A 49,486-nucleotide genomic window follows, 5' to 3' on the forward strand; every position below is an offset into this window, starting at 1 on the left:
ATCCCCGTGCGGGAGGAGGCGTTCGCGGACGAGGCGGCGGCCACGGCGTTCCTCGACGGGCAGATCCATGCCCCTTTCGACCTGCGGCGCGAACCGCCGGTGCGCATGGCCGTGGCCCGGCTGGGCGACCGTTTGCGGGTGCTGGTGGTGGTGCACCACATCGCGGGTGACGGCGAAACCCTGGACATCGTGTTGCGCAACGCCCTGGAATACCTGCGCGGAGGGCAGCCGGAGAAGGGCGCGCTGGCCGTGCAGGCGCGGTTCTGCCACAGGGAGGCGGAATACCTGCGCTCGGACGCCTGCCGGGACGATGCGGCATACTGGCGGGCCATGCTCACCCCGCCGGTGCCCCCCGTGTCCACATCCGCGGCGCGCATCGGGGCCATGACCGACATGGCCCTGCCGCCAGCGCTGGCCGAAGGGCTGGACCGGCTGGCCAGGCGGTCGGGCACCACGGAACTGACCTGTTTCGTCCCGCTGCTGGCGCGTTTTCTGTGCCGTGCCTGCGACAGGCCGGAGATGCTGGTGGCCGTGCCCGTGGGCCTGCGCGAAACGCAGGAGGAATTCCGCACGGCGGGATTTTTCGTGAACACCGTGCCCCTGCGATTCGCGCCGTCCCCGGCGGCGAACATGGCGGAGGACGCAAGGGCCACGGCGCGCCAGCTGCGCGAGGCCGTGGCGCACGGCCGTTACTGCGACATCCCGGCGATGCCCGATTTCCTGGCCACCCATATCCACGCGGAGCCCTGCCAGGGGCCGGGCCTGGCGTTGCGTCGGCTGCCCCTGCAACTGCGGGCCAGCAAGCTTGCGGGCAGCTTCACGCTGGTCACCGGGGAGGATTCGCGGATCATCCTGGAGCACGACGCGGGCTTCATCCACGATGGGGCGGCACTGCTCGCGGCGCTGCTGCGGGACATGGCGTCCGCGCTTGGTGATGGCGGCATGGCGGACGCCGGTGGCGCGACCATCTTTTCCCTTGCCGCGCGGTCCTGCGACGTTGAACCCCACGCAGGCTTGCCTGATGCCATGGTAACCACGGTCGCGGGCGGGTCCGCGCCATCCGGCCCCCGCGAGGCGCTGGCCCAGGCCTGGGCCGCGATACTGCACGCCGAAGCCGTGGACGCGGCCGATTTCTTCCGGGCGGGCGGCGATTCCATCAAGGCCATCCAGATCACGGGCCTGCTGCACCGAAGCGGCGTGACGGTCCTGTCCGCCCCCGATTTCCTGCGCACGCCCAAGTTTGCGGACCTGTGCGCGTTGCTGGACAGGGCGGATTGCGGCCAGCCGGACGCCGGGGACGCGGCCGCTGCCTCCGCCTCCGGAGTAATTGCCCACCCCCCGCTGGAGGCGGGCCAGATGGCGCCCTTGCTGCCCATCCAGCAGGCCCTGCTGCGTGACCACCCCGACCACTGGACCGCGTTCCACATGCTGCTGCCGCTGGAACTGGATCCGTCCATCGCGCCGGAGACGGTGCAGGCGTGGCTGGAAACGCTGCCCGGCAGGTTCGAGGCCCTGCGCCTGGCCTTCTCGCCGCGCGGGGCGGAAGCGCTGGCGGAACCCCGGCCCGTGACGCTGCGGCGCTGCGACATGCCGCACGGAACCTCGCGGGTGGATGCATTGCGCCATCTGGTGCGAGAGGTCACGGCCGGGCTGGACCCGCAAACGGGGCACACCCTTGGCGCGGGGCTGGCGGACTGCGACGGGGCGCGGCTGCTGGCGCTGGTGGGGCACCATCTGGTGCTGGACGCCGTCTCGCTGGACATCCTGCTGCGCGACCTGCGGGCCTTCGTCAGCGGGGCGAGCGTTTCGCGGATGGTCGAGGGCTGCGGCCTTGCCGCCCGCTCGGCGGCCATGGAACGGCTGGTGGCGGAGGGAACCTTTCCCAGCGCCGAGGACCGCGAATTCTGGGCGGGCGTGTGCCGCACCCCCGCCGCGCCCCTCAATGCCCTGCGAACGCATGGAATTGCCAATGGCGCCGATGACGTCCCGGGCGCGGGCGGCCAGGACATCGCCTCCGAGCGTGTGACCGCCCGGGCGGGCCTGCGCGGCTTTCGCGCCGGGCACACCCGGTCCGTACCGGCGGACCTGCTGGCCGCGCTCGCGGTGGCGTTGCACTGGCAGGGGCAGCACAGCACCGTGTTCGTAACTCTGGAAAGCCATGGCCGCGACAGCGTGGCCCCAGGCTGCGACCTGAGCCGCAGCCTGGGCTGGTTCACCGCTGTCTGCCCCCTGCCGCTGACGCCCGCCGCCTCTGGCGCGCAGGCCCGCCGCCATCTGCTGCCGTGGCTGCGCGACGCCTTCACCCCGCGTGGGTGCAACGCCTACGGGTACCTGCGTCGCGCCGATCCCCAACGGTTCGGCTACGCCGCCCAGATCGGCTTCAACTATCTGGGGGCGGTGGGCGATGCCGGAGAAGGCGGGATCGTTCCGCTGCCCTCGCTGGCGGCCCCCGGTGAAATTCCTGGCCTGCTGCACCCCCGCTACCGCCCGGACGCCCCGCTGGACCTTTCCGCATCGTTCGACGCCAGCGGCGAACTGCACCTGCTGGCGTGGTTCAGCCCGCACCTGCTGGCCCCGGAGTGGGTCGCCGGACTGCTGGAGTGCTGGGCCGCGGCGCTGCGAACACTGCCGGCGTACAGTCCGCCCGTCGATGACGAAACGCGCGCCGCCATCCTTGCCGACTGCCGCTGCACGGAAGCGGATGTCGAACGCATCGAACGGCCGGACCCCAGCCACGAGCCGATGCTGTACCAGCACCTTGCTCCGGGTGACGGCGTGTATACCCAGCAGGTGGAGTTCCACTTTGGCGGCGAACTGGACGAATTCCGGCTCATGGCCGCATGGGACCGCGTGGTGGACCGGCACGAGAGCCTGCGTTCGCTGTTCCCCATGCCGCACCACGGCGAATTCTTTCGCGTGGCCCTGCGCCGCGCCCGGACCGGCGCGGAATACCACTGCCTGTCGCACCTGCCCCCGGACGCCGCCGGGGCGGAGGCCAAGGCCCTGGTGCGGCAGCGGCGGGGCAGGGCATTCGACCTTGCTCGCGGGCCGCTGCTGCACGCCCAGTTCTTCCGGCTGGATGCGCGCACCCTGGTCATGAGCTGGTGCTTTCACCATCTGCTCATGGACGGCTGGTGCATCGGCGTGCTGCTGCGGGAACTGTTCGCTACCTGCCGCAGCCTTTCCGGGCGTCCCACCCCGCCGTTGCCCGCGCCTTTCGCCCTGGCGGAATACGAACGATGGCAGGCGGACTTCGACATGGAGGCGGCGCGGGAGTACTGGGCCGCGCTGCTGGACGGGTATGGCCCCCTGGCCGGTGTGGCCCCCGCGTCAAGCGGGCCATCTGTCGTTTCGTCGCCCGACGGCGAGCCCGAAACGCTGGAACTGGCGCTGGACGTCCCGCTTGGTGACGCCCTGCGGCAGGCCGCGGCATCGCATGCGGTCACCCTGTCGGCCCTGACGCAGGCGCTGTGGGCCGTGGTGCTGGGCGTGCGCAACGGACACCGCCGCGACGTGGTGTTCGGCGTGGTGACCTCCGGCAGGCCCGCGGAAGTGGACGGCATGGACCGGGCCGTGGGGCTGTTCATCCGCACCCTGCCCCTGCGGGCGCGCTGGAACGAGGCCGACGGCTTCGCCAGCCTGCTGGCCGACCTGCGCGAACAGGGGCTGGGGCAGATGCGGCACGGGTACCTGCCTCTTGCCGCCATGGGGCGCAACCTGCTGGATCACCTGATGGTCTTCGAGAACTATCCGGCGGATGCGCCCTTCGGCGGGGCCGACGTGCAACTGCTGGACGTGCGGGGTTACGAGAAGATTCCCTATCCCCTTGGCATCACAGTTATTCCCGGTGCGGAGCTGCGCTTCCGCTTCCTGTACGACCCCGCCGTGCTGGCCCGGTCGGACGTGGAGAACCTGCGGGACAGGCTGCACGCCGCCCTGCGCGCCGTGGGCGGGGATCGGGACGTTTCCTGCCGGACCCTGGAAGCGGTGGTGGCCGCCGTGCCCGCTTCGGATGTGGCGTCTTCGGACGGGGCATCTTCCGGCGTTGCCGTTCCTGCGGATGCCGGGCTGGCGGATGCCGAACGGGCATCTTCCGCGCCTGCGCCGCAGGGCCTGACGCGCGGGATGGCCGCCGCGCCGTCCCGTCCGCACACGGATGAGGGGCTGGAAGAAACAGTCCGGAGCGTCTACGCGGAAGTCCTGGGGCGCGGCGTGGTGACCCCCGATGAGGACTTCTTTGCGCTGGGCGGCCACAGCCTGTCGGCCATGCAAGTCATGGCCCTGCTGGGCAGGCGGCTGGGCGTGAAGGTGGGCATCGACGACATCCTTTCCCACTCCAGCCCCCGACAACTGGCGGCGCGCATCCGGGATCTTTCGCACGGCGAAGCCCCTTCCATTGGGCCGAATGAGGCCCGTGCGGCGGCGCGCATTCCGCGCGTGGACACGGAAGGGGTGCACCCCCTGTCTCCGGCCCAGCAGCGCATCTGGTTTCTGCAGCGGCTGCACGAGGACGGCCGGATCTACCAGATTCCCTTCGCGGCACGGCTGCCCGGCGACGTGGACGCGGACGCGCTGCAACAGGCCCTGCTGTTGCTGGAAGGCCGCCACGACGCGCTGCGTCTGCGCGTTTCCGCCCATGCACCGGAACAGCGCCTTGCCCCGCTTGGCGGCCTGAAGCTGGAACTGCGCGACGGCCCGTGCACGGAACAGGACCTTGAGCTGGCCCCCATGGACTTCGGGTTCGACGCGCCGCTGGCCAGGGTGACGCTGTTCCGCGAGGGCGCATCCGGCTGCGTGATGCTGCTCAGCGTGCATCACATCGTGTTCGACGGCTGGTCGGCGGAAATCCTGCTGCGGGAACTGAACGAGGCCTACGCGGCGGTGCTGCGCGGTGATCGGCCCGCATGGCCGCCGCAGGAAACGGACTACCTCAGCCATGTGGCGTGGGAACGGGAGCGGGAACCCGCGGGACTGGCCGCGCTGAAGGACGCGCTGCTGCCCCTGCCGGAACGGCTGCGCCTGCCGCTCGACTTCCCCCGGCCCGCCGTGCAGGGGCTTGCGGGCGGGGTGGAAGTGTTCCGGCTGGACACGGCGCGGGGCCGCGCGCTGAAGGCCCGCGCGCGCGATGCGGGCACCACGCTGTTCCCCGTGCTGCTGGCCCTGGTGGGCACGTTCCTGCACCGCCACACCGGGCAGGACGACCTGATCGTGGGCTGCCCCGCCGCCAACCGGGAACTGGGACATACCCAGGGCATGATCGGCCTGTTCGTCAACACTCTGGCCATTCGCATGCCGCTGCGGCCGGACGGAAGCTTCGACGAACTGGTCGGCGCCGTGGACGCGGCGTTCCGCCGCGCCCTGGCCGCGCAGTCGTACCCCTTTGAAAAACTGGTGGATGCGCTGGGCGTGGAGCGGGACACCTCGCGCAATCCGTTGTTCGACGTGTTCGTGGCGCTGGAAGACGCCACCTGGCACGACTACGGGCAGGAGCCCCTGCGCATGCGGTCCCTGCCGCTGCCGCACCGCCACAGCAAGTTCGACCTCAGTTTCTATTTCCGCGAGATGGAACCCGATGCCTATGAAGTGCATCTGGAATTCCGGACGGACCTGTTCACCCCCGCCACCGCGCGCAACCTGTGCGAGCGCCTGTCCACCCTGCTGGACGCGGTGCTGCGCGGCGACGGCGCGTCCGGTGGCTCGTTCGTGGGCGTCCCCCTGCACGCGCTGGACCTGATGCCGGAACGCGAACTGCGGCAACTGCAACGCTTCAACGATACGGCGGAAGTCTTCGACATCGAGCGGGACGCGGACAGCCTGTTCCGCGAACAGCTGGCCCGCACGCCGGGCCATGCGGCCATCATCGCCCCCAACGGGCAGGTGTGCAACTACGCGGAATTCGACGCCCGGATCGCGGCCACGGCCGCCTGGCTGGCCGGGCAGGGCGTCTCGCCCGGCGACCATGCCTGCGTCTGCCTGGAGCGGTCGCTGGACATGATGGTGAGCATCTTCGCCGTGCTGCGCCTGGGGGCCGTGTATGTGCCCGTTGCGCCGGGCCTGCCCGCCGCGCGGCTGCGCGCCATGCTCGAAGACCTCGGAGCGCCCGTGGTCATCTGCGACCCGCGCTTCGCGTCCGCGTTCGACGGGTGCGGGGGGCGGGTGCTTGTGCCGGACACGTTAGCACCGGACGCGTACACACCTGTCCCGCGCGGGCTGCCGCCTGCCGGACCAGCCGGGCGGGGCGGCGTCGCGCCGGATTCCGTGGCCTATGTCATCTTCACCTCCGGCTCCACAGGGCGGCCCAAGGGCGTGCAGGTGGAGCACCGCAGCCTGTGCAACCGCCTGTTGTGGATGCAGTCGCGCTTTCCCATCGGGCCGGACGACGTGGTGTTGCAGAAGACCACCGTGTCCTTCGACGTGTCCGTCTGGGAACTCTTCTGGTGGTCGTGGTGCGGGGCCGGGCTTGCGCTGCTGGAACCGGAAGGGGAGAAGGATCCGGCCCGCATCGTCGAGGCCATCCACGCGCGCAAGGTCACGGTGCTGCACTTCGTGCCGTCCATGCTGCGGGCGTTTCTGGACTACCTGGAAGCCTTTCCGGGCGAAACGTCCAGGATTTCGACCCTGCGTTACGTGTTCACCAGCGGAGAGGCGTTGCCGCGCGATCTCGTGGCCCGGTTCAACGCGCTGCTGCGCGCGCAACTGCACAACCTGTACGGCCCCACGGAGGCCACCATCGACGTTTCGTGGTACCCGTGCGCGCAAACGCCCCCCCATGGGGTGCCCATCGGCAGGCCCGTCAGCAACACCGGGCTGCACGTGCTGGACGCCCGGATGCGCCCGGTGCCGCCGGGCGTTGCCGGAGAGATATGGATCAGCGGGGTGCAGGTGGCGCGGGGCTATGCCAACCGGCCGGACCTGACGGAACGCGCCTTCGTGGCGGATCCGTCCTTCTCCGGCGGGCGCATGTACCGCACCGGCGACCTTGGCCGGTGGCTGCCCGACGGCAACATGGAGTACCTTGGCCGCAACGACGACCAGGTCAAGATTCGCGGCCACCGCATCGAACTCGGCGAGGTGGAGGCTGCGCTGGCCCGCTGCCCCGGCGTTGCGCAGGCGGTGGCGCGCACCTGCCGCATCGGCGGGTACGACGCGCTGGAAGCCTTCCTGCTGCCGCGCGCCGGGGCGGAACTGACGTTCCGCGACATCCGGTCCGCGCTGGCGGCCAGCCTGCCCGAATACATGTGTCCCTCGCGCTTCCATGTCGTGGACGACATTCCGTTGACCCCGTCGGGCAAGGCGGACCGGGGGCGGCTGGCGGGCGCGCCGCTGCTGCCCGCCGCGCGTGCCGTCGGCAACGCGTCGGAAGTCCCGCTGCTGGACGAGGTGCGCGCCCTGTGGCGGCAGACGATGCCGGAAGTGGACGTGCGGGACCCGGACATCGGCTTTTTTGGCGCGGGTGGCAATTCGCTGCTGCTTGTCCGGCTGCACGGGCTGCTGGACCAGCGCTGGCCGGGCGTGTTCACGCTGGCGGGGCTGTTTTCGGAAAGCACCATCCGGGCGCAGGCGGCGTACATCGCCCAGACGCGAAGCGCAGTCCGGCCCCGTTCCGCCAAGGCCGCGCCCGATGCCCCGGTGGCCATCATCGGCATGGCCGTGCGCCTTGGCGACCACGCGGACACCGAACGCTTCTGGCAGGACCTGGCGAGCGGCGCGGACCTGAACGTACCGCTGCCCGAAGCGCGGCGGCGGGAGGTGCGGCAGGTATTCGAGGCCGTGGGCTTCCCCTTCGACGAGGCCCGGCTGCGCGAGGCGGCGTACCTTTCCGACGTGTCCTCCTTCGACCACAAGCGGTTCGGCCTTGCGCCCGGCGATGCGGCCCTGCTCGACCCCAGGCAGCGCGTGTTCCTTGAAACGGCCATGCAGGCCCTGGACGACGCGGGCTACGGCGGTTCGGCGCTGGAAGGGCGCAACGTGGGCGCCTTCGTGGGGGCCAGCCCCTACCGGCTGTTCCAGGACGCGGTAAGCCGGTCCTTTCCCGACCAGGCGGAGCAGATCTACCTGCTCAACGTGCCCTCCAACGTGGTGGCGCGGCTCAGCTACCTGAAGGACTGGAACGGCCCGGCGGCCACCGTGGATACCGCCTGCTCGTCGGTGCTGAAGGCCGTGCACGACGCCTGCCACAGTCTGCGCGCCGGTGAAAGCTGCGTGGCGCTGGCGGGCGGGGTGCACCTCATCGACCTGCCGGTGAAGGCCGACCGCACCTTCACCATAGAGGCCGCCTCGGGCCGCACGCGCACCTTCGACGCGGAGGCCGACGGCGTGGGCGCGGGCGAAGGCGCGGCGGTGTTCGTGCTCAAGCTGCTGGATGACGCCCTGCGCGACCACGACGCCATCCACGCCGTCATCGCGGGCAGCGCGGTGAACCAGGATGGCAGGTCGTCCAGCATGGCCGCCCCCAATCCCGGCGCGCAGGCCGAGGTCATCACGCTGGCGGCCCGCAACGCATCCGTGGAGCTCGAAGACATCAGCCTTTTCGAGGCGCATGGCACGGCCACCGTGCTTGGCGACCCGGTGGAGATCGAGGGACTGACCCGTGCCTTCGCCCGCGAGGGGGCGCATCCGCGCGGCAAGATTCCCATCGGCTCGGTGAAGGGAAACCTGGGCCACCTGGACGCCGCCGCCGGGGCAGTGGGGCTGGCCAAGGCCGTGTTGTGCCTGAAAAAGGGCCTCGTGCCGCCGCAGCCGCACTTTACCCGGCCCAACCCGCACATCGACTTCGACGCCGCGCCCGTGCGCGTGGCGCAAACGCTGGAGCCGCTGCCCGAGGCGCACCGGCCGTGGCGGTGCGGGGTGAGTTCCTTCGGTCTCAGCGGGGTGAACACCCACGTCATTTTGAGCGAGCCCTGGCCGAACAAGCCCAGGCTGGCCGAACACGATGGGACCGGGCACGAGCGCGGGGCCGTGCCGCGGGATGGCGACGGCGCATGGTGCTGCGCGCCGCTTTCCGCCCAGAGCGAGGCCGACCTGCTGGCATACCGCCGCGCGGTGCGGGACGCGGTGGCCCGCAACCCCCACTGGCCCCTGCACGCCATTGCCGCCACGCTGGCGGCCGGGCGCGACCATCTGGACGTGCGGGCCGTGGTGGTGGCGCGCACCCGGCAGGAGCTGCTGGATGCGCTGGATGGCGGCATCACGCCGGTCACCTGCCACGCACGGCAGGCGGTGGGCGCCGCCGCAGCAGCGGCCGGGGCCGCGCCCACCGTCCATGCCACGCGTGAGGCGGCCGACGAGGCCGCGCGGGCGTTCCTGGCCGGGCAGCGGCTGGCATGGCCTGCCGATCGCCCCCTGCACCGGGTGCACCTGCCCGCCACGCCGTTCACGCGCGTACCGCTGTGGCCCCGGTTCGCCTCGGCATTCCTGTCCGGCCCCGTGCAGACGCCCACGGGCAGCGCCTTTGCCCTGTCGCTGGACCGGCCAGATTTCTGGCCCGTGGCGGAACATTGCCTGAACGGCGTGCCCACGCTGGTGGGCATGGGCATGCTGGACATCATTGCCAAGGCCGTCGAACGGGGCAAGGCCATTGATCGAGGCCAGTCCGTGGACCGTCTGCCGCTATGCATCGAAAGCCTGCGCTGGCGCAGCCCGGTGACCATGGCCGACGGCAGCCGGGCCACGCTGGTCGTGGAGCGGCGCGACCACGGGCACTCGGTGGAACTGCACCACCTGCGCGACGGGGCCTGGAGCGTGGCGGCAAGCGCCACCGTGGGCGATGCAGAGCCCGTGCGGCCCGCCGCGCCCCCCGCTGCGCTGGACATGGCGGCCCTGCGCGCGGGCCTGCGTCCCTTCGAGGCGCGGGGCGCACAGACGCTGGTCAGCATCAGCGGGCGCTGGCTGTGCCGCGAGGCGCTGTGGATTTCGGACGGGGGCGACCGGCTGCTGGCGCAACTGGCCCTGCCAGACGCATACCGGCACGACCTGCATACCTTCCGCTGGCACCCGGCCATGGTCGACGTGGCCGCCAGCCTGGCCCTGCACGGCGTTTCCGGCTTCGTCCCGGCCAGATGCGGCGCGGTGCGGCTGTACCGGCCGCTGCCCGCCAGGGCATTCGCCCATGTGGGCATCACCGAACGGCAGCCGGGCATGATCACGGCGCGGTGCACGGTGGCCGACCTTTCCGGCAACGTGGTGCTGGAGATGGACGACCTAGTGTTCCTGGCGCTGGCGCAGGCCCGGCCGGAACGGGACGAGCCGGACGCACGGCCGGAGCCGGAACTGTATTCCGTGGAATGGACAAGGGCCGACCTGCCCCCCGTCGCGGCAGCGTCGCCCACGGACGATGGCGGGCTCATGCTGCTGGGCGGGGGCGATGGCGAACTTTGCGAGGCCCTGGCTACGCGCGCCTGCCTGCGGCGGGAACTGCCCGCGCGGCCTGAAGAACGGCAGGCCCTGGCCGGGGAGATACTGGACCGGGGCATTGACCACATCGTCTACTTGCCTGCGGCGGACGACGATCACTGGGCCTTCTGCAGCCAGCTACAGGAACTGTGCCGGGCCCGGCTGCGGGCTCCCCTGCGCGTCACCGTGGTGGGCGGGGGGGGGCTGCCGCAATCCGGGGGCGCGCCCGAACACGCCTTGCTGCTGGGGCCGCTGCTGTGCCTGCATCAGGAAGAACCGCGCATTTCCTGCGCCCATGTGGATCTGACATCGGCTGCCCCCGAGCCGGTGCGCGCGTTCATGGACAGCCTTGGCCGCATCGACGGGCCGTACCGCATCGACGGCGACGGGAACGTCCGGGTGCGGCGGCTGAACGCATTGGGCGCGACTGGCCCGACTGGCGAGACTGGCACGTCTGGGGCACAGGGCGCGGCATTCCCCGCCCTTGCGCCCGATGGGTGCGTGGTGATCTCCGGCGGCCTTGGCGGCATGGGCCTGACCCTGGCGCGGCAACTGCACGCCGCCACCGGCGTCCGCGTGGCCCTGCTGCACCGCAGGGGCGAAGTCCCGGCGGACATGCCCTTCGCCGCCTACCGCTGCGACGTCACGGACTCCGGGCAGGTGGCGGCCGCATTCGCCGCCATCCGGCGCGAGGTCGGCCCCGTGCAGGGGGTCATCCATGCCGCCGGGGTGGCGGGCGACGGCTACCTGCTGTCCAAGGGCCGGGAAGCCTACGAGGCGGTGCTGGCCCCCAAGGTTGCCGGAACGTGGAACCTGCACCGCGAGACCCTTGGCGACGACCTGCGCTTCTTCGTGCTGGCCTCGTCCCGCACCTCCCTCACGGGCGCGCCGGGGCAGTGCGACTACACGGCGGCCAACGCCTTCCTGAACGCCTTCGCGCGGTATCGCAAGGGCTTGGGGCTGCCTGCCCTGGCCATCTGCTGGAACACCTGGGCGGACGTGGGCATGGCCGCGCGCCACGGGGCGGACCGGGGCGCGTTCACCCTGGCCCCGGAACAGGCATTGGGCGTGCTTACTGGGGCGCTGGCCAGCGGTTCGGACCTCGTGGTGGTGGCCATGCCCGGCGAGGGCGCGGCCGACCATCCCCTGGCCACCCTTGTCGGGGTCGCCCCCGCATCGGGCCCGGCAGCGGAACCGCAGCCCGCGTCCGGCGCACCGGATATGGCCGCAGCGCCGGATGGGGAGCAGGAAGCGCAACTGCTTGAAATATTTCGCGACTGCCTTGGCTACGACGCGGAACTGACCCGTGAGGACGACTTCTTCGACCTGGGCGGTGATTCCATTGCCGCAACGCGCATCGTCAGCCGCATGGACCAGGCGCTGGGCATCAAGGCCAGCGTGGTGGACCTGCTGGAAAGCGACAGCCTGGGCGACTTCGTGGACAAGGTGTTGGCCGAGCGCAGGCGGGCCGCCCCGGCGGCGCGGGGCCTGCAGCCCGCCCCGGCGCGCGAAGCCTACCCCGTGGGCCGCGAGCAGTTGGCCATCCTGTACGCGGACATGCTGAGCGAAGGTCACCTCGGCTTCAACCTTCCGGCCTTCCTGAAGCTGCCGCGCGACCTGGACAGGCGGCGGCTGGAAGCGGCCATCGGCGCGCTGGTGCAGCGCCACGAGGTGCTGCGGACCTCGTTCCGCGACTTCGAGGCCGAGCACCCCAACATGGTCATCCACCCCTACACGGGCTTCACCCTGGAAGAAACGCGCCTGCCGGACCTGGCGCACAAGGATGCCCTGATCACCCCCTTCGACCTGAAGAAGGAGGGCGGTTTCCGGGTTCGCCTGCTGACGCTGGACGACGGCGAACACGTCCTGTTCTACGACGTCCACCATGCCCTCGCCGACGGCAGGACCATATCCCTGCTCAACGCGGAGCTCTACCGCCTGTATCACGGGCTGCCGCTGGAGCCGGTGAGCGCCCAGCAGAAGGATTTCGCGTGGCGCCAGTTCACGCAGTCCAATGCGCAGGACAAGGCCTACTGGCTGGCGCTGTACCGCGACGGCCTGCCGAAGCTCGACCTGCCCGCCGCGTACCCGCGCCCCCCGGTGCAGACCAACCGGGGCGGCATGTACGAGTTCGAGTTGCCCGGGGAACTGGTGGCGGGCATCCGCGACCTGGCCCGGCGCGAGGGCGCGACCAACTACCACGTGGTGCTCACGGCGTGGAGCCTGCTGGTCCACGCCCGCACGGGCGACGACGACTTCGTCATCGCCATATCCGTGGACAGCCGCGACGAGCACCTGAACACGGCGGGCATGCTGGCCTCGCTGCTGCCCCTGCGGCTGCGCGTGGACGGCGCAAAGCCGCTGGGCGCGCTGCTGCGGGATACCCGCACGGCCAGCAACGAGGCGCTGCGCCATCGCGGCTACATCCTGGGCAACCTGCTGGCCGACCTGAAGCCGCCGGTGTGCCTGGACCGGTCGCCGCTGTCGGAAGTGATCCTGTCGTACATGAACTTCGAGTTCGCGGCGGAGGGCGTCCAGATGTTCGAACCGATGCGGTTCAGCAAGCACGCCAGCAAGACCGATCTTTCCATCTTCGCCAGCGACACGGGCAGCGCCATCGGCTTCGCGCTGGAATACTACGCGGACCTGTTCAGCCACGACGACGTCGTGCGCATGGGGAAAGACCTCACGCGGATACTGGAGTTGATGACCACTGGCCCGGCGGACGAGCCCGTGCGGTTCACCCATGCGCCGCCAGCGCGTCCCGTTCCCGGCCCCGCTCCCGGTCCCGCTTCCGATTTGGCGCCGTGCGCCCTCGCTTCGGTGGTGCGCGAACTGGGCGGGGAACTGCGCGAGGGCATCCGCGGGCTTGCCGCGCGCATGGGCGCTTCCGCCGCCTCGGTCATGCTGGCCACCTTCGCGGTGCTGCTCGGCCGGGTGACCGCGCGGCAGGAGTTCGTGGTGGACGTGGCGTCATGCGGCCCGGTGCGGTTCCTTCTCGACGAAGAGACGGAGTTCGGCGACCTGCTTGCCCATACCCACGCGCAACTCCTGGGCAACGGGCAGGAGGCGCGGGTTGCGCCCGACGATGGCGAACCGGGCCGGGCTTCCGGCAGTTCGTTCCCGCGCGTGGCGTTCCTGTGGGACGGGGATGAGGCCGGGGCGTCGCTGGCGCCCGGCCATGGCGGAAACCCAGGCGAACATGATCTGGTGTGCCGCGTGCGGGATGACGGCGGCACCATCACCGTGCGGCTCGACCACGACGCCCAGTCCCTCGCTGCCGAAACGGCCGGGAACTGGCTGGAATATTACGTGCTCTTTCTGGATGGGGCAGCCAAGGGAAATTGATGATGAAACTCTCCGACTTCAAGCTCGACCCCACCGCCATGGCGGCGGCCCCGTCCGATACGCCCGGCAGGCCCGGCGCGCCGGGCGATGCGCCCACCCTGGAGGCCCTGTTCCGCGACATGGTGTCGCGCAATCCGGAAGGCGTGGCCCTGACCGATGACGTTACGTCGCTGAGCTTCGGCAGGCTGGACGAGTTCTCCGCCACCATCGCGGGCTTCATCCTGTCGCGGGGCTATGGGGCCGAGGCGGCGGTGGGCGTCCTGTGCGAGCGGGGGGCGCGCTATCTGGCGGCGGCGCTTGGCGTGCTGCGGGCGGGCGCGGTGTACGTGCCCGTGGAGCGCGACCTTTCGCCCGCACGGCAGGAGGCCATGCTGCGGCCGGTCAGGATGATAGTCACCGACAGCCGATGCCTGCGCGAGGCGGAATACTACCGCTACCGCAATCCCGGCATTCGGGACGTGCTGTGCATCGACCTTGCGGGCACCGACGGTTTTCTGGAAAAGGGCACGGGGCTTGGCAGCACCGCCTATTGGGAGGGCGTGACCGAGGCGGGCAGCGACCTGGGCTGGAAAAGCTGGTTCGACGGGCAGCCGCTGCCGGGCGACATGCTGGCGGGCATGGCGGCTGGCATTCTTGCCGCAACCGGGCTGGCGGAAAGGCCCCGCAGGCGGGTGCTGGACGTGGGCTGCGGTTCCGGCGCGGTGGCCGGGGCGCTGGCCGGTGTGGCGGAGCTTTACACCGCCGTGGATATCGCGCGCAACGAGCTGGACCGGCTCGGGTGTTTGGGCGCGTCCACCGTGGTGAAGGGTCACCAGATGGAGGCCGTGGACATCTGCTTCCTGTCCGGCGTGGAGTACGACCTCGTCTGCCTGAACGGGGTGGCGGAGAACTTTCCCGGCTACAACTACCTGCGGCGGGTGCTGGACCACGCCCTGCGGCTGCTGGCCGACGACGGCACGCTCTTCGTCGGCGCGGTGCGCGACCTGGACGGCAGGGACGCCTTTCGGGCGGCGCTGGTGGAGCACGCGGGGCAGACCGGCGAGAGCGCCGGGCTGCTGCGCCTGGACTCCGGGGCGGAGCTGTTCGTCCCCGAGCGATTCTTTGTCGAATGGGCGGCGCACAGCCCCGTGCCGGTGCGGGTTTCCGTTTGCCGGCACGACGCGGCACACCGCGACGTCGCCCACTGCTACGACGTGGTTATCAGCAGGGGGAACCCGGCGGCCTCGGACGTCCCGACTGGCCAGATTGGTCCGACTGCCTCGACTGCCCAGCCCACGGAACGCCCCCTTTACGGCATGGAGCACGCCCGGCAACTGCCGCCCCCCAAACTGCCCGCCGTCGCGCCGGAACAGGCCGCGTACATCGTGTACACCAGCGGCTCCACCGGCATGCCCAAGGGCGTGGTGGTGGAACACCGCAACCTGCTGCACATCATCGCTGCGCTGCGGGAATATTCCAGCGGCTGCCGCAAGGCGGCGCTGGTGGCCCCGCTGTCGTTCGACGCATCCATCCAGCAGCTGGCGGTGTCGCTGTTCTGCGGCAAGCCGCTGCACGTCATGTCAGACGAGGCCCGCAAGAGCCCGGAGCGGTTCTGCGCAAGCGTGCGCAGGCACGGGGTGGACCTGTGCGACATGACCCCGGCCTTCTTCAACGTGCTGGTGGAGCATCTGCACGCCCGGCGCGAGCCGTTGCCCATGGCGCGGCTGCTGCTGGCGGGCGAGGTGCTGCGCCCCGACGCCATCCGCAAGTTCTACGCCATTCCCGGCAACGAGGCCGTGGTGCTGTTCAACGTGTACGGCCCCACGGAATGCACCGTGGACAGCAGCGCGTTCCGCATTGATCACGGCAACCATGCCGCGTATTCCGCCTATCCCATCGGCAGGCCGCTGGCGGGCGTGGAGGTGACCATCCGCGACAGGGACGGCAAGCCGCTGCCCGATTCCGTGACAGGCGAATTGTGGATTTCCGGGGCCGGGGTTTCGCGCGGGTACCTGAACGGCGAAAGCCCCGGGGCTTTCGTCACCGCCGAGGGGCGGCCCTGCTACCGCACGGGCGACTACGGCCACGTTCGCGACGGGCTGCTGCACTACGCCGGGCGCGAGGACCAGCAGGTGAAGATACGCGGCAACCGCGTGGAGATCGGCGAAGTGGAAAACGCCATCGCCGGCTTTCCGGGGGTGCGGCAGGTGGCCGTGGTGGCCGACACCTTCAGCGCGCAGGAAGGCAAGAGCCTTGCCGCCTACGTGGTGGGCGACGTGGATGCCGCCGCCTTGCGCGCCTATCTGGAGGGGCAGCTGCCGTCGTACTGCGTGCCCGCCCATTACGTGCCCATGGTGGAGCTGCCCTTTTCGGTCAACCGCAAGGTGGACCGCAAGGCGCTGCCATCGCCGCTTGCGGGCAGGCGCATGGTCGAGGGCCGCAGGCCCGAGGGCGACATGGAGGAACGGCTGGCGGCGATCTGGAAGCGCCTTCTGGGCACCGACGTGGCGGACGCCGACGCCAGCTTCTTCAGCCTGGGCGGCAACAGCATCATGGCCATCCGGCTGGCGGCCATGGTGGAAAAGGAACTGGGCGTCCACGTGGCCGTCAACGAACTGTTCACCCACCCCTCCATAGCCCTGCTGGCGGGGCTGATCGCGGGCAAGGGGGGCACGCGGAACGGCCCGGTGATCCGGCTGTGCCGCCGCGAAGGGGGGAAGAACCTGTTCCTGTTCCACCCGGTGGGCGGCAGCGTGTTCTGCTACAGCCACCTGGCGGAGACGCTGGGCGGGGCCTGCACGGTCTACGCCGTGGAGGCGGCGGGGTTCAGCGCGGAAAAAACGGCGCTGAACACCGAACTGCACCGGGTGGAAGACCTTGCCGAATACTACTTGGGAGAGATCCTGAAGGCCGAGACGGAGGACATTGTCTTCGGGGGGTGGAGCTTCGGCGGGCTGGTGGCCTACGAGGCCGCATGCCGGTACGCGGCCATGGGCAATGATCCGGGGCCCGTGCTGATACTGGATTCCGTGGCGGACAACCGCCGGGCCATGCGCGAGGCAGCCAAGGACGACGTGGAATTGCTGAAGCATCTGATGCAGGACACCCTGCCCTTTGACGAGGCCGTGTTGCGCTCGCTCCCGCGTGAGGAAAAGCTGGCCTATCTCGTCCGGCGCGGCGAAAGCACCGGGCTGCTGCCCGAAGGGTTCAGCGCCGTGCAGATGGACAACCTGTTGCGCACCTACCGGGGCAACGCCATCGCGGCGGCACGCTACGACCGGCCCACGCCGTCGGACCTGCGCGTGCTGCTGGTGCGCGCCCTTGATTTCACGGGCAATCAGCATATCGTGCCCGATGACGACCATCAGGGGTGGAGCCGCTTCTTGCGGCCGGAAAACATCACGCTGCGGTGGACCGAGGGGACGCACGAGAGCATGCTTTCTCCCGGTCTTGCTGGCAATGTGGCCAAACACATTCTGGAGTATCTGGACCATGCGTAGCATCCTGAAATCCTGCCCAGCCCTTGCCCCGGCGTGCGCGCATGGGCCCGTCCGGACGTTCCTCCTGGTGCTCCCCCTGGCGTTGGTCCTGACGTTGGCCTTGGCGCTGTGCGCATGCGGCAGCGCCCATGCCGGCTACGATGCGGCCAAGGCGCGCAGGATCGTCACGGAACTGGGGGCGAAGGCAGCGGCCACCCCCGATGTGCCCGGCATGTCCATCGCCGTGCTGCAAAAGGGCGGGGACGACCCGGTGGCGGTGGCCTTCGGCGCCGCATGCATCGAGAACGCCACCCCCATGACCACGCAGTCGCGCTTCAAGATCGGGTCGGTCACCAAGGTGTTCACCGGCGCGTTGATCCATCGGTTCATCGAGGACGGTAAACTGGCGTACGACACGCCCATCGACCGGTTCTTTCCCGGCTTTCCCGACGGCGGCACCATTACCGTCCGCCACCTGCTGGAACACACTTCGGGCATCATGGACATGCTCGGGCTTGCGGAGGTGCGCGCCAATCCGGTCCGTAACTGGCCCCCGGCGGAACTCGTCACCCTGGTGGGGAAGCAGCCGCTGCAATTTCAGCCCGGCACGCGGCAGGCCTATTCCAACACCGGGTTCCTGATGCTCGCGGTCATCTGCGAACGTATTTCCGGCAGGGCGTACGATGATCTGGTGCGGGAAATGTTCATCGAAAGGCTGGGCATGGCATCCCTTGTGCCGGGCAACGACACCGCCATCGTGCCCCACCTGTCCTGCGGGTATGCAAGCGGCGGGGAAAACGGGACCCTGCAACTGCCCATGATGGCCAGCCTGGCCGTTGCCAAGGGCACGGGCAACCTGGAGGCGACCCCCTCCGACGTGGTGCGGCTGGTCAATCTGGACCGGGTGCTGCACAACGACGTGCTGGATACGGTGGCCCTTGCGCCGCTGAAGCTGCCCGACGGGCGGGCGGCCCTGGTCGCCAGCAAGACAGGCAGTTACAGCCTTGGCGAGCTTGATGGCTGCACGCTGTTCCTGTTCGACGCGCCGAAAATGGCGCTGGTGGGCAAGCTGGGCTCCTTTCCCGGCTTTGGAACCGTGTACTTCTACGATCGCCACACGAAAATCGCGGTGGTCATCAGCGTCAACAACGAGCGGGCCATTGTCCGGGCCATAACACTTGGGGCGGATATCCTGAACGCGCTGCGGAACTGACGCGCCGCGCAGCACGCATGGCAGCGCCCAGGGACGACTGAAGCCGCACCGGACGAGAGAGGGGAAATCTTTGGACACGCCCGCGACACATGGGGGGGCGTGTGCTGGCCCCCTGTTGTTTGGGAACGCCGCGCGCCTGAATCCCTGTTCACTCGCGAAATGGACTGGAGCCGCGTGCGCAAGAAAAGTGGATATATGGTTGGCGGCGTGGCTGCCGCCATCGGTCAGGTTGCGGCGCAGGCCGAAGCGCTGAAAAGAGACATGGCGGCGCTTGGGCGCAGGCCGAGGATATGGGCCAGGTCATGGAGGTATCAGCGACATTGCGTGCCAGACCAGCCTGTTGGCGCTGATCGGGCCATCGAGGCAGCACGAGCGGGCGAAGCGGGTAGGGGGTTTGCCGTTGTTGCCGATGAAGTTCGCAAGTTGGCGGAAAAGACAATATCGGCACCATGAACGGCGGAGCCGAACTGGCGCACACCGGAAAGACATGAACGCAGGGCAACGGCCCGTGCGATGAAAAAAGGGGGCCTTGCAGCCCCCCTTTTCTTTCATGCCCTTGCGGGCTCCGCACGCCCCGGTCTTACGCAGACTTGGGCGTGGTCACCTCATCCACCAGATACAGGATGTTGCGGTACGGAATCTTGCCGTGCAGCGAAAGGCCGATTTCGCAGGTGCGGCTTGTGGAATAGCCTTCCTCGCAGATTTCCACCTGCCGCCGCAGTTCCTTCAGCGCGCCGGTGTTCAGCTCCGGGAAGCTGAAGCCACGGTCGCCCGCGAAGCCGCAGCAAAACACGTCTTCCGGCACCACCACCTGTTCGGCGCACAGTTCGGCCAGTTGCTTGAACTTGCCGGGCAGGCCCAGCTTCACCGCCGTGCAGGTGGAGTGGATGGCGATGGTGCGTTCCGCCTTGCGGAAGTCCAGCGCCTTGGTCAGGTGTTCCAGCGCGAATTCGATGGGTTCGTACAGCTTCAACCGCTTATCCAGGGTTTCCTTCATGCGGTACAGGCAGGGGCTGGTGTCGCACAGCACGGGGATGGCCCCGTTGTCGCTGACCTTCAGCAGGGCCTCGGACAGCTCCTTGGCCTTCATGTCTGCCTGCGCCTTGAAGCCCTTGCTCTCGAAGGGCTGGCCGCAGCACAGGTCGCCCAGTTTTTCGGGGAACAGCACGTGGTAGCCCGCCTTCAGCAGCAGGCCGATGGTCTTGGCGGGCAGCGGGTCGCGCTGTTCGTCGTCGCGGGCCGGGCCCATGGAGCGGGCGATGCAACTGGGGAAGTACACCACCTTGCGGTCGGACACCGGGCCGCGCGGGGCGTGGGCCGGGGCCGATGCGCCGGTGGGCATGGCCCGCGTCCACAGCGGGGCCTTTTTCAGTGAGACCACGCGCAGGAATTGCGCGCCCTTGTCCATGACCTCGGCGCCCAGCACGCGGTGCAGCAGGTCCGCCCCGGTGAGCGCCGTGGATACGGCGCGGCACACCCCGCCGTAGTGGCGGGCCACCCAATCCGCCGCCTTCTGCGCGCGCGGCCCCACCTTGTCGGCCCGCAGTTCCTTGATGAACGCGCCGGTGTTGATGCCCACCGGGCAGCGCGTGGCGCACAGGCCGTCGGTGGCGCAGGTGTTGTCGCCCAGGTAGTCGTAGCCCGAGAACAGCTGCTTGAGCAGGCTGCTTTTCTCGTCCCCGGCCTTCATGCGCGATATTTCGCGCCAGCCCACGATGCGCTGGCGCGGGGTGAAGGTCACGTCCTTGGACGGGCAGATGGGTTCGCAGAAGCCGCATTCGATACACTTGTCGATGATGGAATGCGCGGCGGGCAGCGGCTTCAGGTTGCGGATGTGCGCTTCTGCGTCCGGGTTGATGATGACGCCGGGGTTCAGCAGCCCGTACGGGTCGAACAGGGTCTTCAGTTCGCGCATCAGCAGGAAGGCGTCGCGCCCCCATTCCAGTTCCACGAACGGGGCCATGTTGCGGCCGGTGCCGTGTTCCGCCTTGAGCGAGCCGGAGTAGGTGCCCACCACCATGGCCGCCACGTCGTCCATGAAGGCGCGGTAGCGATCCACTTCGGTCTGGGTGTTGAAGTCCTGCGTGAACACGAAGTGCAGGTTCCCTTCCAGGGCGTGGCCGAAGATGATGGCCTCGCTGTACCCGTGCTTGGTGAACAGGGTTTGCAGCTCCAGGGTGGCGTCGGCCAGCGAGGCGATGGGGAAGGCCACGTCCTCGATGATGACCGTGGTGCCCACCTTGCGCACCGCGCCCACGGCCGGGAACAGGCCCTTGCGCACGTTCCACAGGGTGCCGAATTCGGCGGGCACGTCGGTGAAGGCCACCGGGCGGATCTTGGGGATGGCCTCGATGGACGCGGTGATGCGGGAAATCTGGTCTTCCAGGGTGGCCTTGTCGCCCGCGCGGGTTTCCACCAGCAGGGCGGCGGCGTCAGCAGGGAGCCCCTGCAATCCGTCGGGCATGCCGGGCTTGTCCTCGACGGAGCGCAGGGAGGCGCGGTCCATCATTTCCACGGCGGACACGGGCTGCTGGCGCAGGATGATGGTGGCCTCGCACGCGTCGCGGATGGTGGGGAAGATGACCAGCGCAGAGGCCTTGTGGGCGTGCTCGGTCACGGTGTGGTAGGTCACCTCGCTGATGAAGCCGAGGGTGCCTTCCGAGCCCACCATGAGGTGCTGGATGATGTCGAACGGGTCGGCGAAGTCCACCAGCGCGTTCAGGCTGTAGCCGGTGGTGTTCTTGATCTTGAACTTGCGGGTGATCAGGTCGGCCAGTTCCGGCTTGGCCATGATCTGCGCCCGCATGGCGGCCACGCCGTTGACGATTTCCGGGTGGGTGCGCTGGAAGGCGGCGCGACTCTTGGTGTCGGAGGTATCCAGCACCGTGCCGTCATGGAACACGACGCGCATGTGGCTGAGCGTCTTGTAGCTGTTCTCGGCCACGCCGCAGCACATGCCGCTGGCGTTGTTGGCCACGATGCCGCCGATCTTGCAGGTGTCGATGGAGGCCGGGTCCGGCCCTATCTTCTTGCCGAACTCGGCCAGCAGCCGGTTGGCGTGGCTGCCGATGATGCCGGGTTGCAGGCGGATCTTGGTGGCGTTGTCGAAGATGGCGTACTTGCGCCAGCCGTCGCCCAGGCGCACCAGGATGGAATCCGTGACCGCTTGGCCGGAAAGGCTGGTGCCCGCCGCGCGAAAGGTCATGGGCAGGCGGTGTTTGTTGGCCAGCTTGATGACGCCCACCACCTCGTCCTCGTTGTGGGTGTCCACGACGATCTTGGGGATGAGCCGGTAGAAGCTGGCGTCGGTGCCGTAGGCCAGGGTGCGCAAGGGGTCTGTGAACACGTTGCGCCGGGGGATGAATTCCAGCAGTTCCTTCAGAAATGCCTGGTACGCGGCGGGGAGCATGCATGCCTCCTGTTGGGCGGTTGGCGGGCAGCCTTTGGGGCGGGAGCGTGTCTGCGGTCGTGGTGCGGGCCATGTCCGATGGTACGCCACGCGGCCGACTGCCGTGCGTCCGAAGCGGATGGCGCGGCGCGGGCCGCTACGGGCCGTGCGTATGTCATGGGGCAGCGGGGGTATGGCGGACAAGTATAACGTTCCGCCATGCCCGGCGCGTGACGGTGCACGGGACTCCGGGAATTTCCACCCTAGCACGCGGGCACGGGCGTGGGAAGGGGAGACGCGCGAAAGGGGTGGGCGCTCACGCGGTTGAGAGGCTACGCGAACTGGGCGTTGACAGGAGAAGATCGTGGTGAGGACGCGGAACGGACAGGCTGTACTCCCCCCGGCACCAGGGGGGGAGCGGTGATGACGGTATGACGATTGGCATGCCGATTGGCGCGCACAGGTTGCCCGCGTCGGCAGAAGGTCCGCAGGCCGGAAGCGGCCCGGGCTCAAGCCTTGGGGTTGGGGCCGTACATGTTGGCTTCCGGCAGGCCGGGAATGCAGGCCATGACCAGGTGCACCACTGGCACGAACACCCACAATTCGCTGCGCCCTATGTCGTGCATGCGTCGAAAGCCCACGCCGATGCTGGGTACGAGCCACAGTATCGAGATGAAGTTAGACATGTGCAGTTGCAGCAGCGCATCTGCCACGCCCGTGGCCACGCTGCACAGGATGGCGATCAGGGTGAACCCCCAGTATTCCTTGCGGCGTGCCCGCCCGTGGCCCATGTTGAACAGGCGCACCGGCTCCAGGGCAAGCAGCCAGAAGCCGGTGGGCTTGCCGTTGCGCAGGTGTTCGGGCGGCAGGTTGTACAGGATGCGCCAGTCGTAGGTGCGTCGCGCCTCCTTCCGTTCGTACTTGTCCATGGGGAGCAGGGGGCGCGCATCGAAGCGTTCGATGATGGCGGCCAGCAACTCGGCATTGCGCAGGTTCAGGGCTTGGTGAAAGTCCTCGGCGTGGTGCTGCGCGATCCACGGGATCAGATAGCGCCGGTCGCCGCGAGGGTGAAAGAACGAGAACACGGCGGTGCGGATGACCTTGTCATGGAGCAGGGTGTGGTTGTCAGGGGTGAGCAGGCCGTGCCGGGCCAGCAGGTCGAACAGAGCGCTGTCCTTGCCGAAGATGCGCATCCCTTTGATGCGCCCGCGCGCCAGCGCATAGAACAGCAGCAGGTTGAGCAGCCTGCCCATGTGCATTTTGCGCAGGGCATCGCGGGCAAGGTCGGTGGTGCCGGTCTGTTCGAAGAAATCAAGGATGTCGAGGGGCGGCAGGGGCTGGGCCAGGGCCACGGCGCCAGAGCGGTACCGCGAGAGATCGTAGTGAACAAGATTGTGGGCGGTGTCGCCTTCCGTCTCCGTCAGGGGCAGCAGGCGTGCGCGCAAGGCCACCACCACGCTCATGATCTCCTGGTCGGAGGCGACGCGCTTGCGGAAGAACACCAGCCATATCAGCAGGCACAGGGCGAACAACGAGAACAAGACGGCCATGGGACCTCCGCACGCAAAGATTCGCTGTTGCATAGCAGCGGATGCGGCAGAGTATCAATGGTGTGATATCGCGCGGGGGAAGTCCGAAACGGGACTGGGCAGATCGATCAGCATCTGCTGCATATCCATAATGTGTCGCGGACATGCCGGACCTGCGTCGCACTGGCGCGGACAATCTACCACGCCACCGGAACCCGCACGGCCTGCCCGGCCTTGTTGGTGAACAGCAGGTAGCCCTTTTCGCGGCCATGCAGGAACAGGGCACGGGTGATTTCCACGTCCTTGCGGCAGTACTCGGCGATGAGGTCGAGCCGCTGTTCCTTCCACCATTGCAGGGCTTGCAGGCCGTCTGCCGATTTGGGCGTGCCGAAGGTGGCCTGGGCCAGGTTGTCCAGCGAGATGCGGTAGGACAGGCGGTCCTTGACCTTTGTGAGCATGTCCAGGGTGGGCAGGGTGTGCAGGTCGTAGGGGGCGAAGGGCGAGAGCACCGCGTAGTCGAAGCGCGAGATGTTGAAGCCCACCACAAGGTCCGCCGCGCGCAGGCGGTCGAGCATTTCGGGCACGGCGTCCTGCTCGTAGGGGGTGTAGGAATCGTCGGCGGCGTCGTACAGCACGGCCACGCTCACGCCCATGCGGTCGGCCCGGTGCCAGCCGCCCACGTCCGCCGCCGCGCGGCGGGTTTCCACGTCCAGCACCATGTAGCGGCCTGCGGGGGCGGCGATCCTGCTGTCCGTGGGGCTTGTGGTCGGTGACGCAAGCAGCGGCCCGGCATCGCGCGGGGATGTGGTCATGGCGTGCTCCATGGGGGGATGTGGCTTAGCGTGGCGCTGGCTTGAATTCGGCTCGCTGGTCGCAGATGCCTCGGTTCCGGTGTGTTCGGCGGGCATCGGGCGGTACCGCGTGCCCCCTTCCTCCATATATTGGAAATCGTGGCGCGCTGTCTCGTCCGGGTGATGATGCCCGCTTCGGGCTTCATCGCCCGGACGCAGAAAGGGGGTTCGGGGGACTGATAGTCCCCCGGCGGGGTCCGGGGCAGCGCCCCGGCTCCCCACACCCACCCCTTCTTCAAAAATATTCACCTCTTCTCCCTGCTTCCCCCCCTGCTCCAGCCCGGGCTGCACCGGATCGGATTCCGGCGTGCCGCTGGCCATGCGGTCCAGCAGGAACAGCGCGCCCGCCTTGTCGATGGGCCGGTTGCCGGAGCCGCACTTGGGCGAATGCACGCACGAGGGGCAGCCGGTTTCGCAAGGGCATTCGGCGATGGCGGCGCGGGTGGCGCGGAACAGCGCATCGGCGTCGGCAAAGGCGGCGCGGGTCAGCCCGGCCCCGCCCGGCAGGCCGTCGTAAATGAACACGGCGGGGCGTCCCACCTGCGCGTGCATGGGGGTGGAGATGCCGCCCAGATCGTTGCGGTCGGTCATGACCAGCAGCGGCAGAATGCCGATGGCGGCGTGCTCCAGCGCGTGGATGGCCCCCATGAAATGCAGCAACTCGTTCTCGGTGGCGATGCGCGCGGCGTCGGGAATCTCGAACCACAGCCCCTCGGTTTCGAAGACGAAAGGCGGCGCATCCAGCGGCACCACGGACAGCAGCCGCTGGCCGGACACGCTGCGCTTCTCGTACCCGGTGATGGTTTCCGTCACCCGCAGCTTGCCCAGAAACACGCGGGTGCCGCAGGCCTCGCGCTGGTCGTAGATGTCGAGGATATCGGTGGTCTTGTTGCCGCGCACGCGGGTGAACCACGACACGCGGGCCTGCTCCGCCACCACCTTTTGCGCGCCGGGGTCCAGCCGGGTGATCACCCAACTGCGGCCCCGGTGCAGGTACACCGCGCCGGGGTGGGTTTCGCGGTAGGCGCGGTGGCCGTCCACGCTGCCGATGACGTTGCCGTCGCCGTCCTCGATGGTGAAGGTGTTGCCGCTGCCGCGCAGGTCCACGTGGCGGTGCGGCCGCTTGCGCGCGGCCAGCAGGGTTCCGCCGTCGGCGCTGCGCAGCACCAGCCCTTCGGCTTCCAGTTCCGCCAGCGCGGTTGCGGCGCCCGGCGCGGCCAGCCACGGCTCGTCGGCAGGAAGGGGAAGCTCTGCCGCTGCGCACTCGATGTGTCGCTTGGCAATGACCGGGTTGTCCGGGTTGACCACGGCGTGCTCGGCAGGCCGGTCGAAGAATTCGTTGGGGTGCCGCACGAAGTACTGGTCCAGCGCGTCCTCCCCGGCGATCAGGATCACCGCAGATTCCTGCTGCGCGCGGCCCACCCGGCCGCCGCGTTGCAAGGTGGACATGACCGTGCCGGGGTAGCCCACCAGTATGCACAGGTCCAGCCCGCCGATGTCGATGCCCAGTTCCAGCGCGCTGGTGGAAATGACCGCCAGCAGATCGCCCCCGGACATGCGCGCCTCGATGTCGCGCCGTTCCTCCGGCAAAAATCCGGCGCGGTAGGCGCTGATGCGGTCGCGGTACGGCCCGGCCTTTTCCGCCGCCCACATGCTGATCAGCTCCGTCATGCGCCGCGACTGGCAGTACACGATGGTGCGCAGGCCGCGCGCCAGGGCCGCGCGCAACAACTGGATGGCCGCCGTGGACGGGCTGTCGTCCGGGTTCACGAACACGAAGTGCCGCAAGCCCTGCGGTGCGCCGCTTTCGGTGATGACCTGGATAGCAGATGCGGGGCTCTGCCCCGCGCCCCGCAAGGGGACCGCGTCCCCTTGACCCCATATTGTGGGGTAGGAACCCTGCTGAAAGGTTTTGGGGGATGGGGGCGCGGGGGAAGGGGACCTTTCACGCTCTGCGGACGCCATCCGTAAGGCTCGCGCGTTGCGCTCACCTAACGGCTGCCGCAAAAGGGTCCCTTCCCCCGCAGTGTCTTCTTCCCCAAAAGTCCCACCCAACCCCGTGAGATTGGCGGCCAGTTCGCCGGGGTTGCCCACGGTGGCGGAGCAGAACACGAAGGTGGGGTGCGCGCCGTAGCGGGCGCACACGCGCAGCAGGCGGCGGAACACCTGGGCCATGTGCGCGCCCAGCACGCCGCGATAGGTGTGCACCTCGTCCACCACGATGAAGGCCAGCGAGGCCAGCAGGCTGGTCCACTGCTGGTGGTGCGGCAGGATGGCGAGGTGCAGCATTTCCGGGTTGGTCAGCAGCACGGTGGGCGGGTTCTGGCGGATCTTGCGGCGGAAGTGGTCGGTGGTGTCGCCGTCGTAGATGGCGGCGCGGGGGCGTGCGTCTTCGGGCCAGGCGGCGGTGAGGCCGTTGAAGGTGGAAAGCTGGTCCTGCGCCAAGGCTTTGAGCGGAAACAGGTACAGGGCGCGGGCGTCCGGGTCGGACAGAAAGCGTTCCAATACCGGCAGGTTGTACACGTAGGTCTTGCCGCTGGCCGTGGGCGTGGCGACGACGACATGCCGCCCGGCGCGGATGAGGTCTGTGGCGCGGGCCTGATGGGTGTACAGGTCGCCGATACCGTTGCGGGCCAGAATGTCGCGGATGGCCTTGGGCCACGGGCGGCGGTTGGGGGCGTGGGCGGCCTCGCGCGCGGGCAGGGCGCGGTGGTGGGTGACCTGTCGCCCGAAGGGCGAGGCCAGCAGCGCGGTGATGTAGTCGCGCACGGGGTTGTCCTCGTCGAAGGCCGGGGGGGCGAGCGGCGCGGTGGGGGCTGCGGGGGTATTGGGGGCCTCGCGGCGCGGGTGCGCGGCGCGGGGCGTAGTGTGGGCGTGGCCCTGCTCCGGCGTGTCCGTGGGGTGGGGGGAGTCGGACGTGCCGGGCAGGTTGGAATCTTCGGGGGCGTGGGGCATGGGCTGGGGGTGCGCCCGGCAGGGCCGGGGGCGGGTTGCGAACGGAAGCGGAATGCGCGGTCGGCACGGGGGGCCTTGCCCCGACGTAGGGCAGGGGGGCGGGGTTGTCAACGTGGCCGGGCCAGTCGGGGCGGTCGGGGCGGTGAGGCCGAAGAGCAAGACGGCGGGTTGGATGGCCTGTCTTTCCCAGGCAGCATGCCATCACCGCAATATCGTCCTATGCGCGCGCGGTGCGCATGGGGCATGCAGCAGGCAGGATGCCGACATGCCCCCCTGACGGGTGCCGGGCGCACGCCGGACGTACTCCGGGCGCTCGCCGAATGCACGCCGGACGCGTGGGGTATGCCGGGCATCGGGCATCCAGTCCGTATCGGCCTGTACCGGGAGTTTCGTCATGAGTCTGCTTTCGTTGCTGTTGTATTGCGTGGTGGTCACCTTTACGCCGGGGCCCACCAATATCGTCATCCTGTCCATAGCCCAGGGCGAGGGCACGCGCCGGGCGCTGGTGTTTTCGGCCGGGGCGGCGGCGGCCTTCGCGCTGATGCTGGCGGCATCGGCCGCGTTGAACAGCCTGTTGGCGGAGCTGTTGCCCGCCGTGCAACCGGTGCTGCAACTGGTGGGCGGGGCGTACATGCTGTACCTTGCGTGGAAGGTGTACGGCATGGACGTGGGGGATGCCCCGGCTGGCGGCACGGTTGGCAGCGCCGCCCCTGGCGCTGGCGATGCCCGGCCGGGCGACTGCCTTGGCGTCTGCCCCGGTCCGCACCCTGCTCCGCGTTCCGGCCGGGCGTTGTTCGTCACCGGGTTCCTGATGCAGTTCGTGAACCCCAAGGTGGTCATGTTCACCCTGACGGTGATGCCCAGCTTCGTGGCGCTGGCCCAGGGTTCGCGCGGGGGCGTGGCCGCCGGGGTGGCGGCGGTGTCGGTGATCGGCTGGGCGGCCTTTGCCGCGTGGGTGGGATTCGGCGCGCTGCTGCGCCGGTTCCTGTCGGCGTACCGGCGGGTGGTCAACGTGCTGATGGCCCTGTTCTTGGTGTACTGCGCGGTGGCCATGTCCGGCGTGCAGCAGGTGTTGGCGCGGTAGGCGGTTGCGGCTTCGACCGCCGGAGTGGTTTTGGGAAATGACCTGGTGAGCGGATGGGACGAGTGAGCGCGGACGAAAGAGACCGCCGCCGTGACGTTGGTGGTGCCGATCGCAACGGCAGTGACGGTCGTGACGGCCGCCCCGCCCTTTCGGGCGAGCGGTTCGTGTACCGCCGCGCGGCCGGGGTGACGGTGCTGTCCGCCACCATGACCCGCTTCGCCTACAAGCGTCACGCCCATGAGGAATACGCCCTGGGCGTGACGCAGCGCGGCATCCAGCAGTACCGGCTGAACGGCGCGCAACTGGCCTCGCACCGCAGCGGGGTGATGCTGTTCTCGCCAGAGCAGGCCCACGACGGCAACGCGGGCGACAGCGGCGGCATCGACTACGTGATGGTTTACGTGCCGCCTGCCCTGTTCGCCGAGGCCACCGGGCGGCCAGAGGTTGTGCGCTTCGATGCGCCCATCGTGTACGACGCGCGGCTGGCGGCGGTGGTGCTGCGGCTGGCCCACGGCGCGCTGCTGGGCCGCGACGAGGGCCTGACCTCGGAAAGGCTGCTGCTGGCGGCCGGGCTGGCCACGAGCATGGCCGGGGGGCACGGGACGAAGCGGCAGCCGCCCCCGGCGCCACGGCACGGCGGCGCGGTGCGGCGCTCCATGGAGATGATCCGCGAGGGCATGGGGGCCACGCTGCGGCTGGACGACGTGTGCCGCGAGGCGGGGCTGTCCAAGTTCCATTTCATCCGGCTGTTCCGCGACGAAACGGGCATGACGCCCTACCAGTACTTTCTGAACTGCAAGGTGGAACACGCCCGCCACCTGCTGGAGGCCGGGGCCGACACCTACGACGCCATGCTGGAATGCGGGTTCTACGACCTGTCGCACCTGAACCGGCACTTCAAGGCCATGTTCGGCACCACGGCCACGGAATACCGGCGGTTGTGGCTGCGCGCGGGCGGCGAGGCGGCCATACCCGGCGGGACGGGCGGGCCGGGGATGGGCGTGGGCGAGGGGACGCCGAGACGGGACGCGCCGGACCGTGAAGCGGGCGGCGCAGGCGCTGTCGCTGGCGCAGACGGGCCGACGTGCCTTGCCCCGGAAGGCTGCGCCGGGCTGTTTCGCTGAAACGACGGTGCACGGCCATGAAAAAAGGGCAGGTCATGGACCTGCCCTTGTGCGTTGCTATGTGTTTCGCGCGGGCGAGAGGCTATTCTTCGGACGCGTCGCCCTTGTCCTTCTTCGGCTTGTCCTTCTTGCCGTCCTTCACGGACTTTTCGGGCGTGCCGTCCTTTTCCGGCTTGGACTTCTTTTCCGGCTTGCCGTTCTTGCCGGGCTTGTCCTTTTTCTTGTCCCCGTCGCGCTTCTCGTCCTTGTGGTCTTTTGCCTTGGCCTTCGCGGGCTTGTCGGCTTTCTTCAGAGCCACGTCGAGGTCGATGTCGCCAACCTCTTCCACGTCGGCGCAGCCAAGGGGGGCCAGATGGTCGCGGCCGGGCAGGTTGGCCACCTCGTCGCAGGCGGCCACGGTTTCATCGTCGGGGATGCGCCAGGAAATTTCGATCATGAACTTGCCGCGCCCGTCGCGGACCTTGGCTTCCACGTCCACGTCCACGGCCTCGGGCGGGCTGAGCACCAGCGTCTCGTCGCCCTTCTGGACTTTCAGGCAGCGTTCCTTCAGCCCCTCGGCCAGCGCCTCGACGACGCCCGCCGCGTCCGCGCAGAGCAGCCGGGTACTCAGGGATATCTTCTGCTTTTCCATGGGGCACCTCCGTGGTGCGGTTTGTCGTCAATATCGACTATGCGGCGGCCATGACCACCCGTCAAGGCCGGGGAAAATGCGTGGCGGTAGTGTGCGTGGGGGGGGACTTGAGCGGCAGGGCGGAATGAAGCCGTGGCGTATGGCTTCATTTGCAATTGAAAGGTTTAGGGGGTTGGGGGTCCGGGGGAAGGAGACCCTTTTCAAAGGGTCCCTTCCCCCGGTCGGTTCTTTTTGTATTCCTTTTAATGTCCCGTGATATTGTATTTCTTCAGCTTGTACTGCAGCAGGCTCTTGGAGATGGCGAGCAGCTCGGCGGCTTTCACCTGCACGAAGTCGGCGCGGACCAAGGCGCGGCGGATGAGGGCGGCCTCGATGCGCTCCAGGGTGTCGGCCAGGTCCAACTGGACGGGCAGCAGGTCCACGGCGCTTTTGAGCTGGGCTTCTTCGTCGCGCAGTTCGGGGGGCAGGTCATCCACGCGGATGGTGTCGCCGGAGACGAGCACAAGGCAGCGCTCCACCACGTTCTGAAGCTGGCGGATGTTGCCGGGCCATTCGTAGCCGGTCATGTAGTCCAGGGCTTCGGGGGTGAAGGTCTTTGGGGTCACGCCGTTCTCGCGGGCCAGCTTGTCCACGAAGTGGGCCACCAGCAGGGGGATGTCCTCGCGGCGTTCGCGCAGGGGCGGCAGGGCGATGTGCACCACGTTCAGGCGGTAGTACAGGTCTTCGCGAAAGTTGCCCTTTTCCACCTCTTCCTGAAGATTCTTGTTGGTGGCGGCCACCACGCGGATGTCCACCTCAACCTCTTCGGTGCCGCCCACGCGCTCGAAGCGGCGTTCCTGCAGCACGCGCAGCAGTTTGACCTGCAATTCTGGGGTCAGTTCGCCGATTTCGTCCAGGAACAGGGTGCCGCCGCCGGCCTGTTCGAAGCGGCCCCGGCGCATGGCCACGGCCCCGGTGAACGACCCCTTCTCGTGGCCGAACAGTTCGCTTTCCAGTACGCCGGGGTTGAGCGCCATGCAGTTGACGGAGACGAACGGCCCCTTGTTGCGGGGCGAGGAAAAGTGGATGGCCCGCGCCACCAGTTCCTTGCCGGTGCCCGATTCGCCGGTGATCAGCACGGTGGAGCGGCTGGGGGCGGCGCGGTCGACCATGGCCAGGGTTTCGCGGATGGCCCGGCTTTTGCCGATGATCTGGTGCATGCCGTAGCGTTCTTCCAGATTCTCGCGCAGCACGCGGTACTGGCGGTGCATGCGCGAAAGCTCGGAGGCGTTGTGCACGGACAGCAGCAGTTCGTCGTTGGAGAACGGCTTGGTGATGTAGTCGAACGCGCCGTATTTCATGACCTCGACCGCGCTTTCGATGGAGCCGAAGGCGGTCATGATCAGCACGGGGATGTGCGGCCAGTTCTTCTTGACCTGTTCCAGCACCTCGCGTCCGGTGATCTTCGGCATCTTCATGTCGGTGATGATGACGTCGACTTCCGATTCCTCGAGAAAGGCGAGGCCGGTCTCCGGGTCGTTGAGCGCGGTGACGGTGTAGCCCGCGTCGGTAAGCAGGGCTTCGAGCACGAGCAGGTAGTTCTTCTCGTCGTCGAGCACGAGCAGATGCGTCTTTTCGTTCATGGCGATTCCGGTTGCGGTGTCGGGGGGCCGGGCCCGCGCGCGGGCGTGCGGGGCGGCGGTGCTACGTGGAAGTCCAAGGGACAGAGATAGGGCCGGAAGGCCGCGCGCGCAAGCGGCCAGACGGGTATTGGCGCAGATCGGCCGATGTGGCGCACCGAGTGCGCTGCGGGCCGCGCGCCCTGCGCCCCCCGGCTATTCCGTGCGCAGGGGCAGGCGCACGTACACCACGGCCCCGCCCTCGGGCGCGTTGTCGATGCGCAGGCTGCCGCCGTGGCTGGTGATGATGGAGTTGACGATGGGCAGGCCAAGGCCGGTGCCGTCGTCCTTGGTGGTGAAGAACGGGTCCATCAGTCGTTCGCGGTCGGCCGGGTCGAAGCCGGGGCCGCTGTCGCGGAAGGCGAATTCCGCCTCTTCGCCGTCGCGGCGGGCCGTCACCGTCACCGTGCCGGGGCCGTCCATGGCCTGCAACGCGTTGGTCATGATGTTGTAGAACGCGCGGTACAAGAGGTCCGCGTCGCCGGAAACGGTGATGCCCGGCTCCGCCTCGCGGGCCACTGTAACCTCGCGGCGGGCCAGTTCCCCTTCCAGAAAGCCCAGCACGCGGTCGAGCACCCCGCCGGTTTCCACCGGGTCCTGCCGGGGCTGGCGGGGGCGGGCGTAGTCCAGGAAGTCGTTCACCGTCTGGCTGAGGCGCTTGGCTTCGTCGTAGATGGCCTGCAGGATGCGCGCGGTGACCGGGTCCGAACTGCTGGGGCGTTTCAGCAGCAGTTCCGCGCTGGAGCGGATGATGCCCAGCGGGTTGCGGATCTCGTGGGCGATGCTGGCCACAACCCGGCCCATGCCCGCCAGCTTTTCGTGCTGGTGCAGTTCCCGCTCCAGGCGCTGCTTTTCCTGCATGCGTTCGGCCATCACCCGTTCGGCCCGGCGGATGAACACCAGCAGCATGCCGAACAGCACCAGCGAGGAAAGGCTGGCCGTGCCGATGATCAGCCACTGGAAGGCGATGATGGCCCGGGTGTCGTTGGTGATGTCCTGGGTCATCTCCAGCATGCCCATGATGGGGCCGTCGTCGTCATCGTCGATGCTGCCCAGGCGGCCTTCCACGCGCAGCGGGTAGATGGTGCGCAGTATGAAGCTGCCCGGCTCCAGCCGGGGGGTGAACAGGGCCCGCCAGAACGAGATGTCCGCGTCGATGCTGTAGCTGGGGGTTTCGTCGCGCAGGGCCGCGGCCACGTCGGGCCCGGCCAGGTCGGCCCGGCCCAGGTCCGCGCGGTCGGTGGAATACGACACGATCTTGGAGTGGTCGTAGATGCGTACCCGTGAAACCTGCAACCCGTGGATCACCGACTGCACCAGCTGGTCCAGCCGTTCGTACTGCACGGGCTGGCGCAGGGCGATGCGCCCCGCGGCCATCAGCGTGGGCAGGGTGAAGCGCCGGTAGATCTGGTGGTTCAGGTTTTCGGCCAGCAGCGAGGCGAATTCCTGCTGCTTGCGGAACATGGTGTTGCGCGCCGAATCGGTGATGACCACGGACATCACGATGCTGGACGCCAGGATGAGCACCAGCGACACCCACGACAGGAAGCGGGCGAAGCCGAAGGGCAGCCCCCCCGGCAGTTCGAAGCGACGCGGCACCGGCTAGAACTCCTGCGACTGCCCGGCCCGGCCGAGGAAGGCGGCAAGGTCCGCCTCTTCCGCCGGGTAGCCGGGCGCGCCCAGGCGGGCGTTGGCGAGGCGCTTGCCAAGCTCCACGGCGGGCTGGTCCAGCGGGTTGATGTTCATGAGCCAGCCGGTGAACAGGGTGGTCAGCTCCAGCAGGCCCATCAGGCGGCCCGCGGCGGCCTCGTCCGTGTCGCCCATGCGCAGTTCCACGAGGGGCGTGCCCTGCTTGGCGAGGGCCATGCGGGTTCCCAGGCCCTCGGCGTCCAGCAGTTCGCCGAAGCGGCGGCCCTTCAGGAAGGCCCATTTGTCCGGCAGGTCGTCCGGGAAGGGACGGCCCTGCGGCAGGCCGGGGCTGGTCAGGAACAGGCAGCCCTTGTCGCGCGGCCCGTCCAGAAACATCTGCTGCAGGGAATGCTGGTCGGTCACGCCCACGGCGGGCAGGGGCATGGTGCCCTTGCCTTCCTTGCCCAGGCTTTCGGCCCACAACTGGGCGAACCACGGGCCGAACGGGGCCCACAGCGGCACGTAGCAGAAGAAGATGAGCTGCGAATACCCGGCGTCGGCCAGGGCCATGTTCCACAGGGCCAGCCGCCACGCGGGGTGGCCGGGCAGGGCGTGGGCCGGGTCTGCCACCAGGTCCGCCCCGGCGGCCAGCGCGCCGTCCAGCAGCCCGCGCCAGTTCAGGCCCAGGAATGCGGCGGGCACGAGGCCCACGGCCGAGAGCACGGAATAGCGGCCGCCCAGATGGTCGGGCACGGGCAGCGAGGGCAGGCCCGCGGCGTTCGCTTCCTGCCGCAGGAAGCCGGCCTTCTCGTCGGTGACCACCAGCATGTGCTCGCGCCAGGCGCTGCCCAGGGCGGACTGCAGCCACTGCTTGGCCAGAAAGTATTGCGCCAGGGTCTCGATGGTGCCGCCCGACTTGCTGACGGCCACCACGATGGTCTGTTCCGGCGGCAGGCTGGCGAACCATGCCTCCATGGTGCCCGCGTCCACGTTGTCGGCTATCCACAGCCAGGGGCCGTCGTGGCCGGGCCGGTCCTGCTGCGGAAAGAAGGCCCGTTGCAGCGCCCGCGCGCCCAACGCGGAGCCGCCGATGCCCAGCAGCACCATGTGGCGGTAGCGGGCAAGGGTGGGCTGCAGGGCGGCAAGCCCGGCGACGAGCGCATCGCGGTAGGGCATGTCGATGAACGGCAGGTGCCCGGCGGCCAGTTCCGCCTTCAGGCGGTGGGCCAGCTCGCCCTTGTGCAGGTCGTGCGGAGCGGTGGCGTCGGGGGCAAGGCGGCCCAGCGGCGCGGCGGGCCAGGCGTTGGTCCAGTCGAGGCGGTGGGGCTGGGGCATGGTCATGCTCCTTGCGGGCCGGAGAGAAGGCCCATGGCGTGCGTGCCGGTGGTGCGCGGCGGGGCCGTGCGGGGCGCGACGTGAAATTTCGTGGCGGCCGTGCCGCCGCGCGGGCGGGGCCAGCGAAGCGGCGGCATGCCCCGGCCGGTCGCGTGCGCGAGCCGCGCGGGACATGCCGCCGTCATATCGTACTTTTCAGCGAAGGGCGAGGCCGGTGCGGCGCGCTGGTGCATTCCTGCTCCAGCATTTTCCCAAAGAGGATTTTCGTCCGTTGGCAAGGAAAACGAGCCTGCCATGAGGGAGTATACTCTTATCGTATTCGACCGACATGGCAGGCGAAGTTTGACGAAGCCAACGGGCGAAAAGACCGTTTGGGCTAGCCGAAAAGAACCTTCGCTACCTTGTCCAGCGCAATCATCAGCGTGTCGTCGGACACCGCGTACGAGAAGCGCAGGCAGGCGTCGTCGCCAAAGGCCGCACCCGGCACCAGCGCCACGTTGGCCTGCTCCATGATGTGGGTGCACAGGCTGGCCGAATCGGGCAGGGCCGGGGTGAACAGGGCGCGCATGTCCGCGAACAGGTAGAACGCGCCGTCGGGCTTGGGGCAGACCACGCCCGGCCACGCGGAAACGATGGCGTGGGCCAGGTCGCGCCTGCGGCGGAAGGCCTTCTTCATGTCCTCCACCGCGTCGTAGGGGCCGGTAAGGGCGGCCAGCGCGGCCTTCTGCGCCACCGAGCAGATGTTCGAGGTGGACTGCCCCTGGATCTTGGTCATGGCCTTGATCAGGTCGGGGTGGGCCAGGGTGTAGCCCACGCGCCAGCCGGTCATGGCGAAGGTCTTGGCCAGGCCGTTGACCACGGCCACGTTCTCGGGGTGGCGCGCCCACCAGTCGCACACGCTGACGGCCTCGGCCGGTTCGTACACGAGGCGGTCGTAGATTTCGTCCGAGATCACGAACAGGTCGCGCGCGATGGCCCATTCCATGATGGCGTCGGTTTCCGCGCGGGTGTAGCAGGCCCCCGTGGGGTTGGACGGCGAGTTCAGCAGCAGCACGCGGGTCTTGGGGGTGACGGCGCGGTCGAGCTCTTCGGGCGTGACCTTGAAGCCGCGCTCCGCCGGGGACGCCACGAACACCGGCACGCCGCCCGCCAGTTCCACCAGCGCCGGGTAGCTCACCCAGTACGGGGCGGGCACCAGAACCTCGTCGCCGGGGTTGAGCAGGCACTGGAAAAGATTGTACAATGCCTGTTTGCCGCCGTTGGTGACCACCGTGGCCTCCATGGGGGCATCCACCCCGTAGAAGCGCGCGAAGTAGCCGCACACCGCCTGGCGCAGTTCGGGAATGCCCGGCACCTGCGTGTAGCGGGTGAAGCCTTCGTCGATGGCGGTCTTGGCCGCCTCGCGGACGTGTTCCGGCGTGGGAAAGTCGGGTTCGCCCACGGCAAGGCTGACCACCTGCACGCCCTTGGCCTTGAGTTCCAGCGCCTTGGCGTTGACGGCCAGGGTGGCCGAGGGCTTGATGCGGGTGAGACGGTCGGAGATTCTCATTACGGTGCGTCCTGTTCGCGTGGTATGGTGTGCGAAACCGCCTGGATGCCGAAGACGCAGGGGATGCGGGCAGGGCGGCGGTCGCGCATTTGAGGACTGTTCCGGGCGGGGGCATGGGGGCGCGCGATGCGCCGCTCGGGCGCTCCCGTTCTCGGCGGCTGGTTACCAGCTTACGGGACGACTGTAAATTGCGGAAACATCAAAGCATACCGGCAGGATGCGCGGGGATGCGGGCGTGCCGTGCCGCACGGCGCGCGAACAGCGCCAACCTGCTGTAAGGAAAGACGATGTCAGGGGACGAAACAGGAAGGGGAAGCAGGAAGGGCGCACGGGGAAGCGCCGGGGGATTGGCCGCGCCCCATGTCGGCGGTGGCGGGAGCGGAAAGGGTAGCGGCGCGATGGCCGAGTGCCTGCCGGGCCTGGGCACGGCGGGCTACGGCGCGCCCTTGTTGCCGTTTCCGCCCGGCTGCGTGGTGGGGCGCTTTGTGCGGCGGGTGAAGCGCTTCAGCGTGGAACTGGAACTGGATGGCGAACCCCTGTGGGTGCACAGCAACAATTCCGGGTCCATGCTGGGGCTGATGCGCCCCGGCGCTGCGGTGTTGGCGTCGCCTGCGCCCAACCCCGACCGCAAGCTGAAATACACCCAGGAACTGGTGCGCTGCGACGGCAACGGGCCGCGCGGCTTCTGGGTGGGGGTGAACACTTCGGTCCCCAATCGGCTGCTGGAGGCGGCCTTCCACGCCGGGCGGCTGCCGTGGGCCGCCGGGTACACCACCCTGCGCCGCGAGGCCAGGCGCGGCGAAAGCAGGCTGGACGCCCGGCTGGACGGCCCCGGCCTGCCCACCCTGTGGGTGGAGTGCAAGAACGTGACCCTGGTGGAGGACGACGTGGCCGCCTTTCCCGATGCCGCCACCGAGCGCGGGGCCAAGCACCTGCGTGAGATGATGGACATCGTGGCGCGCGGCGAACGCGCCGCCGGGTTCTACCTCATCCAGCGGCCCGACGGCCATTGCTTCGGCCCGGCGGACTACATCGACCCGGCCTATGCCGCACTGTTCCACGAGGCCCGCGCGGCGGGCGTGGAAATTCACCCCCACCGCGCCCTTGTGGGCATGGCGGGGGTGGACATTGGGGACGAGGTGGCGGTGGTGGGGGAATAGGGGACAGGCTCACGGTCTGTCCGGTGCGGCGGGGCTTCCGTGCGGCGGGAAAAGGCCGGAGCCGGGCGTAAACTCAGGCTGATTCCCCGGCCTGCGAATTTTGCCCTTTTTGCAGCCGCTCCAGCGCGGCCTGCTTGCGGGCCTCCCATACCTTCAGGCCCACGCGGCGGCCAAGGTCGGCCTGGCGGGCGCGCAGCAGCGCCTCCGCCGCCTCGCGTTCGCCCTGCTGGTTGAGCATGGCGACCGATTCCAGGTCGCGCAGGTACTTCTCGCATTCGGCGATGATGCCGGACAGGTCGATGGCCGAAAGTTCTTCCGGCACGCGGACCGATTTGACCTTGCGGGGCATGGCGTTCTCCGTGGGGGCGCGAGTGGGCGCGGGGCGCGCGGGCGCTGGCGGCGGGGCGATGGGCGATCCGTCGCGGCGCTTGCCGAAGGCTTGCCGGAACGTGGACGCAGGGTGGCCGAAACACGTTCCGTCGTGCGGTCAGTAATACAGATGGTATCCGGAACGTCAACGGTCTATCGGGGCTGGATTTCCGGTTTTTTCGGGGGGCGCGTCCCACTGCGGGGCGAATGGGGCGGCGCGAGGGCGTCCGGCTTCCCCTTCCTGTCCCACCCGGCCGCCGGGCCTGCCCGAAGCCTGCCGGGTGCGGTGCATCGGGCGAGCGCGGCGGCGCGTCAGACCTCCCAGGCCGCCCGCGCGTCTTGACGGGCCACGCCCGGCCGCGTATGGGGCCTGTTCCGCCATGCCCGGCGAAAATTCCGGCGCAGGCCAGATGCACGGCCCGGTGCAATCCGGACGCGGGCGGCGCCCCGCATCCCCACATCCTTATTGTACGCGCCCTGCCCGGCCCGCGTCAGGTCCCGCCCCGGCCAGCCCGGCCGACTGGGCCAACCGGGCCAATTGGACCTGAATCGGCGCAGTCCAGACGCACTCCGGCCCGCAGTCCGGGCCATTCCTGGGCCGCGCGTCCTGTGGGACGTGCATTCGCGCCGCCGCTTCCCGCACGTCCGCTATATTTTCGCGCCGTTCCTTGACGCACGGCGCGCGCTGTGGAACATGCGGCGAAGAAAACGACCTTTTTTCCGCAAGGAGCATATATAATGACCAAGACCGAACACCGCTGCGGCTGGGTTGCCCTGCTGGGGCCGCCCAACGCGGGCAAGTCCACGCTGCTCAACTCGGCGCTGGGCCACAAGGTGGCCATCGTCACCCCGCGCGCCCAGACCACCCGCAACCAGATCGTGGGCATCCTGTCCGAGCCGGACGCGCAGGTCATCTTCATGGATACCCCCGGCATCCACCAGCAGCGCGGCCGCATGAACAAGATGCTGCTGCAGACGGCGTGGCATTCCATGCACAGCGCCGACGTGATCCTGGTCATGCTGGACGCGGACCTGTACATCAAGAAGCCGGACTTCCTCGAAAACGACGTGAAGCCGCTGATGGACGCCGTGGCATCGGAAGACCGCCCGGTGATCGTGGCCGTGAACAAGGTGGACCTGTTCCGCGACAAGTCCAAGATGCTGCCCCTGTTCATCGACCTGCAGAAGATGTGGCCCAAGGCAGAGGTGTTCCCCGTCTCGGCACTGACGCGCGACGGCCTGCCGGAACTGGTCAAGCTGCTGAAGTCCAAACTGCCCGTGGCCCCGGCCCTGTACCCCGAGGACCAGCTTTCCACCCTGCCGGTGCGCTTCATGGCGGCGGAAATCGTGCGCGAAAAGCTGTTCCTGGCCCTGCGCCAGGAACTGCCCTATTCCGTGGCCGTGGAGATAGAGAAGTGGGACGAGGAGGAAGGGCGCGACCTTACCACCATCCACGCGGTCATCTACGTGGGGCGGCCGTCGCACAAGTCCATGGTCATCGGCAAGGCCGGGGCCACCATCAAGGACATCGGCACCAAGGCCCGCGCCGACATCCAGACCCTGCTGGAGCAGAAGGTGCATCTTGAACTGTGGGTCAAGGTGCGCGAAGGTTGGACCGAGGACGTGGGCTTTCTGCGTTCGCTGGGTCTGGCCGACGAATAGATTGATGCCTGTCATTGAATGACCGGCCGCTGGCGGGCGCATGACCGCCGCCAAACCCCGGTGTTGTTGCACGCCGCCCGTCCGCCGTCAGTGAGAGGCGCGGCGCGCGGCGTGCGCGCATTTTCGCCCCGTTTTTCGTATCGCCAAGGATTTGGGATGATCGCCATGCCGCACGATATTGCAACCGCTTCCGCCTTTCTGCCGCCCGATGACGCGCGCGCCCTGCTGGACCGCCGGGCCGCCGTGCGCGCCCGCGTGGACGCCGCCGCCCGCGCCGCCGGGCGCGACCCGGCCGGAATTATCCTGGTCGCGGTGTCCAAATATCACCCCGCCGCGTCCGTGGCCGCGCTGGTCGCCGCCGGGCAGCGTGATTTCGGCGAGAATTATGTGCAGGAAGCACTACGGAAACAGGCCGAAGTTGCCGATATGACCGGCAAGGCCCCAAGCGTTGTCTTTTCGCCCGAACAGGGCGACGGCCCGCGCTGGCACTTCATCGGGCACCTGCAAAGCAACAAGGCCAAGGACGTTGTGGGGCGCTTCGCGCTCATCCATACCGTGGACTCGGATGCCCTGGCCCGCAAGCTGGACCAGCGCTTGGCCGGCATGCCCGCGCAGGGCGCGGACGGCGCGCCGCCGGTACAGGACATCCTGCTGCAGGTGAACATCGGCGACGAGGCGCAGAAGTCGGGGGTGGACCCGGACGACCTGCCCGCCCTGGCCGAGGCCGTGCTGGCCCTGCCGCGCCTGCGCCTGCTGGGGCTGATGTGCATGCCGCCGATTTTCGACGACGGCGAGGCCTCGCGCCCGTACTTTGCCCGGCTGCGCGAACTGCGCGACGCGCTGGCCGCCCGCGTGGGCCTGCCCCTGCCGCACCTTTCCATGGGCATGTCGCACGACGCGGAAGTGGCCGTGGCCGAAGGGGCCACCATCGTGCGGGTGGGGACGGATATTTTCGGCCGCCGTCCGGTACGAGCGTAAGCCCCGGAGGCCGGACCCGGCGCTCCCGCCGGGGAAGTGACGCCGGTCCGCCCGGCACGCAGGGATAGCACGGGATACACGCACCAACCGCCCGCGCGACGGCGAGAGGTACCGCATGGATCTGGCAACCGTACTCGGCATCCTCATCTCGTTCGGGCTCATCGGCACGGCGCTGGCCATGGGCGGCAACCCGCTGTTCTTCGTGGATGCGGCGGCCCTGCTCATCGTGCTGGGCGGCACCCTGGGGGCCGCGCTGGTGCACTACCCGCTGCCCGTGGCGGTGCGCGTGCTGTCCATCACCCGCAAGGCCTTCTCCACCCACCTGCTGCGCACCGACCTGGTCATCGACCAGTTCATGGAATTCGCCCACCGCGCCCGGCGCGAGGGGCTGCTGTCGCTGGAGCATGCCGTGCACGGGCTGGACGACCCATTCCTGCGCAAGGGGTTGCAACTGACCATCGACGGCCTGGAGCCGGAGGCCATCCGCGAGATCATGGAAAGCGAGATCGCCGCGCTGGAGACGCGCCATTCCATGGGCGTGGACATCTTCAACGCGCTGGCCTCGTACGCCCCGGCGCTGGGGCTGGTGGGCACGCTCATCGGCCTGGTGCAGATGCTGCGCTCCATGAACGACCCCTCGGCCATCGGCCCGGCCATGGCCGTGGCGCTCATCACCACCTTCTACGGGGTGGTGCTGGCCAACCTGGTCTTCCTGCCGCTGGCGGGCAAGCTGCGCCACCGCAGCAAGGAAGAGGTGCAGATGATGGAGATGCAGTTGGAAGGCATACTGGCCATCGCCAGGGGCGAGAACCCGCGCATCATCCTGGAAAAGCTGACCAGTTACCAGCCGCCGCGCGAGCGGCGCACCGGCTAGGCCCCCGGTCGACCCCATCCCCCCACACGGAGCACGGACCATGGCGCGCGACAGGCGGAAACCCCAGCCCGCGGGCATCACCCAGCCGCCGTGGCTCATCACGTACTCCGACCTGATGACCCTGCTGCTGACGTTCTTCGTGCTGCTGGTGGCCATTTCGGTCATCGACGAGCGCCGCCGCGTCATGGCCGTGGGCTCCGTGGCGGGCAGCTTCGGGCAGGAGCAGGGCACGGCCACCCTGCGCGAACCGGCCGACGGACGCCCCGTGCCGGGCATTGCCCCGGTGGGCGACGCGCCCCCGCGCGGCCGCGACCTGACCCCCCTGCGCGAAATGCTGTGGGAAGACGCGGAGCGGGACATCAACTACCAGGAAAACGGCTACATCCAGATTTTCTCCATCAACGACGAGGTGCTCTTTCGCACCGGCTCGGCCGAGCTTTCCGAACGCGGCGCGGCCCTGCTGGCGCGGGTGGCTCCGGTGCTGCGCGGGGTGGAGCACCCGGTGCTCATCGCCGGGCATGCCTCGCCTGCCCGCGACGAGGAAGGCATCCTGTTCCGGCTGCGGGGTGACGACCGGGCCCTGCCCTCGCCGTGGCGGCTTTCGCTGGGGCGGGCCACGGCGGTGTACCGCAAGCTGGCCGACCTTGGCGTGCCGCGCGGCCGCATGCTCATGGAGGCCCACGGCGACACGCGGCCCCGCTTCGACAACCTCACCCCGGACGGGCGGCGCGCCAACCGGCGGGTGGAGATCGTGCTCGACCGGCGTAACGCCGAATGGGCCCGCCGCATGGAAGCCCTGAAGGATGGCGCGCCCGTGCGCGAGACCTTCCAGTACAAGGGGTTCCGGTTCGATTTCGTGCTGCCGGAAGGCGCGGGCGGCGGTGCGCCCGCCACGCCCGCCGTACCGGCCACGCCCGGCTCTGGTTCCGGTCCCGGCCCCGCAGCCAGCCAGGACGAAGGGGGGCGCTGACATGTTTTCCCGGCATGCGCCGCCCGTCTCGCCCGTCTCGCCCGCCCGGCCCGGCCGGCCCGCCCAGCCCGGCGGACACGGCCCCCAAGCCCGCCAGCGCCGCGAGAAGGCAGAGGACAAGCCCCGCCAGCCGTGGCTGCTGACCTATTCCGATCTGGTCACCCTGTTGCTGACGTTTTTCGTGCTGCTGTTGTCCATGTCGTCCATGAACCGGGTGACGCTGTCGCGCATCAGCACCCATTTCGGAGAGCAGGGCGAGGTGCGCGCGGGCGTCACCGGCACGGTGCCGGAACGCATCCGGCTGCTGGAACCGTTGCTGGCGCGGCCCGCGCAGGTGTACGCCCACCAGCGCGAAATCAAGGAGCTGCTGTTCCCCGGCGCCGAGTTGCCCCCCGGCATCGACAGAAGTATGCTGGACAAGAACCTGCGGATACTGGAACATCCCGAAGGCGTCGTGCTGGCGCTGACGGACGACCTGCTGTTCGCCCCGGGCCAGTGGCAATTGCGCGAGGTGTCCCGCCCGCTGCTGGCCTTGCTGGCCGAGGTGCTGGAATACATCACCGCCGACGTGGCCCTTTCCGGGCACAGCGACCCCCGCGCGGAGGGCGCGCCCGCAGGGCAGGCAGACGACGCGGCCGGGTACGAACTGGCCGGGCGGCGCGCTTTGACGGTTTTGGAATATTTTGTGCAAAGAAAACTTGACCCGGCCCGGTTTTCCGTCGCGGGGTATGGCCCGGACCGTCCGTCGCTGTCGGGCGCGGCCCGTGCGCCCGCTGTGGCCGATACGGCCGAGGCGACCGAGGCGACTGGTTCGACTGGCGCGGCTGCCGCAGACACTGCGGACGGCGATGGCGGCAATGACCGCAACCGCCGGGTGGAGATTCTGGTGAAGACCACGCCGAGGCTCGGCGGGTACCCGTAACGGCCGCGCCACGCGGGCCGTGGCGGATGCCGCGCCCGGTCGGAGCGTTCAACGTCTAGCTGTTTCAAGGAGCGTGACCCGTGGCGGAAGAAGCCGCACCTCCGAAAAAGTCCGGCAAGCTGAAGTGGGTCATCCTCGTCCTGCTGCTGTTCGTGCTCATTGGCGCGGGCGGCGGGGCGTACTGGTGGTTCATGCTGCGGCCCGCCGCCCAGGGCGCGGAGGGCGCGCCGGAACCGGCCAAGACCGAGGGCAAGGCCGACGCCAAGGGCGGCGAGGCCCCGGCCCGCAACGCCAAGGTGGCCAAGCTGCCGACGTTCCTGGTGAATCTGGCCGACCCCACGGGCCGCCGCTACCTCAAGCTGACCATGGAGGTGGAGGTGGGCTCCGACGCCACGGTCAAGGAACTGGAAGGGCAGTCGGCCAAGGTGCGCGATGCGGTCATCCTGCTGCTGTCCAGCAAGTCGTACGCGGACCTCGCCCCCATCGAAAGCAAGTTGCAGCTCAAGAATGAAGTGGCCGACAGGCTGAACCAGATTTTGGGCGGCCCCAAGGTGCTGCGGGTGTACATCACCGAAATGGTCATCCAGTAAGCGCCCGGCGCGCAAGAGGAATACCCATGAGTGACGGCAAGGATGTCGATCAGGATCTGCTGGCGGCCCAGTGGGCTGCCGCGCTGGAAGACGAGGACGAGGGCGGCGACGCGCCCGCTGCTCCTGCCGCCGGAGCGGGCGGGGGCGAGGACGATGCCCGCCTGGCCGAGGAATGGGCCAAGGCCCTGGCCAGCGAAGAGCAGACCCAGTTGAAAAAGGAAAAGGAGCAGGGCTTCTTCGCGTCCGCCGCGCGCGAGGCCAAGTTCAAGGATTTGACGGAAGAGGCCAAGTCGCCCCGGCCCGACAGCGGTCGGCGCGAACTGGACTTCATCCTGGACATTCCGCTGGACGTCTCGGCGGAACTGGGCCGCACCCGCCTGCTGATCAACGAACTGCTCCAGCTGGGCCAGGGCTCGGTCGTCGAACTGAACAAGCTGGCTGGCGAACCGCTGGAAGTGTACGTCAACGGAAAGCTGGTGGCGCGCGGCGAGGCCGTGGTCATCAACGAGAAGTTCGGCGTGCGCCTTACCGACATCATCAGCCCCATCGAACGGGTGAAGCAGCTTGGATAACGCCACCGTCTCCGCCGTGGGCGCCGCCGCCGACATGGCCGCGCAGGCCCCCTCGCAGGCGGAAAGCGCGGTGCGCGCCGCCATCTCCGCCAACGCCACTCTGGGCGACGCGGCCCAGGCCCTGCCCCAAGCCCTGCCGCAGGCCGCCGAACACGTGGCGGGCCGGGCGGCGGACGCCGTGAACGCCACCATCGCCCACGCCAACGCCACCGTGGGGCTGGGCGCGGCCGACGGCCTTGCGGCCGCCAGCGTGCCCGCCTTTTCGTGGAGCGGGTACATTCAGGCCGTGGGCGTGCTGTTCCTGCTGGTGGGCCTGCTGTGGCTGGCCCTGTGGGCCGTGCGCCGCCACGGCGGGTTGTTCCGCGCCGTGCCCGGCGCGGGAGGCTTCTCGCGCGACGACCTGCGCCTGGAGGCGCAGTTGCCCATCGGGCCGCGCAAGGGGCTCATGGTGGTACGCTTCTTGAACAAGCGATTGCTGCTGGGCGTCACCGACCAGCAGATAACGCTACTCACGGAGCAGTACCTTGACCACGAGCATGGCAGCGACGACGCAACCCCCCTTTCCGGCCAGCCCGGCGATGCGGCGGAACAGCCCGGCGGGCGTGCCTCCGGCGGATTCTCCGCGGTGCTGGGGCGCACCCTCGGCAAGGGGCGACCTTCCGGCAGTTGACGCTGCCGCCGTCATTTCCGCCCCTGCATCGCACGATGGGGGCGTCACCGGCCTGACGGGCACCCGCCCGCTTGCCCCGGCCCCCTGCGACCGCCCCGTGGGACAGGCGGCCCTGCCCGTTGCCCCCTGCCTGCCCGGTGTCACCCGCCGCTCCGCCGTTACCCGCGTCCTTTCCCTGGCCTTCGCGCTGCTGGCGCCTTTGTCCCTGCTGTCGCTGTTGTCCGGGGGCCTGGCCCATGCCGCGCAGGACCTGGTCATGCCCACCATGCAGCTCACCCTGGGCGCGGGGCAGACCGAGCCGGAAAAGGTCTCGCTGCTGCTCGAAATCCTGTTCATGCTCACGGTGCTTTCGCTGGCCCCGGCCATCATGCTTACCGTGACCAGCTTCACCCGCATCATCATCGTGTTCCACTTCATCCGCCAGGCGCTGGGCGTGCAGCAACTGCCGCCTTCGCAGGTGCTGGCCAGCCTTGCCATTTTCATGACGGTGGTGATCATGATGCCCGTGGGCAAGCAGATCAACGACACCGCCCTGCAACCCTACCTCGAGGAGCGCATCGGCTTCAACGAGGCGCTGGACAAGGCTCAGGCTCCGTTGCGCTCGTTCATGTTCAAGCACACCCGCGAGAAGGATCTGTCGATCTTCTACTCCATCACCAAGATGGAACAGCCGCGCAGCAAGGAAGAGGTGCCCACGGTGATGCTGGCCGCCGCCTACGTCATCAGCGAGCTGAAGACCGGCTTCACCATCGGCTTTCTCATCTACATTCCGTTTCTGGTTCTGGACATGGTGGTGTCCAGCATCCTGCTGGCCATGGGCATGATGATGCTGCCGCCCATGATGGTCTCCATGCCCTTCAAGCTGCTGCTCTTCGTCATGGTGGACGGGTGGGCGCTGCTGGTGGGGTCGTTGGTCAACAGTTTCGCGGTCTGAAGAGGTAGGTCACATGACGCCGGAAATGGTCATTGCCTTCGCGCGCCAGTCCATCGAGGTCGCCCTGCTCATCTCCCTGCCCATGCTGGGCGTGGGGCTGGTGGTGGGCGTGGTGGTCAGCATCATCCAGGCCGCCACCCAGATCCAGGAGATGACGCTGTCGTTCATCCCCAAGATCGTCTCCATCTTTCTCGCGCTGCTCATCTCGTTTCCGTGGATCATGGACAAGATGATTACCTACACGCGCGAAGTCTTTCTGAATATTCCAAACTACATCAGGTAGTTTTGGCCGCATTGCCGCGCGGCGGTCGTCGGGCGCGGAAAGGCCCCCGCCTTCCATCGGAAGGTCGGGGGCCTTTGTGTCGTCGCGGGGGGGTGTGGAGTGGCTGACAGCGGGCCTGGCCCGGCTATCCCTTGTGGCGGCGCGCCGCGAAGCAGCCCACCAGGATGGCCCCGGCCTGCGCCACGTTCAGCGAATCGAAGTCGCGGGCCATGGGGATGGTCAGGGTGAAGTGGCAGCGTTTGGCCACGTTGGGGCGGATGCCGGTGTCCTCGTTGCCCAGCACCAGCACGGCCGGGGTGCGCAGCGGTTCGGTGAGGGGGTTGAGGGGCGCCGTGCCGGGCTTGCCGTCGCCGTCCGTAGTGGCCCCACCCGCCGCATAAATGGTGTAGCCCGCCTCGTCGGCCTCATCCAGGGCGCGGGCAAGGTTGGTCACCTTGGCCACGGGCAGCTTTTCCAGCGCCCCGGCTGCGGCGCGGGCGGCGGCCCCGCCCAGCGCGGCCCCGCCGTGCCGCACCACCACCAGTCCTGCTGCGCCCATGGCGTACAGGGTGCGGGCCAGGGTGCCCACGTTGCCGGGGTCCTGCACCTGGTCCAGGGCCACGATGAGCGGCAGCGGCGCATCCGGCGCGTCGCGCAGGATGTCGCCAAGTTCGGCGAACCCGGCGTCGAACACCCGCGCGATGACCCCCTGATGGGAAGGGGATGCAAGGTGCGCCGGACGAGAATCGCGCGGGGCGCGTGCTTCGTCCGCGTCGTTTCCTTCCAGGATGTCCCAGGCTTCGTCGTCATCGGCGAAAAGGTCGTCGTCGGTCTGGCGTTCGGCCATGTCCGGTTCGGCAATGGATTCGGCGGGCTGGGCGGTGGTTTGTCCGGCCTGCCCTATGGCCTGGCCGGACGCGAACAGCCGGTCCAGGGCGTGCGGTTCGGCAAAGATGAAGCGCACCCGCGCCTCGCGGCACAGTTCCACGATGCGGTCCACCTCGCGCCCGCGCTTGCCCTTGCGGATGAACACCGCCTCCACGCGGCTGGGGTCTGCTTCCAGCAGTTCCAGCACCGGCTTCACGCCGGGCAGGATGGAGCACGGGGATTCGGGGGCGTCGAATGCCGCCTCGGGCCGGGCATCGGCGGTCCTGTCCCGGAACGGTGTGCGGCCGGGCCTGTCGGGTCTGTCGGGCCTGGCCTGGCGGTCGGGCCGTCCGCGCCCGTCCTGTCGCCCTTCTTGCCGCCCTTCTTGCCGCCGGTCCTGTCGCCCATCGGGGCGTTCGCCCCGGCGTTTTTCGCCCGGCCCGCCGCTACGCCTTTCGGGGCGGCCGCCCCTGCGGTCGTCGGGGCGGGAATCCTGGCGTTCGCCTGTCCTGCCGCCCTTGCCGGTTCCCGGACCGCCCGAGCGGCCACGGGGGCCCTCGTCGCGTCCGGCAGAAGGCCCGGCGGGCCGCCCGCCCTTGCGGTTGCTGGTCCCGGAGCGGGGACGGTCGTTGCGTGTATCGTCGTCGCGGGCATCGCGCCGCGCGTCATCGCGCGCGACGGTGCCCCAGATGGGGTGCTTCTTCGGCATGGTTCGCTTTCGCCCGGACGGGCGCAGGTAGACGGGTTGCGTTTGATGGGCGGCATGAGGTAGGGTCAGAATGCCGTTCACATCGCAGGTACCCTTGAACGTGTTTCCGTGCAAGTGGCCCTGGGGTTGCGCCCGGCCCGGCTCCGATGAGGAACGCCCCGGCGCTTCACGACCCTTCGGGTCTGACGGCAGACGAACCGACACTCGCTCCTCCTTCGCGGCCCTTTTCCCGCCGCACCCAACACATCCGGAACATCCATGCAGCGAACCAGACTCCTGTCCTCCGCTCTGTACGCGCGTCGTGCCGCCCGGCACGTGCTTGTGCTTGCGGCGGTGGTGTTGTTGGCCGCAGGCTGCGCGCCCAAGAAGCATCTGCCTCCCACGTTGCCCGCCGAATCCTGCCCGGTGCCGCCCACCGCCACCGCCCCCGCCGCCGAACCCGAAGAAGTGGTGGAACTGCCCATCCCCCCCGCCGACGACGGCGTGCCCCTTACTCCGCAGGAATGGGCGGCCCTCAATTCCACCGGCGAACTGGACAAGGACCTCACCCCAGAGGCCCGGCGCGACGTGGAACTGCATTTCAAATTCTTCACCCATCGGGCCCGCGCCACGTTCGAGCGCTACCTGAAGCGCTCGCAGCTCTACCTGCCCCACATCCGCGAGGTGTTCCGGCAGCAGGGCATCCCCGAAGAGGTGGCCTATCTCGCCATCGTCGAAAGCGGGTTCAACCCCAACGCCGTGTCCACCTCGGGCGCGGTGGGCGTGTGGCAGTTCATGCCGTACACGGGCATCCGCTACGGGCTGTCGTACAGTTGGTGGGTGGACGAGCGGCGCGACCCGTACAAGGCTACCCGCGCCGCAGCCGACTATCTGCAGAAGCTGTACGGCGACTTCGGCGACTGGCATCTGGCCCTGGCCGCCTACAACGCGGGCGAAGGCAAGATTTCGCGCGCGTTGGAAGGCACGGGGGCGGACAGCTTCTTCGATCTGCGCACCAAGAACCACATGCTCGACGGCAAGGCCCAGCTCAAGGACGAGACGCGGCAGTACGTGCCCAAGTTCATCGCCGTCTGCAAGATCATGCGCAACCTCGAATCGTTGGGCTTCACTAGGCCGGATTACAGCTGCCCGCCCAGGTTCGAGCCCCTGCGCGTGAAGCCCGGCACCGACCTGATGGCCCTGGCCCAGGCCATGGGCCAGAACTGGAACGACTTTTCGGCCAACAACCCGGCCTTCCGCCGCTACATCTCTCCGCCCGACGCCCACGCCACCGTCTACGTGCCGCCCATGCACCTGGAGGCGGCCACCGCCCATCTCGCCAAGCCGCAGCAGCGCAGCTACGCGGGCTGGCGGGTGTACAAGGTGCGCCAGGGCGATACCCTGGACCGCATCGGCAAGCGCTGCGGCGTGCCCGTTTCGGTGCTGAAGCGGGTCAACAAGGGCAGCGGCAAGCTGAAGGTGGGGCAGGAGCTGATGATCCCCGGCGGGGGGGATGCCTCCGACTTCACCGCGCAGGCCGACCCGCCGTCTTCCAGGGCTTCGGCCCCGGCCAAAGCGGCCAAGGGCGGCCCGGATGCCGAATCCAGGGCGGACAAGGGCAGCGCCACGCGCACCCGCGACATCGCCGAGCGCCGCGCCACCTACATCGTCAAGCAGGGCGACACCCTGTACGGCATTGCCAGGGCCCAGGGCAGCAGCGTGGAAACCCTGCAGAAGGCCAACGGCCTGAACGGCACCAGTCTGCAACTGGGGCAGAAGCTGTACATCCCCGACGCCGGGGCAGAGGCCACGGCCGTCGCCCGG

General features: G+C 68.9%; 28 protein-coding genes (2 of these 28 cut by a window edge). 18 read left to right on the forward strand and 10 right to left on the reverse strand.

Features of this window, described 5'->3' with window-relative positions; genetic code table 11:
• From RVX_RS00650 to RVX_RS00665, 4 genes are all read left to right on the forward strand, one after another.
• Nucleotides 1-13,740: the 3' portion of an amino acid adenylation domain-containing protein gene (locus tag RVX_RS00650; RefSeq protein WP_420192392.1), read on the forward strand. The gene continues 3,318 nt to the left of window position 1, outside the view; 13,740 of the gene's 17,058 nt are visible here — the last part of the coding sequence; the start codon falls outside the window, past its left edge; its stop codon occupies nucleotides 13,738-13,740.
• Nucleotides 13,740-17,219 carry an alpha/beta fold hydrolase gene (locus RVX_RS00655; protein ID WP_116307174.1) on the forward strand — a complete coding sequence of 1,160 codons (3,480 nt, stop codon included), beginning with the start codon at nucleotides 13,740-13,742 and terminating at the stop codon, nucleotides 17,217-17,219. Before RVX_RS00650 ends, RVX_RS00655 begins: the two co-directional genes overlap by 1 nt.
• A gap of 100 nt (nucleotides 17,220-17,319) precedes the next feature.
• Nucleotides 17,320-18,411 (forward strand): serine hydrolase domain-containing protein, encoded by a 1,092-nt coding sequence (locus RVX_RS00660; protein ID WP_172596625.1) that lies wholly within the window; start codon nucleotides 17,320-17,322, stop codon nucleotides 18,409-18,411.
• A 261-nt stretch (nucleotides 18,412-18,672) separates the two neighbouring features.
• Nucleotides 18,673-18,864, forward strand: a complete 192-nt coding sequence (locus RVX_RS00665) for a methyl-accepting chemotaxis protein (protein ID WP_420192431.1) — start codon at nucleotides 18,673-18,675, stop codon at nucleotides 18,862-18,864.
• Nucleotides 18,865-18,991: 127 nt separating this feature from the next.
• On the opposite strand, the gene RVX_RS00670 is transcribed toward RVX_RS00665, so the two are convergent.
• The 3 genes from RVX_RS00670 to RVX_RS00680 all read right to left on the reverse strand — a co-directional run bounded on the left by RVX_RS00670 (nucleotide 18,992) and on the right by RVX_RS00680 (nucleotide 27,134).
• Entirely contained in the window at nucleotides 18,992-21,820 is a 2,829-nt protein-coding gene (locus RVX_RS00670) for an FAD-binding and (Fe-S)-binding domain-containing protein (protein WP_116307170.1), read from the reverse strand.
• A gap of 488 nt (nucleotides 21,821-22,308) precedes the next feature.
• Entirely contained in the window at nucleotides 22,309-23,349 is a 1,041-nt protein-coding gene (locus tag RVX_RS00675; protein ID WP_116307167.1) for a DUF805 domain-containing protein, read from the reverse strand.
• A 176-nt stretch (nucleotides 23,350-23,525) separates the two neighbouring features.
• Nucleotides 23,526-27,134, reverse strand: a complete 3,609-nt coding sequence (locus RVX_RS00680) for a DEAD/DEAH box helicase (protein ID WP_230404724.1) — start codon at nucleotides 27,132-27,134, stop codon at nucleotides 23,526-23,528.
• 394 nt (nucleotides 27,135-27,528) lie between these two features.
• Between RVX_RS00680 and RVX_RS00685 the strand changes: the two genes are divergently transcribed.
• Nucleotides 27,529-28,218, forward strand: coding sequence for a LysE family translocator (locus tag RVX_RS00685; protein WP_116307165.1), 690 nt, complete (start codon nucleotides 27,529-27,531; stop codon nucleotides 28,216-28,218).
• Between the two features lie 62 nt (nucleotides 28,219-28,280).
• Nucleotides 28,281-29,342: an AraC family transcriptional regulator gene (locus RVX_RS00690; protein WP_230404722.1), complete on the forward strand. Its 1,062-nt coding sequence runs from the start codon at nucleotides 28,281-28,283 to the stop codon at nucleotides 29,340-29,342.
• A gap of 82 nt (nucleotides 29,343-29,424) precedes the next feature.
• Here RVX_RS00690 and RVX_RS00695 read toward each other — a convergent pair whose 3' ends face one another.
• The 5 genes from RVX_RS00695 to RVX_RS00715 form a co-directional block, all read right to left on the reverse strand.
• Nucleotides 29,425-29,973 carry an amphi-Trp domain-containing protein gene (locus tag RVX_RS00695; RefSeq protein WP_116307163.1) on the reverse strand — a complete coding sequence of 183 codons (549 nt, stop codon included), beginning with the start codon at nucleotides 29,971-29,973 and terminating at the stop codon, nucleotides 29,425-29,427.
• A 242-nt stretch (nucleotides 29,974-30,215) separates the two neighbouring features.
• Complete coding sequence (locus RVX_RS00700) at nucleotides 30,216-31,595, reverse strand: sigma-54-dependent transcriptional regulator (protein WP_116307160.1); 1,380 nt, start codon at nucleotides 31,593-31,595, stop codon at nucleotides 30,216-30,218.
• Nucleotides 31,596-31,787: 192 nt separating this feature from the next.
• Nucleotides 31,788-33,230 carry a sensor histidine kinase gene (locus RVX_RS00705; protein ID WP_116307158.1) on the reverse strand — a complete coding sequence of 481 codons (1,443 nt, stop codon included), beginning with the start codon at nucleotides 33,228-33,230 and terminating at the stop codon, nucleotides 31,788-31,790.
• A gap of 3 nt (nucleotides 33,231-33,233) precedes the next feature.
• Nucleotides 33,234-34,595 (reverse strand): glucose-6-phosphate isomerase, encoded by a 1,362-nt coding sequence (locus RVX_RS00710; protein ID WP_116307155.1) that lies wholly within the window; start codon nucleotides 34,593-34,595, stop codon nucleotides 33,234-33,236.
• A 376-nt stretch (nucleotides 34,596-34,971) separates the two neighbouring features.
• On the reverse strand, nucleotides 34,972-36,144 hold the full coding sequence (locus RVX_RS00715) for a pyridoxal phosphate-dependent aminotransferase (protein ID WP_116307151.1): 1,173 nt from the start codon (nucleotides 36,142-36,144) through the stop codon (nucleotides 34,972-34,974).
• Nucleotides 36,145-36,542: 398 nt separating this feature from the next.
• Here RVX_RS00715 and sfsA point away from each other — a divergent pair, with 398 nt between their 5' ends.
• Complete coding sequence (gene sfsA, locus RVX_RS00720) at nucleotides 36,543-37,304, forward strand: DNA/RNA nuclease SfsA (protein WP_116307149.1); 762 nt, start codon at nucleotides 36,543-36,545, stop codon at nucleotides 37,302-37,304.
• Between the two features lie 73 nt (nucleotides 37,305-37,377).
• On the opposite strand, the gene RVX_RS00725 is transcribed toward sfsA, so the two are convergent.
• Nucleotides 37,378-37,653: a hypothetical protein gene (locus RVX_RS00725; protein WP_116307147.1), complete on the reverse strand. Its 276-nt coding sequence runs from the start codon at nucleotides 37,651-37,653 to the stop codon at nucleotides 37,378-37,380.
• A gap of 758 nt (nucleotides 37,654-38,411) precedes the next feature.
• On the opposite strand from RVX_RS00725, the gene era reads away from it, so the two are divergent.
• From era to fliQ, 10 genes are all read left to right on the forward strand, one after another.
• Complete coding sequence (era, locus tag RVX_RS00730) at nucleotides 38,412-39,335, forward strand: GTPase Era (protein WP_116307145.1); 924 nt, start codon at nucleotides 38,412-38,414, stop codon at nucleotides 39,333-39,335.
• A 165-nt stretch (nucleotides 39,336-39,500) separates the two neighbouring features.
• Nucleotides 39,501-40,313 carry a YggS family pyridoxal phosphate-dependent enzyme gene (locus tag RVX_RS00735; RefSeq protein ID WP_116307821.1) on the forward strand — a complete coding sequence of 271 codons (813 nt, stop codon included), beginning with the start codon at nucleotides 39,501-39,503 and terminating at the stop codon, nucleotides 40,311-40,313.
• A gap of 115 nt (nucleotides 40,314-40,428) precedes the next feature.
• The gene (locus RVX_RS00740; protein WP_116307143.1) at nucleotides 40,429-41,187 is read left to right on the forward strand and encodes a motility protein A; all 759 of its coding nucleotides are present in this window, start codon (nucleotides 40,429-40,431) and stop codon (nucleotides 41,185-41,187) included.
• Nucleotides 41,188-41,227: 40 nt separating this feature from the next.
• Nucleotides 41,228-42,157, forward strand: a complete 930-nt coding sequence (locus RVX_RS00745; RefSeq protein ID WP_116307141.1) for a flagellar motor protein MotB — start codon at nucleotides 41,228-41,230, stop codon at nucleotides 42,155-42,157.
• A 1-nt stretch (nucleotide 42,158) separates the two neighbouring features.
• Nucleotides 42,159-43,079 (forward strand): OmpA/MotB family protein, encoded by a 921-nt coding sequence (locus RVX_RS00750; RefSeq protein WP_116307139.1) that lies wholly within the window; start codon nucleotides 42,159-42,161, stop codon nucleotides 43,077-43,079.
• Nucleotides 43,080-43,159: 80 nt separating this feature from the next.
• Nucleotides 43,160-43,669 (forward strand): flagellar basal body-associated FliL family protein, encoded by a 510-nt coding sequence (locus RVX_RS00755; RefSeq protein WP_007525705.1) that lies wholly within the window; start codon nucleotides 43,160-43,162, stop codon nucleotides 43,667-43,669.
• 26 nt (nucleotides 43,670-43,695) lie between these two features.
• The gene (gene fliN / locus RVX_RS00760) at nucleotides 43,696-44,241 is read left to right on the forward strand and encodes a flagellar motor switch protein FliN (protein ID WP_007525707.1); all 546 of its coding nucleotides are present in this window, start codon (nucleotides 43,696-43,698) and stop codon (nucleotides 44,239-44,241) included.
• Nucleotides 44,234-44,911: a flagellar biosynthetic protein FliO gene (gene fliO, locus RVX_RS00765; protein WP_116307137.1), complete on the forward strand. Its 678-nt coding sequence runs from the start codon at nucleotides 44,234-44,236 to the stop codon at nucleotides 44,909-44,911. The genes fliN and fliO overlap by 8 nt, the downstream gene beginning before the upstream one ends.
• A 97-nt stretch (nucleotides 44,912-45,008) precedes the next feature.
• Nucleotides 45,009-45,845 carry a flagellar type III secretion system pore protein FliP gene (gene fliP, locus RVX_RS00770; protein ID WP_371682110.1) on the forward strand — a complete coding sequence of 279 codons (837 nt, stop codon included), beginning with the start codon at nucleotides 45,009-45,011 and terminating at the stop codon, nucleotides 45,843-45,845.
• Between the two features lie 13 nt (nucleotides 45,846-45,858).
• Nucleotides 45,859-46,128, forward strand: coding sequence for a flagellar biosynthesis protein FliQ (gene fliQ / locus RVX_RS00775; RefSeq protein WP_116307135.1), 270 nt, complete (start codon nucleotides 45,859-45,861; stop codon nucleotides 46,126-46,128).
• A 124-nt stretch (nucleotides 46,129-46,252) separates the two neighbouring features.
• Here the strand turns inward: fliQ and RVX_RS00780 are convergent, their stop codons facing one another.
• Nucleotides 46,253-47,683, reverse strand: coding sequence for a TrmH family RNA methyltransferase (locus tag RVX_RS00780; protein WP_172596624.1), 1,431 nt, complete (start codon nucleotides 47,681-47,683; stop codon nucleotides 46,253-46,255).
• A gap of 258 nt (nucleotides 47,684-47,941) precedes the next feature.
• Between RVX_RS00780 and RVX_RS00785 the strand changes: the two genes are divergently transcribed.
• Nucleotides 47,942-49,486 carry the 5' portion of a LysM peptidoglycan-binding domain-containing protein gene (locus RVX_RS00785; RefSeq protein WP_172596623.1) on the forward strand. It continues 333 nt past the right edge of the window, so the window shows 1,545 of its 1,878 coding nt (coding positions 1-1,545); it begins with the start codon at nucleotides 47,942-47,944; the stop codon falls past the right edge of the window.

This window comes from Nitratidesulfovibrio sp. HK-II, from assembly GCF_003402415.2.
Lineage (GTDB): Bacteria > Desulfobacterota > Desulfovibrionia > Desulfovibrionales > Desulfovibrionaceae > Cupidesulfovibrio.

Excerpts from the sequence above, each read along its gene's own strand:
- RVX_RS00655 (WP_116307174.1), top strand. The coding sequence starts at position 13,740 with ATGATGAAACTCTCCGACTTCAAGCTCGACCCCACCGCCATGGCGGCG.
- RVX_RS00665 (WP_420192431.1), top strand. The coding sequence starts at position 18,673 with ATGGCGGCGCTTGGGCGCAGGCCGAGGATATGGGCCAGGTCATGGAGG.
- RVX_RS00670 (WP_116307170.1), bottom strand. The coding sequence starts at position 21,820 with ATGCTCCCCGCCGCGTACCAGGCATTTCTGAAGGAACTGCTGGAATTC.
- RVX_RS00675 (WP_116307167.1), bottom strand. The coding sequence starts at position 23,349 with ATGGCCGTCTTGTTCTCGTTGTTCGCCCTGTGCCTGCTGATATGGCTG.
- RVX_RS00680 (WP_230404724.1), bottom strand. The coding sequence starts at position 27,134 with ATGCCCCACGCCCCCGAAGATTCCAACCTGCCCGGCACGTCCGACTCC.
- RVX_RS00685 (WP_116307165.1), top strand. The coding sequence starts at position 27,529 with ATGAGTCTGCTTTCGTTGCTGTTGTATTGCGTGGTGGTCACCTTTACG.
- RVX_RS00695 (WP_116307163.1), bottom strand. The coding sequence starts at position 29,973 with ATGGAAAAGCAGAAGATATCCCTGAGTACCCGGCTGCTCTGCGCGGAC.
- RVX_RS00700 (WP_116307160.1), bottom strand. The coding sequence starts at position 31,595 with ATGAACGAAAAGACGCATCTGCTCGTGCTCGACGACGAGAAGAACTAC.
- RVX_RS00710 (WP_116307155.1), bottom strand. The coding sequence starts at position 34,595 with ATGCCCCAGCCCCACCGCCTCGACTGGACCAACGCCTGGCCCGCCGCG.
- RVX_RS00715 (WP_116307151.1), bottom strand. The coding sequence starts at position 36,144 with ATGAGAATCTCCGACCGTCTCACCCGCATCAAGCCCTCGGCCACCCTG.
- sfsA (WP_116307149.1), top strand. The coding sequence starts at position 36,543 with ATGGCCGAGTGCCTGCCGGGCCTGGGCACGGCGGGCTACGGCGCGCCC.
- RVX_RS00725 (WP_116307147.1), bottom strand. The coding sequence starts at position 37,653 with ATGCCCCGCAAGGTCAAATCGGTCCGCGTGCCGGAAGAACTTTCGGCC.
- era (WP_116307145.1), top strand. The coding sequence starts at position 38,412 with ATGACCAAGACCGAACACCGCTGCGGCTGGGTTGCCCTGCTGGGGCCG.
- RVX_RS00735 (WP_116307821.1), top strand. The coding sequence starts at position 39,501 with ATGCCGCACGATATTGCAACCGCTTCCGCCTTTCTGCCGCCCGATGAC.
- RVX_RS00740 (WP_116307143.1), top strand. The coding sequence starts at position 40,429 with ATGGATCTGGCAACCGTACTCGGCATCCTCATCTCGTTCGGGCTCATC.
- RVX_RS00745 (WP_116307141.1), top strand. The coding sequence starts at position 41,228 with ATGGCGCGCGACAGGCGGAAACCCCAGCCCGCGGGCATCACCCAGCCG.
- RVX_RS00750 (WP_116307139.1), top strand. The coding sequence starts at position 42,159 with ATGTTTTCCCGGCATGCGCCGCCCGTCTCGCCCGTCTCGCCCGCCCGG.
- fliN (WP_007525707.1), top strand. The coding sequence starts at position 43,696 with ATGAGTGACGGCAAGGATGTCGATCAGGATCTGCTGGCGGCCCAGTGG.
- fliQ (WP_116307135.1), top strand. The coding sequence starts at position 45,859 with ATGACGCCGGAAATGGTCATTGCCTTCGCGCGCCAGTCCATCGAGGTC.
- RVX_RS00780 (WP_172596624.1), bottom strand. The coding sequence starts at position 47,683 with ATGCCGAAGAAGCACCCCATCTGGGGCACCGTCGCGCGCGATGACGCG.